The 57,671-nt window shown below is 49.4% G+C and carries 54 protein-coding genes and 1 tRNA gene (2 of these 55 cut by a window edge); 16 read left to right on the top strand and 39 right to left on the bottom strand.

Annotated features, from left to right (window positions below; all coding sequences use genetic code 11):
* Both P2H89_RS16955 and P2H89_RS16950 read right to left on the bottom strand, forming a co-directional pair.
* Window positions 1-3,186 carry the 5' portion of a TonB-dependent receptor gene (locus tag P2H89_RS16955; RefSeq protein WP_275828976.1) on the bottom strand. 135 nt of this gene lie to the left of the window's left edge, so only the first 3,186 of its 3,321 coding nucleotides appear in the window; the start codon lies at window positions 3,184-3,186; its stop codon lies off the left edge, out of view.
* Between the two features lie 888 nt (window positions 3,187-4,074).
* Window positions 4,075-4,149: transfer RNA gene (locus P2H89_RS16950), tRNA-Val, on the bottom strand.
* Window positions 4,150-4,284: 135 nt separating this feature from the next.
* On the opposite strand from P2H89_RS16950, the gene P2H89_RS16945 reads away from it, so the two are divergent.
* Both P2H89_RS16945 and P2H89_RS16940 read left to right on the top strand, forming a co-directional pair.
* Window positions 4,285-5,142, top strand: a complete 858-nt coding sequence (locus tag P2H89_RS16945) for a dienelactone hydrolase family protein (protein ID WP_275828974.1) — start codon at window positions 4,285-4,287, stop codon at window positions 5,140-5,142.
* A 268-nt stretch (window positions 5,143-5,410) separates the two neighbouring features.
* A complete protein-coding gene (locus tag P2H89_RS16940; RefSeq protein WP_275828972.1) occupies window positions 5,411-6,427 on the top strand; it encodes an N-acetylmuramoyl-L-alanine amidase in 1,017 nt (338 codons plus the stop codon).
* Window positions 6,428-6,497: 70 nt separating this feature from the next.
* Here P2H89_RS16940 and P2H89_RS16935 read toward each other — a convergent pair whose 3' ends face one another.
* Window positions 6,498-7,718, bottom strand: a complete 1,221-nt coding sequence (locus P2H89_RS16935; RefSeq protein WP_275828970.1) for a proline dehydrogenase family protein — start codon at window positions 7,716-7,718, stop codon at window positions 6,498-6,500.
* A 240-nt stretch (window positions 7,719-7,958) separates the two neighbouring features.
* Here P2H89_RS16935 and P2H89_RS16930 point away from each other — a divergent pair, with 240 nt between their 5' ends.
* Complete coding sequence (locus tag P2H89_RS16930) at window positions 7,959-9,059, top strand: dipeptide epimerase (RefSeq protein WP_275828968.1); 1,101 nt, start codon at window positions 7,959-7,961, stop codon at window positions 9,057-9,059.
* Between the two features lie 24 nt (window positions 9,060-9,083).
* Window positions 9,084-9,602 carry an acyl-CoA thioesterase gene (locus tag P2H89_RS16925; protein ID WP_275828966.1) on the top strand — a complete coding sequence of 173 codons (519 nt, stop codon included), beginning with the start codon at window positions 9,084-9,086 and terminating at the stop codon, window positions 9,600-9,602.
* Window positions 9,603-9,654: 52 nt separating this feature from the next.
* On the opposite strand, the gene P2H89_RS16920 is transcribed toward P2H89_RS16925, so the two are convergent.
* Window positions 9,655-10,422 (bottom strand): lysophospholipid acyltransferase family protein, encoded by a 768-nt coding sequence (locus P2H89_RS16920; protein ID WP_275828964.1) that lies wholly within the window; start codon window positions 10,420-10,422, stop codon window positions 9,655-9,657.
* Between the two features lie 125 nt (window positions 10,423-10,547).
* On the opposite strand from P2H89_RS16920, the gene P2H89_RS16915 reads away from it, so the two are divergent.
* The 3 genes from P2H89_RS16915 (at window position 10,548) to P2H89_RS16905 (ending at window position 14,641) form a co-directional block, all read left to right on the top strand.
* Window positions 10,548-11,267 carry an SIMPL domain-containing protein gene (locus P2H89_RS16915; protein ID WP_275828962.1) on the top strand — a complete coding sequence of 240 codons (720 nt, stop codon included), beginning with the start codon at window positions 10,548-10,550 and terminating at the stop codon, window positions 11,265-11,267.
* 152 nt (window positions 11,268-11,419) lie between these two features.
* Window positions 11,420-14,047, top strand: a complete 2,628-nt coding sequence (gene mutS, locus P2H89_RS16910) for a DNA mismatch repair protein MutS (protein WP_275828960.1) — start codon at window positions 11,420-11,422, stop codon at window positions 14,045-14,047.
* A 330-nt stretch (window positions 14,048-14,377) separates the two neighbouring features.
* Complete coding sequence (locus P2H89_RS16905; RefSeq protein WP_275828958.1) at window positions 14,378-14,641, top strand: T9SS type A sorting domain-containing protein; 264 nt, start codon at window positions 14,378-14,380, stop codon at window positions 14,639-14,641.
* A gap of 104 nt (window positions 14,642-14,745) precedes the next feature.
* Here P2H89_RS16905 and P2H89_RS16900 read toward each other — a convergent pair whose 3' ends face one another.
* The 4 genes from P2H89_RS16900 to P2H89_RS16885 all read right to left on the bottom strand — a co-directional run bounded on the left by P2H89_RS16900 (window position 14,746) and on the right by P2H89_RS16885 (window position 20,121).
* Window positions 14,746-15,945: a heparan-alpha-glucosaminide N-acetyltransferase domain-containing protein gene (locus P2H89_RS16900; protein WP_275828956.1), complete on the bottom strand. Its 1,200-nt coding sequence runs from the start codon at window positions 15,943-15,945 to the stop codon at window positions 14,746-14,748.
* Between the two features lie 98 nt (window positions 15,946-16,043).
* Window positions 16,044-17,558, bottom strand: a complete 1,515-nt coding sequence (locus P2H89_RS16895; protein WP_275828954.1) for a gluconokinase — start codon at window positions 17,556-17,558, stop codon at window positions 16,044-16,046.
* A complete protein-coding gene (locus P2H89_RS16890) occupies window positions 17,548-18,930 on the bottom strand; it encodes an alpha-amylase family glycosyl hydrolase (protein WP_275828952.1) in 1,383 nt (460 codons plus the stop codon). Before P2H89_RS16890 ends, P2H89_RS16895 begins: the two co-directional genes overlap by 11 nt.
* A gap of 54 nt (window positions 18,931-18,984) precedes the next feature.
* Window positions 18,985-20,121, bottom strand: a complete 1,137-nt coding sequence (locus tag P2H89_RS16885) for a cysteine desulfurase family protein (RefSeq protein ID WP_275828950.1) — start codon at window positions 20,119-20,121, stop codon at window positions 18,985-18,987.
* Between the two features lie 321 nt (window positions 20,122-20,442).
* On the opposite strand from P2H89_RS16885, the gene P2H89_RS16880 reads away from it, so the two are divergent.
* The 3 genes from P2H89_RS16880 (at window position 20,443) to P2H89_RS16870 (ending at window position 22,382) form a co-directional block, all read left to right on the top strand.
* A complete protein-coding gene (locus tag P2H89_RS16880; RefSeq protein WP_275828948.1) occupies window positions 20,443-21,093 on the top strand; it encodes a hypothetical protein in 651 nt (216 codons plus the stop codon).
* Between the two features lie 218 nt (window positions 21,094-21,311).
* Window positions 21,312-22,175: an SPFH domain-containing protein gene (locus P2H89_RS16875; RefSeq protein ID WP_275828946.1), complete on the top strand. Its 864-nt coding sequence runs from the start codon at window positions 21,312-21,314 to the stop codon at window positions 22,173-22,175.
* Between the two features lie 12 nt (window positions 22,176-22,187).
* Window positions 22,188-22,382: an Arc family DNA-binding protein gene (locus P2H89_RS16870; protein WP_275828944.1), complete on the top strand. Its 195-nt coding sequence runs from the start codon at window positions 22,188-22,190 to the stop codon at window positions 22,380-22,382.
* 326 nt (window positions 22,383-22,708) lie between these two features.
* Here the strand turns inward: P2H89_RS16870 and P2H89_RS16865 are convergent, their stop codons facing one another.
* On the bottom strand, window positions 22,709-25,096 hold the full coding sequence (locus P2H89_RS16865) for a M1 family metallopeptidase (RefSeq protein ID WP_275828942.1): 2,388 nt from the start codon (window positions 25,094-25,096) through the stop codon (window positions 22,709-22,711).
* Complete coding sequence (locus tag P2H89_RS16860; protein WP_275828940.1) at window positions 25,050-25,688, bottom strand: HupE/UreJ family protein; 639 nt, start codon at window positions 25,686-25,688, stop codon at window positions 25,050-25,052. Before P2H89_RS16860 ends, P2H89_RS16865 begins: the two co-directional genes overlap by 47 nt.
* A 50-nt stretch (window positions 25,689-25,738) precedes the next feature.
* Here P2H89_RS16860 and P2H89_RS16855 point away from each other — a divergent pair, with 50 nt between their 5' ends.
* The gene (locus P2H89_RS16855; RefSeq protein WP_275828938.1) at window positions 25,739-26,281 is read left to right on the top strand and encodes a DUF6702 family protein; all 543 of its coding nucleotides are present in this window, start codon (window positions 25,739-25,741) and stop codon (window positions 26,279-26,281) included.
* Window positions 26,282-26,470: 189 nt separating this feature from the next.
* On the opposite strand, the gene P2H89_RS16850 is transcribed toward P2H89_RS16855, so the two are convergent.
* The 3 genes from P2H89_RS16850 to P2H89_RS16840 all read right to left on the bottom strand — a co-directional run bounded on the left by P2H89_RS16850 (window position 26,471) and on the right by P2H89_RS16840 (window position 29,533).
* Window positions 26,471-27,373: a dienelactone hydrolase family protein gene (locus tag P2H89_RS16850; RefSeq protein ID WP_275828936.1), complete on the bottom strand. Its 903-nt coding sequence runs from the start codon at window positions 27,371-27,373 to the stop codon at window positions 26,471-26,473.
* A gap of 234 nt (window positions 27,374-27,607) precedes the next feature.
* The gene (locus P2H89_RS16845; RefSeq protein ID WP_275828934.1) at window positions 27,608-28,906 is read right to left on the bottom strand and encodes a hemolysin family protein; all 1,299 of its coding nucleotides are present in this window, start codon (window positions 28,904-28,906) and stop codon (window positions 27,608-27,610) included.
* 18 nt (window positions 28,907-28,924) lie between these two features.
* On the bottom strand, window positions 28,925-29,533 hold the full coding sequence (locus tag P2H89_RS16840) for a phosphatase PAP2 family protein (RefSeq protein ID WP_275828932.1): 609 nt from the start codon (window positions 29,531-29,533) through the stop codon (window positions 28,925-28,927).
* A gap of 59 nt (window positions 29,534-29,592) precedes the next feature.
* Here P2H89_RS16840 and P2H89_RS16835 point away from each other — a divergent pair, with 59 nt between their 5' ends.
* The 3 genes from P2H89_RS16835 to P2H89_RS16825 all read left to right on the top strand — a co-directional run bounded on the left by P2H89_RS16835 (window position 29,593) and on the right by P2H89_RS16825 (window position 34,062).
* Window positions 29,593-31,575 (top strand): alkaline phosphatase family protein, encoded by a 1,983-nt coding sequence (locus P2H89_RS16835; protein ID WP_275828930.1) that lies wholly within the window; start codon window positions 29,593-29,595, stop codon window positions 31,573-31,575.
* A gap of 382 nt (window positions 31,576-31,957) precedes the next feature.
* The gene (gene glmM, locus P2H89_RS16830) at window positions 31,958-33,337 is read left to right on the top strand and encodes a phosphoglucosamine mutase (protein ID WP_275828928.1); all 1,380 of its coding nucleotides are present in this window, start codon (window positions 31,958-31,960) and stop codon (window positions 33,335-33,337) included.
* A 92-nt stretch (window positions 33,338-33,429) separates the two neighbouring features.
* A complete protein-coding gene (locus P2H89_RS16825; RefSeq protein ID WP_275828926.1) occupies window positions 33,430-34,062 on the top strand; it encodes a peptidylprolyl isomerase in 633 nt (210 codons plus the stop codon).
* Window positions 34,063-34,107: 45 nt separating this feature from the next.
* On the opposite strand, the gene aroQ is transcribed toward P2H89_RS16825, so the two are convergent.
* The 17 genes from aroQ to P2H89_RS16740 form a co-directional block, all read right to left on the bottom strand.
* Window positions 34,108-34,533, bottom strand: coding sequence for a type II 3-dehydroquinate dehydratase (gene aroQ, locus P2H89_RS16820; RefSeq protein WP_275828924.1), 426 nt, complete (start codon window positions 34,531-34,533; stop codon window positions 34,108-34,110).
* A gap of 45 nt (window positions 34,534-34,578) precedes the next feature.
* Entirely contained in the window at window positions 34,579-35,367 is a 789-nt protein-coding gene (locus tag P2H89_RS16815) for a hypothetical protein (protein WP_275828922.1), read from the bottom strand.
* A 58-nt stretch (window positions 35,368-35,425) separates the two neighbouring features.
* Entirely contained in the window at window positions 35,426-36,532 is a 1,107-nt protein-coding gene (gene carA, locus P2H89_RS16810) for a glutamine-hydrolyzing carbamoyl-phosphate synthase small subunit (protein WP_275828920.1), read from the bottom strand.
* Window positions 36,533-36,717: 185 nt separating this feature from the next.
* Window positions 36,718-37,203: a 50S ribosomal protein L17 gene (gene rplQ, locus P2H89_RS16805; RefSeq protein WP_275828918.1), complete on the bottom strand. Its 486-nt coding sequence runs from the start codon at window positions 37,201-37,203 to the stop codon at window positions 36,718-36,720.
* Window positions 37,204-37,262: 59 nt separating this feature from the next.
* Window positions 37,263-38,264 carry a DNA-directed RNA polymerase subunit alpha gene (locus tag P2H89_RS16800; protein WP_275828915.1) on the bottom strand — a complete coding sequence of 334 codons (1,002 nt, stop codon included), beginning with the start codon at window positions 38,262-38,264 and terminating at the stop codon, window positions 37,263-37,265.
* Window positions 38,265-38,386: 122 nt separating this feature from the next.
* Window positions 38,387-38,992, bottom strand: a complete 606-nt coding sequence (rpsD, locus tag P2H89_RS16795; RefSeq protein ID WP_275828913.1) for a 30S ribosomal protein S4 — start codon at window positions 38,990-38,992, stop codon at window positions 38,387-38,389.
* A 150-nt stretch (window positions 38,993-39,142) separates the two neighbouring features.
* Window positions 39,143-39,547, bottom strand: coding sequence for a 30S ribosomal protein S11 (gene rpsK, locus P2H89_RS16790; protein ID WP_275828911.1), 405 nt, complete (start codon window positions 39,545-39,547; stop codon window positions 39,143-39,145).
* A 202-nt stretch (window positions 39,548-39,749) separates the two neighbouring features.
* Window positions 39,750-40,130: a 30S ribosomal protein S13 gene (rpsM, locus tag P2H89_RS16785; protein ID WP_275828909.1), complete on the bottom strand. Its 381-nt coding sequence runs from the start codon at window positions 40,128-40,130 to the stop codon at window positions 39,750-39,752.
* Between the two features lie 106 nt (window positions 40,131-40,236).
* Complete coding sequence (ykgO, locus tag P2H89_RS16780) at window positions 40,237-40,353, bottom strand: type B 50S ribosomal protein L36 (RefSeq protein WP_010519235.1); 117 nt, start codon at window positions 40,351-40,353, stop codon at window positions 40,237-40,239.
* A gap of 15 nt (window positions 40,354-40,368) precedes the next feature.
* Window positions 40,369-40,587 carry a translation initiation factor IF-1 gene (gene infA, locus P2H89_RS16775; RefSeq protein ID WP_119054088.1) on the bottom strand — a complete coding sequence of 73 codons (219 nt, stop codon included), beginning with the start codon at window positions 40,585-40,587 and terminating at the stop codon, window positions 40,369-40,371.
* A gap of 124 nt (window positions 40,588-40,711) precedes the next feature.
* Complete coding sequence (locus tag P2H89_RS16770) at window positions 40,712-41,110, bottom strand: hypothetical protein (RefSeq protein ID WP_275828863.1); 399 nt, start codon at window positions 41,108-41,110, stop codon at window positions 40,712-40,714.
* Between the two features lie 195 nt (window positions 41,111-41,305).
* Window positions 41,306-42,586, bottom strand: coding sequence for an MFS transporter (locus P2H89_RS16765; protein ID WP_275828861.1), 1,281 nt, complete (start codon window positions 42,584-42,586; stop codon window positions 41,306-41,308).
* 23 nt (window positions 42,587-42,609) lie between these two features.
* Window positions 42,610-42,855 carry a hypothetical protein gene (locus P2H89_RS16760; RefSeq protein ID WP_275828859.1) on the bottom strand — a complete coding sequence of 82 codons (246 nt, stop codon included), beginning with the start codon at window positions 42,853-42,855 and terminating at the stop codon, window positions 42,610-42,612.
* A gap of 222 nt (window positions 42,856-43,077) precedes the next feature.
* Window positions 43,078-43,668: a TetR/AcrR family transcriptional regulator gene (locus tag P2H89_RS16755; protein WP_275828857.1), complete on the bottom strand. Its 591-nt coding sequence runs from the start codon at window positions 43,666-43,668 to the stop codon at window positions 43,078-43,080.
* A gap of 379 nt (window positions 43,669-44,047) precedes the next feature.
* Window positions 44,048-44,956, bottom strand: coding sequence for a hypothetical protein (locus tag P2H89_RS16750; RefSeq protein ID WP_275828855.1), 909 nt, complete (start codon window positions 44,954-44,956; stop codon window positions 44,048-44,050).
* A gap of 293 nt (window positions 44,957-45,249) precedes the next feature.
* A complete protein-coding gene (locus tag P2H89_RS16745; RefSeq protein ID WP_275828853.1) occupies window positions 45,250-46,236 on the bottom strand; it encodes an aldo/keto reductase in 987 nt (328 codons plus the stop codon).
* Window positions 46,237-46,264: 28 nt separating this feature from the next.
* Window positions 46,265-47,125 carry a helix-turn-helix transcriptional regulator gene (locus P2H89_RS16740; RefSeq protein WP_275828851.1) on the bottom strand — a complete coding sequence of 287 codons (861 nt, stop codon included), beginning with the start codon at window positions 47,123-47,125 and terminating at the stop codon, window positions 46,265-46,267.
* A gap of 166 nt (window positions 47,126-47,291) precedes the next feature.
* Between P2H89_RS16740 and P2H89_RS16735 the strand changes: the two genes are divergently transcribed.
* Together P2H89_RS16735 and P2H89_RS16730 are read left to right on the top strand one after the other, a co-directional pair.
* Window positions 47,292-48,344 carry an SLAC1 anion channel family protein gene (locus P2H89_RS16735; protein WP_275828849.1) on the top strand — a complete coding sequence of 351 codons (1,053 nt, stop codon included), beginning with the start codon at window positions 47,292-47,294 and terminating at the stop codon, window positions 48,342-48,344.
* A 74-nt stretch (window positions 48,345-48,418) separates the two neighbouring features.
* Window positions 48,419-49,252 carry a hypothetical protein gene (locus tag P2H89_RS16730; protein WP_275828847.1) on the top strand — a complete coding sequence of 278 codons (834 nt, stop codon included), beginning with the start codon at window positions 48,419-48,421 and terminating at the stop codon, window positions 49,250-49,252.
* Between the two features lies 1 nt (window position 49,253).
* On the opposite strand, the gene P2H89_RS16725 is transcribed toward P2H89_RS16730, so the two are convergent.
* From P2H89_RS16725 to P2H89_RS16685, 9 genes are all read right to left on the bottom strand, one after another.
* Complete coding sequence (locus P2H89_RS16725) at window positions 49,254-50,372, bottom strand: ABC transporter permease (RefSeq protein WP_275828845.1); 1,119 nt, start codon at window positions 50,370-50,372, stop codon at window positions 49,254-49,256.
* A complete protein-coding gene (locus P2H89_RS16720) occupies window positions 50,369-51,475 on the bottom strand; it encodes an ABC transporter permease (protein WP_275828843.1) in 1,107 nt (368 codons plus the stop codon). Before P2H89_RS16720 ends, P2H89_RS16725 begins: the two co-directional genes overlap by 4 nt.
* Before the next feature lie 40 nt (window positions 51,476-51,515).
* The gene (locus P2H89_RS16715) at window positions 51,516-52,262 is read right to left on the bottom strand and encodes an ABC transporter ATP-binding protein (protein WP_275828841.1); all 747 of its coding nucleotides are present in this window, start codon (window positions 52,260-52,262) and stop codon (window positions 51,516-51,518) included.
* A gap of 5 nt (window positions 52,263-52,267) precedes the next feature.
* The gene (locus P2H89_RS16710) at window positions 52,268-53,185 is read right to left on the bottom strand and encodes an ABC transporter ATP-binding protein (RefSeq protein ID WP_275828839.1); all 918 of its coding nucleotides are present in this window, start codon (window positions 53,183-53,185) and stop codon (window positions 52,268-52,270) included.
* Window positions 53,186-53,205: 20 nt separating this feature from the next.
* Window positions 53,206-54,141, bottom strand: a complete 936-nt coding sequence (locus P2H89_RS16705) for an HlyD family efflux transporter periplasmic adaptor subunit (protein WP_275828837.1) — start codon at window positions 54,139-54,141, stop codon at window positions 53,206-53,208.
* An 82-nt stretch (window positions 54,142-54,223) separates the two neighbouring features.
* Window positions 54,224-55,495: a TolC family protein gene (locus P2H89_RS16700; RefSeq protein WP_275828835.1), complete on the bottom strand. Its 1,272-nt coding sequence runs from the start codon at window positions 55,493-55,495 to the stop codon at window positions 54,224-54,226.
* A 39-nt stretch (window positions 55,496-55,534) separates the two neighbouring features.
* Window positions 55,535-56,152, bottom strand: coding sequence for a TetR/AcrR family transcriptional regulator (locus tag P2H89_RS16695; protein ID WP_275828832.1), 618 nt, complete (start codon window positions 56,150-56,152; stop codon window positions 55,535-55,537).
* A 100-nt stretch (window positions 56,153-56,252) separates the two neighbouring features.
* The gene (locus tag P2H89_RS16690) at window positions 56,253-56,987 is read right to left on the bottom strand and encodes a GNAT family N-acetyltransferase (protein ID WP_275828830.1); all 735 of its coding nucleotides are present in this window, start codon (window positions 56,985-56,987) and stop codon (window positions 56,253-56,255) included.
* A 55-nt stretch (window positions 56,988-57,042) separates the two neighbouring features.
* Window positions 57,043-57,671, bottom strand: partial view of a hypothetical protein gene (locus P2H89_RS16685; protein WP_275828828.1) — the 3' portion only. The gene runs 250 nt beyond the window's last position; the window shows 629 of its 879 coding nt (coding positions 251-879); its start codon lies off the right edge, out of view; the stop codon is at window positions 57,043-57,045.

The raw sequence follows: 57,671 nt of genomic DNA, 5'->3' as shown, positions 1-57,671 counted from the left end.
AGCGCCAACACCCAGTTTACTCAGGAAACCACGTTGGAAAGTGTAACCCACCTCTACGTTCTTCAGGCGCACATAAGAGGTATTGAGATTGAAGTACGTATTGCGGTAAGCCTGGCGGTTATACGCAGCGATGGGGAAGTTGATGTCTTCGCCGGCTGCATAACGCTCCTGGGTGAAACGGGTCCAGTCTACTTCAAATAACGCTTCGGTAGTACCGTTGAAATGGAGATTGGTGGCAGGCATTGGGTTGGCTGCTACCCCGGTAGCACCCTGGAACAATACCGACATATCAAACCCTTTATAGTTGAAGCCGAAGGATATCCCCCAGGTAGCCCTTGGTATAGAGGTATAACCGGATCTCTTATAATCCCGGTTATCGATCACTCCATCGAAGTTGATGTCCTTGATCTTAACATCACCAGGCTGTAATGGAACATTGCTGAAAGTGAGGTCACGCTGATAAACATCCTGACCACCTGCATTTTTATAGGTTTTGCCATCGGGGCCTTTGGCAAGTACCGGTTTACTAAGGATAGGATTCTTATTGGCATCCACTTCATACAAGTCGGCCCAGGAAGTATACAAACCTTCGGCTTGTAAATAGGAACCCTGGCGGATGGGTTTGCCGGTTTCGGCCTGGTACTCCAATCCTGTAGGGATAGCCTCGTCCTTGAATACGATCTTGTTCTGGTTGGTACCGATATTTCCCTTTATCCAGAAGTTGAAGTTCTTGCCAATTTTATCGCGGTAACTAAGATCCAGTTCAGTACCCCAGTTCTTTACTCTGCCTAAGTTATAAAAAGGCAGATCGGCGGCTACAATGCCCGGCACCGTTCCTCTTTTGTCTAAGATGCCCGACCTGTCTTCATTCCAGATGTCAACTTCTGCAGTGATCTTATCTTTCCAAAAGTTTGCGATGAAACCAAGATTGGCTTTCTGAGCCGTTTCCCAGGTTACCAGGCTGTTACCCAACCTGCTTTCATAAGCTCCCTGTACATAAGTGCGGTTGGAGCCGTTCTGACCAAAATAATACCCCTGCATCGTGGAGCTGTTATAGGCCCACACATCGGGCAGGTAGAGGAAGCGCTGACTGCCTGTACCGCTGTTATTTACCCCGACGATGTCATTACCTACTTTACCTACAGACCCTCTTATTTTGAAGAAAGTAACAAAATCATTTGCCGGGAAGAAATCTTCTTTGCTGACGATCCAACCCAATGAATAAGCGGGGAAGAATGCAAAGCGACGTCCTTCGGGGAAGTTCTCAGAACCGTTGTAGCCTACGTTGAACTCTGCCAGGTATTTTCCTTTGTAAGCGTAGGTAGCACGGCCCACGAGACTCTGGTAGGCGTGCGGAAGGCTAAACTGATAGTTGGGGTCGAATCGCTTACTCAGGTTGCCCATGGCCAAACCGGTAATCGTATGATCGCCAAAAGTGCGGTTGTAGTTCAGCGCGGCCTCGGCATACCATGTACGCCATTTATAGTCGTACCAGTTTGCCCAGCGTTGAGAAGGCGCCTCATTGTTCAGCTGCACCCAGATCGGGTTCAGCTTATCGCCATTAGGATTTTCACGTACAGCCCACTTTACGGGGAACGACTGGCCACCAGACGCGCTGGCGAAATAGCTATCGTAAGAGCCCTTGACGTTTACAGTAAGTCCTTTCGTGATGAAATCCAGCTTATGCGTGATATTGAGCGCTGAATTCAGTAAGCTGCTGTTGTTGATATTATACGCGTTGCGCATAGCCAGGCTGTACAGCGGGTTAAACTGTTCAGCCTCCCTTTGCCAAATGAACGCAAACTTACCATCAATATAACCAGGCGAACCCATGGGGTTGGTCCACATCAGGTTCTTCTCATAGTTGTATCCGTCGTTGTTCATACCGGAAACCTGCACGAACTGGGTTCCGATATCCAGGGATACCTTGAGATTCTCCGTCACCGTGAAATCGAAATTACCTCTCAGGTTATACCGATCCTTTCTGTAGTCCAATTCTTTGGAGAAAGGCATATAATCCGTCTTGAACAAACCTCTTTGTGATAAATAACCGGCCGAGATGAAGTACTTCATCCCCTTGGTGCCACCGGTTACGTTTACGTTGGCCTGGGTTTGAGGGGCTACATCTTTATATATGTGGCTTTGCCAATCCTGGTCGGGGTGGAAATAAGGATCGTAATAAGGGTTCTTGGAACCATCGGCCAATGTAGGCGTATGGGCGTTTTGATAATACTTCAGGTCCTCGTCGGAATATTGAGGGGCATAGCCCGTCTTTCTCTTCTCTACGAACTTTGACCAGCCATCCGGTTGGTTGTAAACATCGTTGTCGTTGGCATGTTGTTGCCAATAGGTTTCGAAGATCTGCTCGTTGCGCAGGGTGGCGTACTGGTACGAGTTAACGTAGTTTGGCATCCTGGTAAACTGGTTGAAGGCGCTTTGAACAGTTGCACTGATCTTGGGCGTACCTTCTTTACCACGCTTGGTGGTGATCAGGATCACCCCGTTTGCACCACGCACACCAAACACGGCCGTGGCAGAGGCGTCTTTGAGGATACTGATACTTTCGATCTCGTTAGGGTCGATATCATTGTAAGTGTCCCGCACAATACCGTCGAGCATGATCAGGGGAGCGGTATTACCGGTGTAGGTACCAATACCCCGGATATAAATGGCAGAGGCATCGGCGCCTGGTTTACCGGTGCCTTGTACCGAAATCAAACCCGGTAAGCGGCCGGCCAATGAGTTACTGATATTGGCTACGGGCGACTGTACGATCTCCTTGGCGCTGATGGTACTGATGGCGGCCGTTACGGAAGCCTTTTTCTGCTTTCCATAAGCGACCACGACTACGTCGCTGAGGTCAACCGCCTCACTGCTTTGCAGTGCAACGGCGAAGACCGTTTTTCCGCCAATGGATACTTCCAGTGGTGCATAACCAACACCACTTATGGATAATGTTTTATAGGAAGCATCGATCGTAAAGGAGAAATTACCCTGTCCGTCGGTAGCAACGCCAATGGAAGGGCTGCCGGCTTTGATGGCCGACACAGAGGCTCCAACGATAGGAGCTCCTTTCTCGTCTTTAACGGTACCGCTGATCTTTTTTGTTTGTGCGATACCTTGTTGTTGAACGACAAGTGCCAGGAAGAATAGCAGCAGGCGGCACAAAAGTTGTCTTTTGTTCATAACTCTCATCGGTTGGTTTGGTGAAAAATGGAATTCGTTCTGTAAAGCTTGTTAGCTGAATTGTAAATCGGGAGTGGATGGAATGGTCCGGTGAATATGGACAGATTTACATCGGTAATAGACGTTGTAATACGCAAGCATGTCGTTTGGGGTTTATAATGTTAAACAGCATGCAATTTTGGATTACAACGACATATGTCCAAAATAAGCGCTACGTCAAAACCTCTACAGCACAAAAATGAGATAATGATAATCAAATACTTAGGTTACGTCACCACTACAAAGCACTACTTCTTGCATTAATTCTCCCCGAAAAAGAAGCAGAACATGCCGGCGAAATGATTTCAGCTTATCGTGAAGGCTGTGTTGTATTACATCATGGTGACCGGGAAGCGAAAACGTTTAAGAACCCCGGGGTCCGTTTCACAATTTTGGTAAGGAAGGCGTCCTGTCTATCGACAGTGGTGAAGCAAAACAGCAGTTATTCGAAAACTGTAAAGTGGGTCAGCAGTATGGTTCCGCAATGGAACCCCGATGGTACCTCAATGGGTCCTCAATGCGTCCTCATTGCCTCCCCGGAATCCGGGGTAGCATAGAGGTGAACAGGGGTACTATCGGGAAGGCAATGAGGAGAAAACGTAGAAACTGTGTTATCCGTCCCGGGGATAAGGTCGTTCGTACCTGGTATCACCTCGCGCCATCCCATTTTGCAAGTGTTTTCGGGGAGAAGTGGCTATTCGTCCCGGGTGATGCCGAAGCTCGTCCCAGGATTTGGAGGTGCCCGGCCCAAAACTGAAAGTTGAGATCGGCGGCGGTGTAGTTTTGTTTTATCGATGCTGGCAACCGTGAAAACAAAAACGGCATCCTTTCGAATGCCGTGCGGTGGAGTGGATCGTACTGGGCTCGAACCAGTGACCTCTGCTCTGTCAAAGCAGCGCTCTAAACCAACTGAGCTAACGATCCGGGGTGTGCAATTTACTGCAAGGTTTCCAATAAGATACAGTTGGGTCATAAAAAATTACGATCGCCATCATTCATCTACGAGTGGATTCGTTAACTTTAAAACTTATCCTTTTTTTCTCACGCAATTCAATCCATATGAACCAGCAGATCATCAATCTATTTGATGAATACACTCACAAACCCCTCAAACGGGAGGATTTTATCAAAAGGCTCGTGTTGCTTACCGGCAGCATGGGGGCCGCTACCGCTGCCCTGGCCCAGCTGGAAGTGAAATACGACAACGCGGTTACCGTGAATCCACAGGACGACCGCATCACCACCGAATACATTACCTACCCCGCCGATGACGTGACGATGAAAGGCTATTTTGCCAAACCTAAAAAGGAAGGTAAATATGGCGCTGTTGTCGTGATCCACGAGAACCGGGGACTTAACCCACACATCGAAGATGTGACAAGGCGCGTGGCGCTGGCCGGTTACCTGGCCCTGGGTGTAGATGCCTTATCCCCCCTGGGTGGTACGCCCAAGGATGAAGAGCAGGCGCGTGGATTGTTTGGCCAGCTCGATGCCAAAAAGAACCTCATCAACTTTATAAAGGCGTTCGATTATCTCAAAGCAAGGCCCGATTGCAATGGCAAAACCGGTTGTGTGGGCTTCTGCTGGGGCGGCGCCCTGGCCAACCAGCTGGCCGTGAACGTGCCCGATCTGAAGGCCGCCGTCGCTTTTTACGGCCGCCAGCCCGATGCCGCCGATGTACCGAAGATCAAGGCTGCGGTGCAACTGCATTACGGCGGGCTCGACGAACGCGTGAATGCCGGTATCCCCGCTTATGAAGAAGCGCTTAAAAAAGCCGGTGTAAAATATGAGCTCTATGTCTATGAAGGCGCCAATCACGCTTTCAACAATGATACGGCCCCTACCCGCTACAATGAAGCGGCGGCGAAACTGGCCTGGGAGCGCACCCTGAAGCTGTTTGCCGAAAAGCTGAAATAGAACAGCCTGCAATCAGCCAGCGATGCATGCTACCCCCGGCCATGATGCCGGTGAAACCTGCCTGAAACGGTTGCGACCTGTGGAATTACTGCTTCGAAATGCCTCTACGACAGCAAGATGCAGATGAAAGATTCCACTTAGGCAGGAAAAAAAGTGAAACATTACATATTCTAATTTGTTTTTTATCGTTAAACGAACAGCCTAAAGCTGCAGGAAGGCCTGTGGTGAGTGGTGTCAGGATTAGCAACTTTTTAAACTGATGCAGGTGATGATGCGAAAACCCGTAACTCTATTACTGTTTGTGGCCGTTTTGGCTGGCCTATTTGCGTTCTCTGGAAAGAAAGATCCCGGCGGTAAACGCGGGAAACAGAAATCTGTACTGGCCACCATCGTGGTGGATGCCGGTCATGGTGGCCCGGCCCGTGGCGCCAGGGGCCTTATTTCATATGAAGCAGATATTGCACTCGCTATATCTCTCAAACTGGGTCAGCGGATCCAGGAAGCATTTCCCGAAACCCGTGTCGTGTACACCCGTACCTCGGATACGGTTTTTGGTGTGAATGTGGACGCCCGTACCGCCAACAGGATGCGTGCCGAACTGGCGAATGAAGTAAAGGGCGACCTTTTCTTAAGTATCCACTGCAACGCTACCCCTCAAAAAGCCGGCGGCTGGTATGCCAAACGCGTAGTTGGCCATACCACCAAAACCATTACAGTCGGCAAGGGCTCCAAAAAACGGAAGAAAACGGTACGCGTGCCCATCTACGAGAACTACTGGGTGAAAAATGAACGCCATGGTACCGAAACCTATATCTGGGCGGCAGACCGCAGCGGTGTAAAAAGCACCTTCATCAACCCCGAAGAAAGTGCCGAGTTCACCCAGGATAGCGGCGCAGCCTATGCCCCACCCGATCTCAACTCGCCCGAAGCACGGATCAGGGCTCAGTTGTATGAGAAAAAATATTTCGGCAAAAGCCTTACGCTGGCCAATATGGTAGAGGAAGAATTTGCCAAAGGCGGTCGCCTGAGCGGTGGCGTTAAACAAAGGAACTGGGAACAGATCTGGGTGCTGCAGGCTACCGGTATGCCGAGTATCCTGGTGGAGACCGGCTTTATCACCAACGAAGAAGAAGAGAAATACCTCAACAGCGAGCAAGGGCAAAGTGAAGTAGTGGAGAGCATCATCACAGCGCTCAGACGCTACAAGGAAACGCTGGAAGGTGCTGTGGCTCCCCGCCCCGAGACTACCTCGGCCGCGGTGGTGGATTCTACTGCGAAGCCATAATCTTGCTTTCTATAAAGAAATTCAAAAGGGGCCCCGAAAGGCCCCTTTTCTATTGAAGTCAGTATGCTCTCTATAATTTTCTTCTCTTCATTTCTTTGCGGATCAATCCCAGTTCGCGGCCCGTTTGCCCCGATACCGATGAGTTTTCCTGTGCCCGCCGCATGAGGTAAGGCACTACATCATGGATAGGCCCAAAGGGCAGGTATTTGCTTACCGACAGGCCCGACTTGGCCAGGTTGAAAGTGATATTGTCACTCATCCCATACAACTGGGAAAAATGGATATGAGGATGATTGTGGGGCAATCCTTTTTTATCGAGCAATTCTACCGCGCGCAAGCTGCTATGTTCGTTGTGCGAGGCTACGATGAGGGAGATGCGGTCGAGGTGTTCGATGCAAAACTCTACACCCTTGTTGTAATCGGTATCGCTGGCTTCTTTGCTCGGCTGGATCGGAGAGGCATAGTTCAATTCTTCGGCCCTTCTTCTTTCCTTTTCCATATAAGCGCCCCGCACCAATTTGGCCCCCAGGATAAACCTTTTGGCTTCGGCCTGGCGGAAACTATCGTGCAGGAACGCGAGCCGGTCGTGCCGGTATAACTGAATGGTATTAAATACGACTGCGGTATCAATATTGTACAGCTCCATCATTTGCATGGTGAGTGCATCGACGGGATCCTGTATCCAGGTTTCCTCGGCATCTACGAGTACACCTACCTTGTTGGAGGAAGCAGCCTTGATGATGCGGTGCATGCGGCCCACCACACGCTGCCATTCGGCTTTTTCTTCTTCGGTAAGTACTTCGGTGTGTACACGACCTTCATAACCGCTTTTCCCGTTGGCGGCTGCATCGAGTTTTTCGAGCAGGGCAAAGCGGGCAAAGCCGGTTACCTTGATGCTCATGAAGGGTATATTCGGTTGGGTAGCGGCGAAGTTGATAACCCGGATGAACTCGTCGGTGGCGTGATCGAAATTCTCTTCTCCTTCCTTACCTTCTACTCCGTAATCGAGTATCACCTGCACCTTGAACTGCTCGAGTTTATTGGCTACACGGGCAGTTTCTTCGAGGGTCTCCCCTCCTACGAATTGTTTAAAAATGGTGTTGCGGATAAGTCCTTTGATGGGCAGGCCTGCTTTGATGGCCCAGGGGGTGAAACGAGTACCCAGTTTTACCAGCGACTCATACCCCATGCTGGAAAAAAGGAAATTGGCTTTCTTAAGCTCCTGGTCTGTTTTGTAAGCGAACGCGTATTCTGTATTATCAAATGAAATAACGGGGTGAGGATTATCCATATCTACTAACAAATGTTAGGCGCAAAAGTAAGGCAAGATTTTAAAATATGTAAATCAGAAATTGTCTGATCGTTAACAGCGGGTTCGAGGAATTCTGCGAGGGTGGGCGCCGTTAGGTGGCCGGTGTGCCGCCTTTGGCTGCAAATACCGGCAATGTCATTATAATTAATCAGTTATCAGGGCAACTAGAGCTGTTCTGGTGTGGGTAAATCCTGAATAGTTGCTACCTTCCGGCCCGTTATGAAGATCACACACACCGACATCTGGAAGTTCAGCATTCCCATGCATCCTTTTACTATTGCCACGGGCACCATGCATTTTGCACAGAACACTTTCATACGGGTACATACCGATACCGGCCTGTATGGCGTAGGAGAATGCTCGGCTTTCCCGATGATCGTGGGCGAAACGCAGGCCACCTGTTTTGAGATGGCTAAGGATTTTGCTGCTTTGTGGAAGGGAAAGGATGAGGAGGATATTTCGGCAAGACTGAAGGAATTACATGACTTTACCGCCTTCAACAGCACGATCAAAAGTGCCTTCGACATGGCTTTGTTCGACCTGGCCGCCAAACGAAAAGGCGTGCCTTTGTATAAATACCTGAACGGTGATCGCACCAAAGTGCTGGAAACCGACCTCACCATCGGCATCGATACACCGGAAAATATGGCGGCGGCAGCGATAGATTTTGTGCAGCGGGGTGTGCGCATCATTAAAGTGAAGCTGGGTAAAAACGCCGAAGAAGATGTGGTGCGCATACGGCAGATCAGGGAAGCTATTGGCTACGACACTAAAATACGCATAGACGCCAACCAGGGCTGGAGCTATCCCGATGCAGTGTATGCGCTGCAGAACCTGGGTGCGTTCGATATCCAGTTCTGTGAGCAACCCATGCGCACCTGGAACGATCATCACCTGCCTGACCTGAGAAAGCAATCGCCCATCAAAATAATGGCCGATGAAAGTGTGTACAACCACCACGATGCAAAGCGATTGATCGCGGCCGATGCCTGTGATTATGTCAATATCAAGTTTGCCAAATCGGGCGGCATTGCGGAAGCCATGCTCATCAATGCCCGCTGTGCGGAGAAAAACATTCCCTGCATGATGGGCGGTATGCTGGAAAGCCGGGTGGCGCTCACAGCCTTTGCCCATTTTGCGCTGGCCCATGACAATGTGCAGTTTTACGATATGGATACCTGTATGCTGGGCCACAAGGCCGACCCCGTGCAAGGGGGTGTGCGGTACAATGGTTTTATCGTGGAAGTGCCTGATACAGTGGGGATAGGGGCCGATGCGGACGAGCAATTCCTGACAGGTTGTGAAAAAGCGAGTGTGTAGACTATATTTGCGCAAATTTGCGCCATGAGTTCAAAAGCAAAGACAGCCAAAGAATCGTATGTAGTGATGACCGAACTGGTGTTACCCAACGACACCAATACCTTCGGTAACCTGATGGGTGGACGATTGATGTACTGGATGGATATTGCAGCCGCCCTGGCTGCCATGAAGCATTGCGCTGCTCCTGTGGTAACCGCTTCTGTCGACAATATTTCCTTCGAGAACCCGATCAAACTGGGTAATGTAGTTCATATCGAAGCCAAGGTTTCCCGGGCCTTCAACTCTTCTATGGAAGTGCACATGAAGGTGTGGGGAGAAGATGCCATTCAACAATACCGTTACAAGAGCAATGAGGCTTATTTCACCTTCGTGGCCCTCGACCCGAATGGCCGCTCGAGGATGGTTCCTCAACTGGTACCGGAAACAGAAGAAGAGAAAAACCTGTTCGACGGCGCGTTGCGCAGAAGACAGCTTCGCCTTATTCTGGGTGGTAAGATGAAACCCGCCGACGCTACGGAGCTGAAAGCCTTGTTTGAGCGATAATACTTCTATTTATTTTTTTGATAAGGGTATAGCCGCTTCGGCGGCTCCTTCCCTACCCTTGCAATTTGGCGCGGTGATGCGCTCCTTTCATCATCCAGGGTTTGCTTTGCTCGATGGCTTCCATCAGTTGATCGAGAATCTCTTCGGTAGGTGCTTCGTAATCTATTTCCAATGGTGGTTTGAAACGCACGGTGAGCAGCGTGCCTCTCTTTTTGAAACGCAATCCTTTTTTATCGAAAGCCCTCCAGAAGCCGTTGATGACAACCGGAATCACGACCGGCTTCGCCATCTTGATGATCAGCGCGGTTCCTTTGCGACCGGGCGCAAAAGGTTTGGTGGTGCCTTGCGGAAAGGTGATGATCCAGTTATTTTCGAGGGCACGGGAGATCTTGCGGGTATCAGAGGGATCCAGGCCCTTGCGTTTCTCTGTACCACCGGGGTTCCAGGTTCTCTTTACCGTGATGGCGCCTGCCATGGTGAAGAGGCGGCTGATCCAGGTAGCACGCATGGTCTCTTCGGCAGCAACATAATATACGTTGGTAAATGGATTGAGCAGGTAATAAGGAACTCCGAGCTTGTTTTGTTTTCTCCACTTCACAGCACAGAAGATGTGCAGAAAGGTGATCACATCGGCAAAGTAAGTTTGGTGATTGCTCACGAACATCACATTCCTTCGCGGAAGGTCTTTGATATGTTCTGTACCCGAGATCTTCAGTTTGTTCATCCACACCAGTCCGGGATAAGAAACAACACCCACCAGTGCGTAAATGAACTTACGCACGATCTGTACATGTTTTAATCTTTCGCTGAAGGAACTCATGGACCTCAATAGTTTATCTATGCGCCGAAATTAAGGAAATGTTAATAAAAACGAATGTTTATTGAAAACGCCTGCAACGTTGTGTAATTGTTTTGAATCCTACATCTATCTAAAAATTGAATGTTATGAATAAGTTTATCGCAGTATGTATGATCGCTTTAGTGAGCATGAAAGGATTTGCGCAATCGACTGTTGTTAATCCCTACCCGAAGACGATCACGGTGAGCGGCAGTGCCGAACTGGAAGTAGTACCTGATGAGATCTATGTACTGGTAGACCTGAAGGAGTATGAAAAGAAAGGCAGTGGAAAGATCAGCCTCGACAAGATCAAGAGTGATTTCCTGGCGAACTGCCGCAGTATCGGTCTGGCCGATTCGCTGGTCACCATCGCAGCATACGATGGTTTCAATGGCAATCCCTGGATCAAGAAAAAAAGCAAAAAGCAGGATCTGCTGGCCTCTATCACCTACCAGATCAAATTCACCAATAGTAAGAAGATGGATGAGTTGGTAGAGAAGTTGGATGACGAGGCTACACAGAATTTCCGCATAGAGAGAACTTCGCACAGCAAGATCCTCGAATACCGCAAGCAATTGAAGATACAAGCGATCAAGGCTGCCAAGGAAAAGGCAGGCTACCTGGCTGCTGCCATCGATGAGCAGGTAGGTGCAGCTGTGACCATTACGGAGCCGAATGATGTGGAAGTACAGCCTTACCGGTTCTCTCAGGTGTCGAATGTTGGGTACGGTTACAAAGCAGGAGAAGGTCTTGTGAGCGATCAGGGCGTTGACTTTAAGAAAATGAAGCTCCGTTTTGAAGTAAGTGTGGTATTTGCGCTGAAATAAGTAATTGCCGGCAGGTTTGGGCTGCCAGCCTTGTAAGAAAATGGGTGCTGGGTGCGAACCTTGCCCTGCTAACTACCAAATAATTAACGACTTCTCCACATTGGAGGGGTCGTTTTTCATTAAGGGGATCAAAGCAATTATATTTGCCCCCCATGGCAAAAGCAGGCGAAGATACTCCCTTAATGCAGCAGCATAAGGCCATCAAACAACGATATCCTGATGCTGTATTGTTATTCCGCGTTGGCGACTTTTATGAAACCTTCGGCGGCGATGCGATCATCGCTGCACAAGTGTTGGGCATTACCCTAACCAAACGAAATAACGGCGCCGCTTCCGGCGCTTCCGAACTGGCAGGTTTTCCGCACCATGCCATGGATACCTACCTGCACAAGCTGGTAAAAGCCGGCTACCGGGTAGCCATCTGCGACCAGCTCGAAGATCCCAAGCAGGCTAAGGGCATCGTAAAACGCGGGGTAACCGAACTGGTAACACCTGGTGTTGCCACGAATGACAAGTTGCTGGAGCATAACAGCAACAACTTCCTCGCTGGTGTACATTTCACCGACGACAGCGCAGGCATTGCCTTTCTCGATATCTCTACCGGTGAATTCTTTGTAGCCGAAGGCAACCAGGAATACATCGATAAGCTGCTGCAAACTTTAAAGCCTGCAGAAGTCATTTTCCAGCGTGCCTACCAAAAGCACTTTAAGGAAAACTTCGGCAATAAGTTCTATACCTATACCATGGAGAGCTGGATCTTCGATCTGGCCTACACCACCGAAAGCTTATTGAAGCACTTCAACACCCATTCACTGAAAGGATATGGTGTAGAAGATATGCCGTTGGCTATAGTAGCGGCAGGTGCAGTTCTCCATTACCTGAAAGATACCGAGCATCCCAACCTGCAGCATATCACTTCCATTCAGCGGATAGACCGGGAGGATTACCTGTGGATGGACCGGTTCACCATCCGCAACCTGGAGCTTACGGCTACCGGTAGCGGCGAAGCGGGTAATACCCTGCACAAAGTGCTGGATAATACGGTATCGCCCATGGGCGCCCGCTTGCTGAAGCGCTGGATACTGTTGCCGCTAAAAGATGCCACCCGGATCAACGAACGCCTCGATCTCGTTGAATTCTTTATTGTCGAGGTGGATCTGCGCAACAAACTCAGTCACCACATCAAGCAATGCGGCGATATAGAACGCCTGGTGAGCAAGATCCCCATCAAGAAGATCAACCCGCGGGAAGTATTACAGATCGCGCGCGGCTTGCAGGAGGTACGCGCGGTGAAACAGCTTTGCACCGGCGTGGCCGATCCGTACCTGGCGAAACTGACCGGCACGCTCGATCCCTGTGCCACCATTATGGAAACCATTCAGCACACGATCATGGACAACCCTCCGGCCGTAGCGGCCAAGGGTGGCGTTATTGCTGATGGTATACATGCCGAGCTTGACCAGCTGCGCAAGATCGCCAGCGGTGGTAAAGAGTACCTGGTAGAGCTGCAACAAAAAGAAGCAGAAGCAACAGGCATTCCTTCTTTGAAGATCGGTTTCAACAACGTGTTTGGTTATTTCCTCGAAGTAACCAACTCACATAAGAATAAAGTGCCGGCCACATGGATCAGGAAACAAACCCTGGCCAATGCCGAGCGGTATATAACACCCGAACTAAAGGAATACGAAGAGCAGATCACCGGCGCCGAAGATAAGATCATGGCCATCGAAATGGATCTGTACGACAAATTGTTGATGCAGCTCCAGGAATACATTGCACCGATGCAGTCCAACGGACATATCCTGGCCGTGCTGGATTGCCTGGTTTGTTTTGCCGACAATGCGCTTCGGTACAATTACAAGAAGCCTGCTTTGCACGAAGGGCATGAGCTGGAGTTCAAGGAAAGCCGTCACCCGGTGATCGAACGCAACCTGCCTCCCGGTGAGGCTTATATTGCCAACGATATTTTCCTCGACCAATCGGCCCAACAGATCATTATTCTTACCGGACCGAACATGAGTGGTAAGAGCGCCATCTTACGACAAACGGCGCTGATCACCCTGATGGCCCATATGGGCAGCTTTGTACCGGCGGATGCTGCCAAAGTACCCTTAACCGATAAGATATTCACCCGTGTGGGTGCATCGGACAATCTCAGCGGCGGCGAATCGACCTTTATGGTGGAGATGAATGAAACAGCGAGCATCATCAACAACTTCACGGCACGCAGTCTGATCCTGCTGGATGAAATTGGCCGCGGTACTTCTACGTATGATGGTATTTCTATTGCGTGGAGCATTGCCGAATATTTGCACAATGCCAGTCATGCACCGAAGACCTTGTTCGCCACGCACTATCATGAGCTCAACGAACTCGAAAATAAATTACCACGCACCCGCAACTTCCATGTTACGAACAAGGAAGTAAACAACAAGATCATCTTCCTGCGCAAGCTGGCGCCAGGCGGCAGTACGCATAGCTTCGGTATTCATGTGGCCAAGATGGCCGGCATGCCCCCTGCCCTCATTCAGCGTGCCAATGAAATACTTCACCAACTGGAAGAAAAACACGTTGATGAAAATGGCGGCGCACACCAAAGTTCTAATGTGGGTGAAGCAGTGAAGAACATCTCTTCCAAAAAGTTTCAGCTGTCCATCTTCGATGCACACAGTGAAACATTTGATGATATACGGAAACTACTGGAAGGTATCGACATCAATCGCCTTACTCCTGTTGAAGCTTTGTTGAAACTGCAGGAAATCAAGGGCAAGCTCCGGTAATACCAGCGCTTTCTTTATGGAGTGAGGTCTCCTGGTGTCATTGCTATCGCGGTATAGCACAATTGTATCCAGGTGTAATGAAGCATCGGCCTCTGTATTAACAATTATCAATAAATAAGGCAAACGATTGCATGAAGCAATAAAGCTTCTGACGTGGCCGTTTTTATGATCCTATAACATACCGTATAATAACCTTGTCTTAGTCTTTTCTTTCGTACCCCATGTTTTTTTAAAACCCAATCCATTTATGAAAGGCAGTCCAGTCGATCTTTATCGGCTAACCAATGGCCACTGGCCCCTGTTTTTTGTAAATGCTAAAAACATGCGTCTGTGTCTATCAGGATCTATCCAACCATTATCGACAAAATCAATTGGCTTTTTGTGCATACCGGCAGCAAACAGCTCGACAACACCAGCATTACACTACTCAATCTCAGGGGCCGTAAACTCTACGAACAGAAGATGGGCCTGCTGCAACCAGGGCAAATGGTGAGTTTTCCACTGGATGCGGACAACGTACGTCCCGGCACTTATCTCCTCCAACTTTTATCGGGCAATGATGTAGTATTTAAGAAAAAGATCAGCGTGCAGTGATGCTCATAGGAGATCAACGCTGTTGAAATATCTCTACACAAATGATAGATTGTTTGAGCGTGACCACGCTTCCCTGGCGATGATGTAAAATTGAACCCCGGGGTCTATATGTAGCTGAGCCACCATTTCTGGTGCGTGCTTTTGTAGTTATTGTATTTTCTGCATAAGGGATACAGAAAGGCGATGATGGCTGCCCAGATCAAATATACTCCCCACAACGAATAGCCAAACTCAACGGGCCTGAACAGGAAAGGTACCTGGTTGGACACGATATCGCCCGATTTATAGCCCGACATATAAAAGGCAATGACCGTGAGTGTATGAATAAGGAAGAAGTGCACTACATAATAGAAGAACGGAACGCGTCCGAATACCTTTGAAAATTCTGTGATGGGATTTCTAACCCCCTCCAGTAATCTCAATATCAGCAGCGACACCCCAATTGTTATACTCATATACATCAGGGAAGGCGGATACTTGTTGACATTAAAAAATGCAAACAGGTTCTTCAGGAGTGTATCCTGCTTTACCCAGCGAACGGGATCTCCATACAGGTTGATACCACGCAACAGAAAGAACAACGCGATGGCTCCAAACCCGAGATACACCAGTATCTTTTTACGCCTTGCTGCGGGAAATTCCGCCGTAAACAATTTGCCGGCACTATAACCCAGCAACATCAACCCCGTCCAGGGCAGAAAAGGATATATGATGGCCAGCACACGATTGGGGGCATATGAATAGATAGCGAAGCGAGCTCCATGTACGAGGTCCCACAAAAAACCTAAAGGTTGTTTGTGGGCAGCATGGGCTGCTTCCGGATAGTCGAGCAGATTATGTCCAAATACAATGACCAATCCGATCGTAAAGATCGCTGCGTAGGGCAGCCTTACCAGCAAGCCCAGCATTACCATGCTGATGCCAATTGCCCAGATCACCTGCAGGAACAGAAAGTTATAGAGCGGGTTGAAGCTGAGCGCCAGCGTTACCACCAACACTTCTACCAGGATGAGCCATACCCCGCGTTTTATAAGAAAACTGCTTAGTTCGGCTTTTGATTTTCGCAAACCTACCAGGTAGGAGGAGGTGCCTGCCAGGAATACAAAGGTGGGCGCACAGAGATGGGTGATCCACCGGGTAAAATACAACATGGGGCTGGTAGTGGCGGGATCGAGCGGATCGGCCTGAAAGGCGCCTACGTGAAAGAAATCGCGCACATGGTCAAGCGCCATGATGATCATGACGATACCCCGGAGAACATCAATAGATTCAACGCGATTCTTCGCAAATACGTTTTGGTTCATGGCTATGCGGTTAAAGGTGTTGATTCAAATTACGAATACTACCTGCAATTTCAGGCAATTTATGCCAGGTGGAAGCTACCAAATGTGGTGAAGGGCGATTACTGGTTGTTGGGACGGTGAAACAGGTCCTTCAGCCGTTGATACAGGCTGCTGTAAATCTCATAGTTATACAAGTACGCCGGGCGATGTGATTCATTGGGCAGGAAGGTTGTCGCCTCTGAAACGTGGTTACCGGCAAATTGCAGTTGGCCAATAAGGCCCAGGGCTTTAAAGCCCACGATCGCAGCGCCGGTTGCCGAAGCATCGCCTGTTGTAGGCACGGTAACAGGCCTGCCGAAGAGGTCGGTAAGCCATTGAAGCCATTGGTTGCTTTTGGTGAAGCCTCCACTGGCATAGACATGCTGCATGGGCGCGATGGTTTCTTCGAGCGACTGCGCTACCTGGTACAAGGCAAAGTTAACCCCTTCAACAATAGCGCGCATGAAATGGGCCTGCGTGTGCCGCGCCTGTATTCCAAAGAACATGCCTTTAGCGGCGGCATCCCAAACTGGCGCACGCTCGCCCTGTACATAAGGCAGAAAAATCAGTCCATCGGCCCCTGCCGGAGCTTGTGCCGCCTGTTGTACAAACCAATCGAAATCTTCCGTATCCTGGAAGGTACGACCCAGGAAATGCTCCGCATACCACTTGAGCAATACGCCGCCATTGTTGATGGGCCCGCCGGATACATAATAGTTTTCTGCAAGGATATAGTTGAAGATGCGTGCCTGCGGATCGTGTTGTGGCCGGTTGCCCATCATACGAACAGCGCCACTGGTACCAATGGTAAGCGATACATCGCCAGGCTGCAAGGCACCGCTGCCCAATTGGGCAAGGCAGCCGTCACTGCCGCCCGGTATTACCGGTGTTGCAGGATCGATACCCAACTGTGTTGCATACGAAAGGTCAATGCCTTTGAGAACTGAAAGGGGACTAACTGGTCGCGACAACCGATCGGGGCCAACGCCCGCCACCGCGAGCGCTTCTGCATTCCAATCCAGCTCATAGATATCAAACAAGCCAGTGGCCGATGCTATGGAATGATCGATATAATATTTGCCAAGAAGCTTATGGAAAATGTATTCTTTTATACCAATGAATTTATGGGCCGACCCGAAGAGCTCAGGTTGGGTTTCCCGCAACCAGATCAGTTTGCAGAGTGGCGACATAGGATGGATGGGCGTGCCGGTGCGCTGGTAAATACGTTTGCCGGCTTCCGTTGCTTTTAGGGCGTCGGCCTGGCGGTTGCTACGCAGATCGGCCCAGGTGATCACGTTGGTGAGTGGCAGGCCGGCTTTGTCTACCGCAATAAGGCTGTGCATGGCGCTGCTGAAAGCAATGCCGGTAAGCGTAGCTGCTTGGGTTTGTGCTACTACCTGGCGAACGGTTTCGATCACTGCATTGAACAGGGTGTGTGGATCGAGTTCGTGAGCGCCTGCTTCAGCGGCTGGCAATGGCATATAGGTGATATTGCTGGCAGCCAGTATCGCCCCATCCAACCCAAAAGCGATAGCCTTGGTGTTGGTAGTGCCGATATCGACCCCGATCAAATATTGACTGTGTTTAGTACTCACAAACGATGTATCCCCAAGGTTCTATGTTGAAGGAATGGTTGAGCGTAAACGGTTCTTTCGAACCAAGAAAGAGGTTCGTGGGTTGGCCTACCAGCGATTGATCTTTAATCGTTACGACCTGTTCCTTATTGCTGAGGTTAAGGATCACCAGCACTTTGCCCGCTCCCTTTTCCCGCACGTAAGCATACAATGCTTTGTCATCGCCCACCGACACTCTTTTGAAGGCGGCATCGGTAGCCAGCGCCGGGTTGCGCTTACGCAGGTCGAGTAATGTTTTGTAAAAAGAGGCGCGGCCATATTGCTTAAAGCCCATGTTGTCTTTCTCGAAAAATGAAATGGCACGCAGCACAGGCTCTTCCTGTCCGCTATAAATAAGGGGCAGTGAGGCCTGCATGGTTTGCGTAAGTACCGCAAAGGGTGCATGCTTCAACCCGGGGAAGGTGCCGAAATCACTTTTGTTCCAGCTGTTCTCATCATGGTTACTGGTAAAATAAAGGCGTACAGCTCCTTTGGGAAATGCACTATCCTGGCGCCTCAGCACGGTATCAAATGAAAGGGCAGTACGTTCGCCGGCAGCCACTTTTTTCATGGTGTGGAACATATCCCAAAGATAGCTCGCATCGAAACCGGCGGCATGCAATGCTGCCTTTTCGCCTTCGGCCAGCATGAACAATCTCTTATCCTGGCGAAGCTGGCGGATACACTCTTTCCAGAAATCGGTGGGCACTTCACCAGCTATATCGCACCGATAGCCGTCGATATCGGCTTCCCGCACCCAGTATTTCATCGCGGCGATCATGCTGTCGCGCATTTCCTGGTTGTTGTAGTTGAGCACCCGCGTATCGCTCCAGTCGAAGGCGAACAGGGCCTTGCCTGTACTGTCGCGATTGTAGAAATCGGGATGCCGGATAAGCCAGGGATGATCGGCCCCGGTATGGTTGGCTACCCAGTCTATGATGACCTTGAAACCACTGTTGTGTGCTTCCTGTACCAGCGCTTTGAAATCGGCCATCGTACCAAATTCGGGATTCACGGCCTGGTAATCTGCTACAGCATAGTAACTGCCCAGTGTTCCTTTGCGGTCGGTTTTACTGATGGGCGTTACGGGCATGAACCAGAGGATGTCTACGCCCATTTGCTTCAGGCGTGGCAGGGAGGCCGCAAAGGCTTTGAAAGTCCCTTCGGGCGTGTATTGCCGAACGTTTACCTCATAAATGTTAGATTGATAGAACCAGTCGGGGCCAGCCATAAATACGGTATCCTTGCGGACTGCTTCTTTTTTGGGTTCTTCCTTTGGCATGAGTTTACAGGAAGGCAAAATAGCAGCGACAAGACAAACGAAAGCAATGCATCCGAGGGACACCTGTTTCATGCAACACGATTTAGGCAGGAAGTTAAGTGATTTTAGCCGATCACTTTATGCTGCCTAAATAATCTCTTTCAACTTAGCGATCACCTGGTCGATCTCTTCTTTGGTGTTGTGCTTGCTGAAAGAGAAGCGTACCGTGATCTGGTTGGGGTTGTTGTTGATGGCGCGGATCACGTGCGATCCCTGATCGGCCCCCGACGTACAGGCACTGCCGCCACTGGCGCAGATATTGTTGATGTCGAGGTTGAAGAGGATCATTTCCGATTTCTCTGTTTTGGGGAAGGATACGCTGAGCACGGTGTAAAGACTTTTGCCCAGGATATCACCGTTGAAGGCGGCGCCTTTGATGGTCTTTTGCAGTTGCTCCATCATATAGAGCTTAAGCCCTTTGATGTAAGCGCTATCGTGCTCATAGTTCGTAGTGGCCAGTTCCAGTGCTTTGGCAAAACCAACTATACCATAGAGGTTTTCGGTACCCGCACGCATGTTGCGTTCCTGTGAGCCACCATGGATGTGCGGCTTGATCTTTACATTCTCATTGATGTACATGATGCCTACTCCTTTGGGACCATGGAATTTATGCCCGGCTCCGGTGATGAAGTGTACGGGTGTATTGCGGAGGTCGAATGGAAAGTGACCTACTGTTTGTACGGTATCGGAATGGAAGATGGCGCCATACTTTTTGCAGATATTACCTACTGCGTGAATGTCGAGGATATTGCCGATCTCGTTATTCGCATGCATCAGGGTTACCAGTGTTTTCTCTTCGTGCGCCGCCAGTAACTGCTCGAGGTCTTCGAGGTCCACATGGCCGTTGGGCAGCAACTTCACATAACTCAGGGCCGCTTCGCCACGGTGATAGAGGTTTTCTACCGTATGCAGGGTGGCGTGGTGTTCGATGGGTGAGGTGATGATATGACGGCAGCCGAGATCATGCACGGCGGCATTAATGGCGGTGTTGGAGCTTTCAGTACCCCCGGACGTGAAGAAGATCTCGGCCGGGTGGGCATTCAGGATCTTAGCCACAGACTTACGGGCTGTTTCGATGGCCAGCCTCGTTTCCCGGCCATAGGAATAGATGGAAGAAGGGTTTCCAAACTTTTCCGTTAGGTAAGGCATCATAGCTTCGAGAACGATCGGGTCGAGGGCGGTGGTGGCCGCATTGTCGAAATAGATACGTGTGTTGTGGCTCATGGGGCGCAAATTTCCGAAATATTTAGATCGAAAAACCCAGCCATTGTGGTTTGCAAATTCGTCATAGAAATAGCGGGTTTCCTGATCATCGTTCAAAATGGATAATAATTTCATAGATAACATTCAACGAAACAATCAGTTCAATGGATAATGAAAATTGCACCATTGTCCAGTGATCCAATGGATTATAGCCGTTGCAGGGGCTGGAAACCAGAGAATTGCCGCAGCTGAGCTTTAAGGTTCTGTTTACAATGAATTGCGGAACTTTGGCGTTATTATTGTCGGTCTTGCCGTGCTCTTAATCAGTTAAAAATGCCTGTCATGCGCTGGATGTTTCTTATACTGTTGTTGTTTTCTGTGAATGCCTTTTCGCAATGGAAGGACTATAAGCTCAATCCACAGGGCGATACGCTGAACCGCATTGATGTGATCAACAGGAAACAGGGGCCCTGGGTAAATCGCTACGAAACCGTTCGGGGCGAACCCGGCTATGAAGAGGAAGGCTGGTATGTGCACAACCGCAAGGATGGAGAATGGCGCCTGTTCAGCCTCCAGGGCGATCTGGTGGGCGTTGAATTTTACAAATGGGGCTTAAAGGACAGTGTGTGCCGATATTATAATAAGCACGGTGAATTACGCCTGGAACAGCGCTGGAAGGCCATCAATCCAGACAAACTGTATGATACCCTCATGATCGAGGACCCCGATAAATTTGATACCTACCGGGCCGTGATCATCAAGAACGAAGGAGCTTCCTTGCGGCATGGCTTGTGGAAATACTTCGATTCGGAGACCGGTATGGTCAGCAAAACAGAGAGTTACGTGCTCGGCGAGCTGGAAAAAGCCAAATCCCAGTCTACGGCCCCCACAGCCAAAAAGGAAATAGCCAAACCCAAGGAGGTCCTGGATTTTGAAAAGAAGAATGCCGGCAAAAAGAAGGTCCGGGTTCGCGATGGGAGTACCGGCAATTAAGCAATCTACTCACAAACTACTTATTACTAATCACTTATACAGCGGCCAGCATCGATGAGATGCTGGCCGCGGCTTTGTTACGCGCCGGCATCCCCACTCCTACCGGCTTTTATAATTGCCAGGCGGGCTCCTTTGCTGCTCATAACGAACGCTTGGACGATTCAGGATCATGATGTAGATTTGATATCATATTGATATCATACCTAAATTCCTTCGTTATGCAAAAGATCATGAAACCCATGTCGGGCTACCTGGCCCTTCTCCTCGCGGTTATTTTATTCATAGCTTCCATTTACTTTTTTGCGGGGAGCCGTGACAACGGCACTTTCGTGCTGCTGGGGGTATTTTCCTTTATCGCCAGCGTCTTTTTATCCCTTGGTATCATCGTGATAAGTCCCAATCACTCGCGGGTGATGACCTTCTTTGGCAAGTATGTCGGTACGGTAAAAGAGAATGGGCTGCAGTTTGTAAACCCGCTGTACAAAAAACAAATGATCTCCCTCCGGGCCGAGAATCTCGAGAGCAGTAAACTGAAAGTAAACGACAAAATGGGTAACCCCATCGAGATTGCTGCAGTGATCGTGTGGCAGGTTGATGATACTTATAAAGCGGCTTTTGAAGTGGCCGACTATGTCCATTATGTAAAGATCCAGAGCGAAGCCGCCATCCGGCACCTCGCCACTACCTACGCCTATGATCATATGGAAGATGAACATGCCGCTATTACTTTGCGTGATGGAGGTAATAAGGTCAACGAAATGCTGGAACAGGAACTGAATGAAAGGCTCGCTGCCGCCGGCATTTTAGTGCGGGAAGCCAGGATCAGTCACCTGGCCTATGCAGCAGAAATTGCAGGAGCGATGCTGCAACGCCAACAGGCTACAGCCATTGTTGCTGCCCGTACCAAGATCGTGGAAGGCGCTGTGGGTATGGTAGAAATGGCGTTGGAACAATTATCCCGCAAAAAGATCGTAACCCTCGATGAAGAAAAGAAGGCTGCGATGGTGAGCAACCTGATGGTGGTATTGTGCGGCGAGCGTGGCGCGCAGCCGATCCTGAATACCGGAACACTTTATCAATAAAATCCTTCTGTAGTGGGCAGCAAGAAAAACTTTGTACTGCGGATCGACGAAGAGACCTTCAAATCGCTTGAGAAATGGGCCGCGGATGAGTTTAGAAGTGTGAATGGTCAGTTGGAATGGATCATCGATCAGGCATTGAAGGCCAACGGGCGAAAGAAGAATCCTGATAACCAGCCTCCAGCAGACGAACCTACCGAAACTGGGTAATTTTGGAAATCCCGGATCAGTGGTTAGGGTTCGGGGTACTGTTGTCGTATCTTTACATTAACACGAATCATTATAAAACCCACGCCATGAGTAAATCTTTTCTCTTCTTTTGGATTCCTGTAGTTGTAGCTTTGGTCGGCTTGTTCGCCAAAGCCTGCAACTAACCATCAACATATTTATTGACAGCCGGTACTGCGTAAGCGTACCGGCTTTTTTATGTTCAACAATTAAAGACCTGGTGCGCACTCAGATTGCGCCCCATAAATAAAGCGCCCCGCAGTGGAATTACCACTGCGGGGCGCTTACAAGTTTATACTATCCGGAGATTAGAATGCTTTCTTCTTCTCTTCGGCCTTCTGCATCGGGTTGATGCCGGAAGACTGTCCACGGGTTTGTTGCTTTTGCTTGAACACGGTGAACTTGGAAGGCGCAGCAATGGTACCCCAGGTATTGTTGCTTTCGTTGATATCGGCTGTTTCGCGCATCGGATCGAGTTTCACAGACTCCACTTCTTTGTCTTTCATGAAGGTCTTAACTACCTTCTGCTCGTTGAGGCGCCATACCTGTGCAGGGATGCGATCCACTTCTTTGGTGCCGTCTTTATAGGTCCACTCAACGATGATCGGCATCACCAGGCCACCCTTGTTGCTGAAGGTAAGCTCATAGAAATGCTTGCCGGCTGCTTTCTGCTTGGCCGCTTCATCCGCTGCTTCGATACCACCGCCAACAGGTACCTGGTAAGTGGTTGTATCCACTGGCTCCAGGCCACGTGCATACTTCCAATAGAAATCACGCAGGGTGGTATCCTGATCGGTCAGGAATTGAATGCTCTTATCGGCTGCATTGCGGTCTTTCGAAACGTCGGTAGGAAATGCAGAGCCCATCGGTTTTTCCAGCTTGCGGCTGGAGGTAGCTCCTTCTTTGGGTGCAGGAGGATTGTAAGATACGTCTGCCTTGAAATACTTTACAGTATCCAATGCGATGTCGCAGGCATCGGTACCAAAGAACCAACCCCTCCAGAACCAATCGAGGTCTTCACCAGATGCATCTTCCAACGTGCGGAAGAGATCGGCAGGTTCGGGATGTTTGAAGGCCCAACGGCGTGCATATTCTTTAAATGCATAATCGAACAGGTCGCGGCCCATGATGGTTTCGCGCAGCATGTTCAAACCGGTAGCCGGTTTGGTATAGGCATTCGGACCAAATCCGATGATGTTCTCAGAATTCGACATGATGGGCTCCAGCTGATTCTTGGGCAGGCGCATATAATCTACGATGGCCCAGGCTGGTCCTTTTCCACGAACGGGGAATTTATTGTCGTACAGTTCTTCGGTGAGGTATTCCACGAATGAGTTCAAGCCTTCATCCATCCAGCTCCATTGACGTTCGTCGCTGTTGATGATCATGGGGAAGAAGTTGTGACCTACTTCATGGATGATCACACCCAGCATGCCGTACTTGGTAGCTTCCGTATAAGATCCGTCCTTTTCAGTACGGCCATAGTTGAAGCAGATCATCGGATATTCCATACCATTAGCCGCTTCTATACTCTGCGCAACGGGGTATGGATAGGGAATGGTGAATTTAGAGTAGCTGCGAATGGTGTGTGCCACGGCTTTAGTAGAGAACTTGCGGTATAAACCGTAGGCCTCTTTGCCATAAAAGCTCATACACATTACTTTCTTGCCTTCCACATAGGTTGGCATGGCATCCCAAACGAACTTACGGGAAGCTGTCCAGGCAAAGTCACGTACGTTATCGGCTTTGAAGATCCAGGTCTTCTTTGCGGTACTCTTTTGTCCTTCTGCTTTTTTCGCTTCGTCGAGGGTAACCACTTCTACCGGCTCTTTGGAAGCCTGTGCTTTTGTCCAGCGGCCCAACTGAGCCGGTGTAAGCACTTGTGCATAGTTGGTGCACTCGCCGGTGCCGCCTACTACGTGGTCGGCAGGTACGGTCATGGCCACTTTGAAGTTACCGAAGGTGAGGGCGAACTCTCCCCTGCCGGTAAACTGGTGGTTTTGCCAGCCTACTGCATCGCTGTATACGCAAAGGCGGGGATACCATTGTGCCATGGTGAAGAGGTGGTTGCCATCTTCGGCAAAGTATTCGTAACCTCCGCGACCGCCGAATTTCATGCGGTCGGAAACCTTATAATTCCAATTGATGTTAAGCACGAAAGTTTGTCCGGCTTTGAGCGGAGCGGGCAGCTCAACACGCATCATGGTCTTGTTGACGGTGTATTTGAGCGGCTTGGCCAGGGCGTCGGTTATCTTAACGATGTTGATGCCATAACCGTTGTCGGTTCTGTCGGCCTCCAGCTGGTCGATGCTCGCTACGTTGAGCTGCGACGACATGGTGCGGCTGTTCTGGTAATTGGCATTGTTGACCGAACTGTGCTCGTTCTCATCCAATTGCAGCCACAGGTAAGTGAGCGTATTGGGAGAATTGTTGAAATACGTGATCTTCTCGCTACCGGTGAGCTTGAGGTTCACCTCATCCAGTTCGCATTTGATGTCATAATCAGCCCGTTGCTGCCAGTACTTGGGGCCGGGGGCGCCGCTGGCGGTGCGGTATTCATTGGGCGTGGGTAGCATAATGCCCAATTGTTCAAATTTATTACCGTGGTTGGAGCCGGGGTTGTTTTGTATGTTTTGGCCATTGGCTACACTAAACAAACCTGCGACTGCCGTTGCCACGAACAGTGACTTTCTCATCATGTGTGTTTTTAGTATGTGGAAAACGTTGATATGCCCAAATGAGTGAAAAGACGAGGATGACGCCCGAGGCAATCCTCAACCAAGCTATCCTCGACAACTTCAGTAATTGCACCACCACAAACGACAGGAACAGGATCACTACTACTACCAACAGCTGCGCTACCTCGATACCGAGGTTGAATGCCAGCAGGTGCGATACCAGGCTCTCTTTTCCTTCGAGACTGAGGAACTGCCCCGCAAAAGCCAATCCATGTATCAAGCCAAAGAACAAGGCAAAGAAATAGATCAGCGGTAGTTTCTTTTGAGTCGTCGTGGCAGGCTGCGTAATATTATTTATACAGGTTGCCGCTATGGTAAGCGGTATCAGGAACTCGATCCAATCGGTTGAAAAATTTACATACCCCAGTGCACTCAGGGCCAGGGTGATCGAGTGGCCAATGGTAAAGGCCGTCACCAGGATCACCACTTTCTTCCAGTCCTGCCACAGATACCGCAGACAGAGTGCAGTAACGAACAGGATATGATCCATTGCATCCAGGGTAAGGATGTGTTCTATGCCGAGTTGAAAATAAAATGTAAAATCTTGCATATTACCAAGCGGGTACCAAAATAATTAAGAGATTTGTAACAGAAAAATTTATGATGTTAATGGTGCTTCCTCTCTATAAGTGGTTACTGGTGGCGATCAACCTTTTTGGTGGCCCTGTAAACCCGAACCAGCTCCCCTCCTCTCCGGCGGTCGTACATCCGCTGTATGTGAGTGTTACGGAGATCAACCACAATGCGACCGATAAGAACCTCGAGATCAGCTGCAAGATCTTCACCGATGATTTTGAAAAGGCGCTTGCCGGTCAATATAATAAAAAAATCGATCTGTTCAACCCTAAAGACAAGGCAGAAGCCGATAAACTCGTGTCGGATTATGTACGCAAGCGGTTACTGATCAAGCTGGATGGCAAGGATATAGCCCTGGAATTTGTAGGCTTCGAGCGGGAGAATGATGCGGTTTGGAGCTATTTTCAAACACCGGCAGCCACCGCCCCCAAAAAGGTGGAGATCAGCAACAGCATTTTATATGAGACGTATGAAAAGCAATTGAACCTGATGCACGTGTCTGTCGGAGGCAACAGGAAAAGTACACGCTTAAACAATCCTGATAAAGAAGCTAAGTTCGAGTTCTGATAATTTTACAGAGAGCGTCTTGCGCTGCCCTCGTGTGCTGTAGGCGTTTTTGACCACGGCTGGCGCCCTGCAAAAAATAAGGCGCAGCGCTTGAATACATAATCAGAGCCTTAACAATATATCTTCGCGCTGCGCCATTGCGTTTTTCCCGGGTGAATCGATTAATGCGTATTGATTAAATGGTCAGGGTTACTTCTTCGTTCTGCTGTATTGCAGCATCCACTCATAAACACTCAGGTTATTCTCTTTGTACTTAGGATTTAGTGCCTTGGTCCAGGCATCGTGCCCGCCGGTAGGCCACAGGGTGAGTTTAGCCTTGATGGCCGGATTATAGGAATTGATCTTGTTCACATAGCCGGTTGAATTGGCGGGCGTAACGGTTCCATCGTCATTATTGTGGAAAGCCCATACTGGCAGGTTGGCCGTTGCCATCACTTTTGCCTTGGCATCGTTGGGACCCGAGGCGCCGCAAATAGGTGCTATGGCGGCAAGCCGGCTGGCATACACACCTGCATAATCCCAGGTATAACCACCACCCATACTAAGTCCGCTCACATACATTTTGGTGGTATCGATGCGGTATTTCGAGATGGCATAGTTGATCATATCATTGATGTCCTTTGCAACTGTCTTATAATCCCATTTCTTTATTTGCGGCGATATTACAATGAACGAATAGTTCTTGCTGTTCACTACGAAATTGGCAGGGAACAGTTTGTTCCTGATCAGGCTGGCTACACCCACGTTGGCTGCGTTGTACAGCTGTGTGGATCCATCGCCCAGTTCGCCGATCCCATGGATGAAGACGAGCAGGGGATAACGTTTTGTGGTACTATCGTAGAGATAAGGCAGGGCTTGCTGAAATCCTCCGATATTGGTATTTACATTATAGGTGATGGCCTTTTGAACGGGCGCCTTCGTTTCTACTATATTGTTATATGGATTGGTAGCAGGCGGCGGCGTTGTGGGAGGTGGTTTTGTTCCAGGCTTTTCCGTTCCCTCCGTGGGCTTTTCCTCCGTATCCTTTTTACAGGCGGTGACCGTTACTACAGGCACCAGGAAGATCAGCAGGTATTTGATCGCGTTTTTCATAAGTTTCAGACTTTAGTTTGTGTAACGGATCGTGATGAGTCAAAGATGGTGCCATTTTGGCTGCCCGTCAAGCGTAGAACTGATCGAAATGTTAAAACCGTATTTTTACTGGCACACACAGCAATCTTCCCCTGCCGTTATCAACAGGCCTACCGGCAAAGCGGCCACCTGCCTGAGTTTCAGGCAGGTACTCATTTGACATTCATCAATACCCGGTGAGAATTACAAACGCAGTTATTCCTCCTCCATTTCTTCCTTGATGGCATCGGATATGTTCACCAGCACTTTATCGATGCGCTGGGCGTCCATGTCGACGATCTCGAACTTGAAGCCTTCCCAGGCGAGGGTATCGCCAGTGTGGGGTATGCGTTCCAGTTTGTGCAGTATGAAACCAGCGAGGGTATCGAACTCCTGTTCGCCCTCGTGCATGTATTCGGTTTTGGCAAAGCGGTCCAGAAAGTCGTAAAAAGGTATTTGCCCGTCCACGAGGTAAGAACCATCCTGTCGTTCCACGATCTCGTAATCCACCTCATTGATCTCGGGCATGCCTCCCACGATAGCTTCCAGGATGTCGTTAAGCGTGATCATTCCCTGCACACTTCCATATTCATCAACAATGAAGCAGGCATGGTTCCTGGTGGCCTTGAACTTTTCCAATACGTTGTAGGCAGTCACGTTTTCCGGTACGAATAGCGCCGGCTTCATGATCTGTTTAAAATGAGTAAGGTCATTGGTGACATACATGTCCTTGAGCGACACCATGCCTTTGATATTGTCGAGATCGTCTTCGCAGATGGGGTACACAGAGTGTGGCTCTGTTACGATCTTGTCTTTGATCGACGTTTCGTTATCGGTAACATCGAACCAGATGATATCACTGCGGTGCGTCATCAGGGAAGTGATGTTGCGGTCGCCGAGGTGAAAGATCCGCTCGATGATCTCCTGTTCTGCCTCTTCGATGGTGCCCTGCTCGGTTCCTTCACTGATGATGGCCTTGATCTCTTCTTCCGTTACCTGGTTGTCTTTTGCCTTGATGCGCAGCAGGCTTACGATCAACTGTGTCGACTTGGTCAGCAACCAGATGAAAGGATAGGTGATGAAACTTACTACGCGCATAGGGCCAGCTACCAGTTTGGCGATCACTTCGGGTCTGGATAAACCTATGCGTTTGGGCACCAGTTCTCCCAAAACCAATGAAAAATAGGTGATCAGGATGACCAATACAGTAGTAGCGACACCGTTGCTGTAAGGCCGCAATGATTCGAAACGGTTAATATATTCAACCAGATCGGTCTTGAGCTGCTCACCCGAGTACACACCGGTCAAAATGCCGATGAGGGTGATTCCGATCTGTACGGTAGACAGGAAGTGATCGGGATGATTGGCCAGTTTCAGGGCCTCTTCCGCCCTTTTGTCGCCCTTATTGGCCTGCGCCTCCAACCTGGCTTTACGGGAGGAGACCAGTGCAATTTCAGCCATTGAAAACAATCCATTCAGTAGTATTAATCCAAGTATTATAAAAATCTCCGACATGAGGGCTGTATAATTTGACTAAGCTAAACTAAGTAATCCGATCTTGTTATTAAATAATTTACCGGTAGCAAAACCGATACCGCAGCCGAGAATGGCGCCACAAAAGACATCGAAGGGGTAATGCACTCCTACATATACCTGTGTGTAGGCGATCACGAATGCCCAGGCAAAGAAGAGACCGGCCCACTTTCCCCAAACACTACGCAGGGTGAGGAAAAAGTACATGGCCTGTGCAAAATGGCTGCAGGAATGGGAAGAAGTAAAACTGGAGCTGCGTGGACAATAATTAATAAAGAAGCGGATATGCGATGCCACCTCCGGATCCTGGCAGGGTCGTACGCGCATGACGGTTTGTTTGATAAGCTGGCTGCTGATGAGGTCCGCGATGATGGCCGTGAGCGCGATCCCCAATACCCACCATAATCCCTTGATCTTAAAGTTGATGGTGGTGAAAAGGATCAGGAATAGATAAAGCGGGATCCAGAACATGGTTTCCCGCATAAAAGGCAGCACAGTATCCAGCGTGGTGCTGCCCCAATCCTGATTGATGTGGGTGAGAAGCCAGGTATCAAAGGGTTGTATCCGTTGCCAGAATGTTAAGAGGCCCGATCCGGGATCAAATATCATAGTAACAAAAATAAAGAAAAGCGAGGATTCCCTTAATTTTAGCGCTTTATTTCATTGTAATGAAACGAATTATAAAGCTCCCCGCATTGATCCGGTGGATCCTGTGGACAGGTTTCATCTTCCTGATCCTGTTTACCCTGATGCGTTTGGGCCTCTTCCTGTTCTTCAGCAAACAAGGGAATACCTTTGGTAACCTGACCAATGCTTTTTTCCTGGGGCTGCGCTTTGACCTGCGTACCATCTCCATAATATTACTTGTCATGCTGCTCCTGGGCAGCCTGCCCTGGATACACCCGTTCAAAAGCAAGGGAGGCAAAAGATTCTGGACCATCCTGCTGTCGGTGATCGTTTTCCTGCTGTTGTTCCTGTTTGTAGTCGACTTTGCGCATTATGCCTACCTGGTGCAGCGCCTTAACGCCAGCGTCTTGAACTACCTGGAAGATGCTGGTATTTCACTGAACATGGTGTGGCAGTCGTACCCGGTCATCAGGCTTGTGCTGGGGTTGCTCTTAGCCACCTGGATGATCATGTGGCTCATCAGACTCGCTTACCGGCGCGTACGCAACAAGCCTTCGGCTGCCGACAAAAAGACCAGGATCATCAGTTCCGTAGTCACCTTTCTCGTGCTGGGCTTTTTTGTGTTTGGCCGCTTCAACCAATACCCGCTTCGATGGAGCGACGCTTTTGCGCTTGGCAACGATTACAAGGCCAACCTGGCCCTGAACCCTTTTGAATCTTTTTTCAATACGCTGAAGTTCCGCAACAAATACGACGAGAAGAAAGTCAAATCGCTCTACCCGGTCATTGCGCAATATTATCAGTTACCCGTTTCAGACTCTGTGTTGAACTATACTAGGCTGGTTTCGCCAAGGCCCGGTTCCCTGACCAGCAAACCCAATATCGTGCTGGTGATCTGTGAATCGTTCAGCGGATACAAAAGTTCTATGTGGGGCAATCCGCTCAACACCACTCCTTTCTTCGACAGCATGAGCCGCCAGGGCCTGTTCTTCGATCATTGCTTTACTCCTACCTACGGTACGGCGCGGGGCATCTGGGCTACTATTACCGGCACACCCGATGTGGAGATGCCGAAGACAGCCAGCCGCAATCCGGGCGCCGTTGATCAGCATAGCATCATCAATGATTTCAGCGGCTATGAAAAGCTTTACTTTCTGGGAGGCAGCGCCAGTTGGGCCAATGTACGCGGACTACTGACAAACAATATCACTGGTTTGAAATTGTATGAAGGTGAAGATTTCAAATCGCCCACCATCGATGTATGGGGTATCAGCGACAAGAACCTTTTCCTTGAATCGAACAAGATACTGGGCCAGCAGGAAAAGCCTTTTTTCGCGGTGATCCAAACGGCCGACAATCACCGGCCTTATACCATTCCGAAAGAAGACCAGGAAGAGTTTAAGAAGGTGGACTTCCCGCTAGATTCTCTGCGTAAGTATGGTTTTGAATCGATAGACGAATTAAATGCCTTCCGCTATACGGATTTCTGTTATCGCAAATTCATCGAAGCTGCACGCCAGGAGAAATACTTTAACAATACGGTGTTTGTATTTATTGGGGACCATGGTATTCCCGGCAATGCAGGCAAGATGTTTCCACAATCGTGGACCGAACAGCGCCTTACTGCAATGCATGTTCCCCTCTTGTTCTACAACCCTTCGCTGATTGCACCACGTCGCAGCAATATGATCTGTTCGCAGCTTGATGTGTTGCCCACTATTGCCGGACTGTCCAATATATCATACAATAATACCACCCTTGGCAAAGACCTGTTGGATTCTACTTCACGTGCGTTCGCATTCATTTTTGATCCGGACCTCAACATGTCGGGCGTGGTGAAGGGTGACTATTTTTACCGTCGGCAGATCAAAACCGGCAAGGAAGAATTATTCTCTGTGGTCAATAACAATAAGCCTGCAAAGGATGCTGCCACCGATTCTTCGATGCATGAAATGCGCAACCTGACGGAAGCCCTGCATGAAACGGCCAAGTACCTCTTGCTCAACAATAAGAAAAATCATTGACGGGAATCAACATTGTTTGGGATATGGAAACTGTTTGGCGTTCTGATCACCAGCTATATTGATGTACGGGGTTGGCCCACGACGCAGCCGGGCCGAAAGTTTAACCGGATCGATGAGTAGTTTATTGCAGCATGGCAGCTGCCGGCTCGCCGGAAATGGCTGACAGGCAGTTAAAAAGCAATTAAGTGGAGGGGTGTGCAGGCGCCCCTATGAACAACCGTTTGCCCAGAATTCCTTTTCCACAAATCGTTCTATGTCTTATTATTTCCCTAATTTCCCGGCTCGATGCTTGTCAGTCTCATCCTATAAAATACCCACAAGTGGTAATTTCTGCGTAGTAGCAAACACCTTATTTTTGTAACTTGATAAAACCCATGGCACTGTGGCATTGATAAAAAGCATATCAGGTATTCGCGGAACTATTGGCGGTAAGACCGGTGACAATTTAACCCCTCTCGACGTAGTAAAGTTTGCAGCAGCTTATGGCAGCTGGCTGCTTGAAAAAGGAACGGGTAAAACGGTCGTGATCGGCCGCGACGGACGTATCAGCGGATCGATGGTTCAACAACTTGTAGTTAATACCCTTATCGGATTGGGCATCGATGTGGTAGACATTGGTCTTTCCACTACTCCTACGGTGGAGATGGCCGTTGTTTGGGAAAAGGCGGCAGGCGGTATTATTATTACAGCCAGTCACAACCCCAAAGAATGGAATGCCCTCAAGTTGCTGAATGAAAAAGGCGAGTTCATCAATGCAGCCGATGGCGCTATTGTACTGGACAAAGCCAGCAAAGACAACTTCTCCTTTGCCCAGGTTGATAAACTGGGTACCTATACAGTGAAGGACGACACTTTACAACAACATATCGATGCGATCATCAATTATCCATTGGTGAACGTTGAGGACATTCGCAAGAAGAACTTCAAGGTAGTGGTGGATGTGATCAACTCAACCGGCGCCCTTTTTGTTCCTCCTGTGCTGAAGGCATTGGGTGTTGCGGAAGTGATCGTATTGAACGGTGAACTGAACGGTAAGTTTGCCCACAATCCCGAGCCATTGCCCGAGAACCTGACGGAACTCAGCAATGCAGTGCGCAAGCACAAGGCTGATTTTGGCATTGCCGTGGACCCCGATGTTGACCGCCTTTGCTTTGTTTGTGAAGATGGCAGCATGTTTGGTGAAGAGTACACACTCGTGGCTGTTGCCGATTTCGTATTGAGCAAGAAGGTAGGGAATACCGTGAGCAATATGAGCAGCACCAAGGCACTGAAAGAGGTAACCATCAAACACGGCGGCGAATACTTCCCGTCTGCGGTGGGTGAAGTGAATGTGGTGAACAAGATGAAGGATGTGAAGGCGGTGATCGGTGGTGAAGGCAACGGTGGTATCATCGTTCCTGATTTCCATTATGGCCGTGATGCGTTGATCGGTATCGGCTTGTTCCTGAGCTCGCTGGCTACGCACAAGAATGGCATGAAATCGTTCCGCAACCGCTATCCCGATTATTTCATTTCGAAGAATAAGATCGAGCTGGAGAACGGCATCGATGTGAAGGGTATATTCGAACGCATTCAAAAGAAATACAAGAACCAGCCGGTAAATACCGAAGACGGATTGAAGATCGAATTCGACAGTGACTGGGTACACCTGCGTACCTCCAATACGGAGCCGATCATTCGTATCTACGCTGAAAGTAACTTTGAAACGACCGCCAACAATATCGCGCTGCGTTTGATGCAGGATATCAAGGAATCGTTATAAGCCCCGATCGAAATTATTAAAGACCCGCCAGGATGTATTCCAATAATTGGAAGAAGCCTGGCGGGTCTTTCTCTTTTATTACCTTTAGGCGAATGAAAGTACCGGTACTGATACTTCTTTTAATGATGATGGCGCCACCACTGTGGGCGCAGCTGAAGTCCGTTGCACAGATCAAGGCCGACATTGAACGATCCGGCAACGGACCGCTCTACGTAAAAGATATTCTGAAGAAGAAGTTTGTGATCGATACCATCGTGATCCGCAGTACGCAGCAATTCTATGGGCTGCCCGATAGCCTGGCTTACCATGGTAAAGTGGGTAAAGTGTATGGGCCCTACCAGGGCGGCAAAACGCTGGTACAGATACTGGCCAAGTCTCCAACCACGTTCAACCATCCCGGGCAGATATTCATCGATACCTCGGTATTCTCCAAGCGATTTGCAGACTCTCTTTCTGATGATATTATTAAACGTATAAGAGCTGGGGCGGCCTCCTTTGAAGATATGGCCCGGACCTATTCTATGGGCGGTGAAGCCAAAACCAATGGCGACCTCGGCTGGGTAGCTACCGGCTATATGATGCCGCAAATAGAAAAGGCGCTCGCCCGCTGTAAGAAGGGAGATATGTTCAAGATATGGACTGCTAATGGCGTGCACATCATCCGTAAGCTGGATGAATCAAAGCAGGATCATGGCTATGTGTTGTTGCTGCGGATATTTCTATGAGCTGGTAATCCCCCTGCCCCACTTTTCTTCCTTGTGCAAACTTCACTATGCTTTGCGGCTCAGCAGGTATTGCAGGGCGAGCTCGTAGCCTTTAAGTCCCAGGCCAATGATGCTACCGGCTGCCTTGGCAGATACATGAGATAGTTTGCGGAATTCCTCCCGTGCGTGTACATTGGAGATATGTACTTCTACGACTGGGGTCTTGATCGCTGCAATGGCATCGCCGATCGCTACTGAAGTATGGGTATAAGCTGCGGGATTCATGATAATGCCATCATACTCGAAACCCACGCGCTGTAGTTCGGTCACCAACTCCCCTTCTATATTGCTTTGGAAATAATGCAGGTCAACCTGAGGATACAGTTTCTTAAGTTCTGCAAAGAACTCTTCGAATGACTGACTGCCATAGATGCCTGGTTCCCGTTTACCGAGCAGGTTAAGATTGGGCCCGTTGATGATCGCGATCTTCATACAATATACCGTTGCTCTAATGTAATGTAATTTCGGAATCCTGGCCTATTTGCACTGATAAAAATAATAGCGCGTTGCAATATATTCTATATCGCCGGTGCTTGGATTCTTTACGGTGGCTACCGAGCTTGTAACCTGACCTGCGCTGTTTTGCTTGTAACTAAGTTCGTAAATCAGCCTAGCGGTGATTGTTTTAGGTAGGTATTGGGATTTGTACAGGAACATGAAAGCAGGCAATACATCATCCATACCGAGCATATTGGCAAAATTATATGGACTCAGATCTTTGAACGGATTTTGTATCTCCGTATAGGTGATCTGTGTCTGCCCACGCAGTACCTGGCTGGAGTTGAATTCATCAAAACCGACCAGATTCGACTTACTATCGTAACGGAATTTATAATTCAGGGACGGTTTCCAGGTCGAATTCTCCCGGTAGAATAAAGCGGCAGTTGATAGCTGGCTGCCGGAAGCGTATTGCATTTCCACTTTATTTCCAATCCCTCCTGCCACCATCGTCGGATTACCTGTGGCGTCATAAGTGTAACTCACACTACCCGCGAATACTGCATCAACCCGATCTGGGTATTTATTGTTGCCAGTGTAAGACGCTGTCATAGTGTCCTCATAAGCACTGTCGATGATTGTCTGTACCCTCTTTTGCGCATCGTATTTGATGATGTAGACCGTATCATCGATCCCAGTACCCTGTACAATGCGAGTAAGCATGCAGTCGCTATTCACGGGAGGTTGCGTATTTGGATCTTTTACATCCTTCTGACAAGCGACAATTAACAAGGCTAAGGATAGCAGGGCCAGACAAAAATATCTCACGGTATTGGGGTTTATTGTACAAACGTTAACGCACAACGTTCTATTGCCCCAACACTAGTTACTTTTTCTCTTTAACAAGATTGATGAAATCATCGAACAGGTAGCGGCTATCGTGCGGGCCCGGTGTAGACTCGGGGTGGTATTGCACGGAGAAAGCCGGCTTGTCTTTCAGGCGAATGCCTTCGATCGAATCATCGTTGAGGTTAACGTGTGTGATCTCCACATTCGTTGCCTTCTTCACCGATTCGGGGTCCACACCAAAACCATGGTTTTGGGTGGTCACTTCACACTTGCCGGTCAGGAGGTTCTTAACGGGGTGGTTAAGTCCGCGGTGACCGTGGTGCAGTTTGAAGGTATCGATACCATTGGCGAGTGCAATCAGTTGGTGGCCGAGGCAGATGCCGAAGGTGGGTTTCTTCTCATTCAGGATCTCTTTCACGGTGGCTACTGCATAATCCATGGCAGCGGGGTCGCCGGGGCCGTTGGAGATGAAATAACCATCGGGATTGAATTGTTTCAGTTCCTGCAGGGTAGTTTTAGCGGGGAATACTTTTACGAATGCTCCGCGGTCAACCATGCACTGGAGGATATTCTTTTTCGTGCCATAGTCCATCACAGCCACCTTAACAGCAGCAGTAGCTTCATCACCCATGGTATAGGGCTGTTGGGTAGATACTTCGCTGGCCAGTTCAAGGCCGTCCATGCTGGGCACTTTGGCGAGTTGTTTCTTCAGTTCTTCCACGTCGAGGATCTCGGACGAGATGATGCAGTTCATGGCACCTTTCTCGCGTACGTGTGTAACGAGCGCGCGTGTATCGACACTTTCAATACAAACGATGTTGTTATCGATCAGGTACTTCTCGAGCGAAGCGTTGGCTTGCTTGCGGGAGTACTGTTCTTCGAGGTTACGGCCGATGAGACCGCGGATCTTCACGCTGTTCGATTCTACATCTGTGTCTTTGGTACCATAGTTACCAACATGCACATTGTTCATGATAATGATCTGGCCGAAGTAGCTTGGATCAGTGAACACTTCCTGGTATCCGGTCATCCCGGTATTGAAACAAATTTCCCCGGCAGTTGTACCGATCTTACCGAAAGCTTTCCCAAAGTGTACGGTACCATCCGCCAATAACAGAACAGCAGGTTTTTGTGATGTGGACATGTGTAGTGAAAAATTTTGCAAAGAAAACGATTATTGTATTTATTTGAAGTTAAAATTGTTCACAGTTTGTCCCGGTATTCCCGGTAACTGATTGGGTGCCAGCTTGCTGAGCCTCCCCTGATGGCCTAAAAAAAGCCCCGCAATTAAAATGCGGGGCTTTTATATCAAAAGAAATCAAATCATGCTTATTCGGCAGCTTTGTCTTCAGATTGCGCTTCTTCACCCTTCGCTTCACCAGCTTTCTTAGCGGTTCTGCTACGGCGTGTTTTCTTAGCGGGTTCTTTAGCTTCAGCTTTGCCTTTACCGTAGATCTCGTTGAAATCTACCAGTTCGATCAGCCCCATTTCGGCGTTGTCACCCTGGCGGATGCCGAGCTTAATGATGCGGGTATAACCACCGGGACGGCCGCCGATCTTTTCAGCGATGGTGCTGAACAGTTCGGTAACAGCTTCTTTGTCCTGCAGGTAGCTGAACACTACACGACGTTGGTGAGTGGTGTTCTCTTTACCTTTAGTGATCAGTGGCTCGATGTACTTACGCAACGCTTTGGCCTTGGCGAGGGTAGTTACGATTCTCTTGTGGGCGATGAGCTCGCAGGTCAGGTTGCTCAGCAACGCTTTCCTGTGGGAGGCTGTTCTGCCCAGGTTGTTGTTCTTGTCTCCGTGACGCATGACGTTTAAATTTTACCGACTGTACCGTGTCAGGAATTACAGTCTACTGTTATCAAAAATTAGAGTTCTTCTTTATCCAATCCCAGTTTGCTCAGGTCCATACCGAAGTGCAAACCTCTTTCAGCCAGTACCTGCTCAATTTCTGCAAGTGACTTCTGACCGAAGTTGCGGAACTTCATCAGGTCTTCCTGCTCGTATTGAACCAGTTCGCTGAGGGAGTTGATCTTGGCTGCTTTCAGACAGTTGAACGCACGTACGGAGAGATCGAGATCTTCCAACGGTGTTTTCAGGATCTTGCGCAGTTGCAGCATTTGCTCATCCACCACATCTTCTTTCTTGTCTTCCTTATTATCGAAAGTGATGTTTTCGTCGGTGATGATCATGAGGTGCTGGATCAGGATGCGGCTGGCTTGTTTAACAGCCTCTTCCGGATGGATGGTTCCATCGGTAGTTACGTCCATGATCAGCTTCTCGTAGTCGGTGCGTTGCTCCACACGCGTATTCTCAATCGCGTATTTCACGTTCTTGATGGGTGTGAAGATCGCATCGGTGGGGATATAACCAAATGGAGCATCTTTTACCTTGTTGTCTTCAGCAGGCACGTAACCGCGACCTTTTGAAACAGACAGTTCGATGTCCAGCTTGGCCGATGTATCCAAAGTACAGATCAGCAGATCGGGGTTCATGATGTCGAAGCTTTGTGTGGCTTCGCCGATCATGCCGGCAGTGAATTCGGCTTTGTTCTTGATGCTCAGGGTGATCTTTTCCTGACCGATCTCATGGTCCACCTTCTTTTTGAAGCGAACCTGTTTGAGGTTAAGGATGATCTCGAGTACGTCTTCGGTGATACCCTTGATGGTAGCAAACTCGTGGTCTACACCTTCAATACGGATACCTACGATCGCGTAACCTTCCAGTGAGCTCAGCAACACCCTGCGTAAGGCGTTACCAATAGTTACACCGAAACCGGGTTCCAACGGGCGAAACTCAAATTGAGCTTCGAATTCCGTTGCTTTCTGTAAAACGATCTTGTCTGGCTTTTGGAAATTTAAAATGGCCATATTTTAAAATTTCTGTTTTTTACTTGTTTGAAGGCCGGCAATGCCGCCTTAAACGATGAACATTTGGAATTGCTGTGATCAGAGTACCGGATTAAGCAGCTATTGCAAGCCACTCTTCACGATTACTTAGAATACAATTCAACAATCAACTGCTCCTTAATGTTCTCAGGCACACTTTCACGCTCAGGATAAGCTACGAAAGTACCTTGCATTTCAGTCTCGTTCCAGTCGAGCCAGGAGAACTTTTGGTTCTTGCCACGGAACTGGCTGGTAATAGAAGTGTTTGCTTTATCCTTTTCCTTGATGCTGATGATATCACCGGGCTTCAGTTGGAAAGAAGGGATATTCACTACTTCACCATTTACGGTTACGTGCTTGTGAGATACGAGCTGACGTGCACCTGGGCGGGAAGCAGCGAGACCGAGGCGGTAAACGGCGTTGTCCAGACGAGCTTCGAGGAGCTTGATCAGGTTTTCACCGGTAACACCCTTGATACGGTTGGCTTCTTCGAATGTCTTACGGAATTGTTTTTCCAGAACGCCGTAAGTGTATTTGGCCTTTTGCTTTTCTTTCAACTGGAGAGCGTACTCACCGGGTGCCTTACGTTTCTTGGTAGGACCGTGTTGACCCGGAGGATTGCTGTTCTTGCTGAGGTATTTACCATTGCCTAAGATAGGCTCGCCGAAAATGCGGCAGATTCTTGTTTTTGGACCAGTATAACGTGCCATAATTGTTTAAGTGATTTTTTGGTGTCGGTGCCTGATCAATAAAAATCTTAAAAATAAATCGGGCACCCTGTTTATAAATCGATTTGAATGCATTGTTCCGAAGCGGGGATAACCAACGCTGTGGTTCCCTGGATCGCTTCGATCAACACACTATACTCTTCTCTTCTTGGGGGGACGGCAACCATTGTGGGGCAGCGGAGTTACGTCCTTGATCTGCACTACTTCGATACCGTTTTGAGCGAGACCACGGATGGAGCTTTCGCGACCGGCACCGGGACCTTTTACGTAAACGTCTACTTTCTTAACGCCAGCGTCGAAAGCAGTTTTAGCGGCGTCGGCAGATGCCATCTGAGCGGCATAAGGAGTGTTCTTCTTAGAACCCTTGAAGCCCATTTTACCGGCGCTGCTCCAGGAGATAACCTGGCCGTTCTTGTTGGTAATGCTGATGATGAGGTTGTTGAAGCTGGCCACGATGTGGGCGTCGCCATAAGAGTCAACCTTCACAACTCTTTTCTTCGCAGCGGCTTTTGCGCTGTTTTGTTGTGCTTTTGCCATGATTTGTTAACAGGTAATCTTTACGTTTAAAAATGATCCCGGAGATTTCCGGGACTGGATCAATCCTCCTGCGGTTGCGCTATCCGGTATTGACCCAAATTCGTAGAGACGCAACAAGTTGCGCCTCCTTCTGCCCGCTACAAGTAACTGTAACAGGCAAAATATGAAAACAGAGACACCGTACAACAGTGTCTCTGTAGCATTATTTCTTAGCTGCCTTCTTCTTACCAGCAACTGTCTTACGTTTTCCTTTCCGTGTACGGCTGTTGGTACGGGTACGTTGACCACGAACCGGCAGGCCTTTACGGTGACGCAAGCCACGGTAGCAGGCGATATCAAGCAAACGCTTGATGCTCATCTGAACTTCAGAACGCAACTGACCTTCTACCTTGAACTCATTGGTGATGATGTTACGGATAGCGTTCAGTTCATCGTCATTCCAGGCATGCACCTTCTTATTGAAGTCAATACCTGCTTTACCCAGAATATACTGAGCAGTAGAACGACCAATACCAAAAATGTAGGTAAGACCAATCTCACCCCTTTTATTCTTTGGTAAGTCTACACCGGCAATACGAGCCATTTACTTATTAGTTTATTGTTTTTAGTTTGTTGTAGCGCTCAGCTTTCACTTACATGACCACAGGTGAAGCGATGGATACTACCCGGGGCTTGTAAGCGATTCGCTTTTACCCTTGTCTTTGCTTGAAGCGGGGATTCTTTTTGTTGATCACATACAGCCTGCCCTTCCTCCTCACGATCTTGCAATCGGCGCTGCGCTTCTTAATGGATGCACGAACTTTCATGATATTACTTTTTACTTATTTGTACCTGAAAATTATCCTTCCCCTTGACAAATCGTAGGGACTCATTTCCACTCCCACTTTATCGCCTGGCAAAATCCGGATGTAATTCATCCGCATTTTCCCTGAGATGGTGGCCAATATTTCGTGACCGTTTTCCAATTTCACTCTGAACATAGCATTTGACAAGGCTTCCAGAATTACTCCATCTTGTTTAATCAGCGGTTGTTTTCCCATATTCGTTTAAGGAGGCGCAAAGATAGGATTATCACACGGAAATATGAAATAATAGCTTAAAATTTTCCGTTCTTCCGTGATTTGGCCTACAAGCGGGCAAATATACGTGTAAAATAATTGAAAATCAGGCTGGATTGAGCTCTACTTTGGTCATTTGGTAATAATGGTTCTGTAGTTCATGCACGGCGATGGGTGCCCGCAGGTGCCGGCGATCCTCACGCCACCAGATCTCCATTTCGTTGAAGTTGCCTTTTACGGGGAGTTGTACGCGGAAAGAGTCTTTCTTATACTTCACCGTGCCGTCACCATTCTCAGATCGTTCAAAACCAAGCTTTAAGAGCTGTTCTTCGGTAAGGGGAATGGGGTAAAGATCTTCGGGTTTGAACCAGAATTCCTGCACAGCCGTTTCCACGCAAACTTCCTTGTCTTCCCTGTTCAAGTCAGTAACTGTTCCTTCTTCGAGCTGGCCTTCGTTGTTGGCCATAACGATGTCTCCGGGCTTCAGATCTGAAAATTTAAGCATACGACAGCAATTTTAGGTGAATAAAAAAGACCGCGGACCACAGCAAAGTCACATTGAGAAGGGTTTACAACCTGTCAACAGCGTCTTTGCGTGCTCCGCGGTTTAATCATTTTCTAATTTAACGAAACCCGGGATACCAAAAAAAATTATTGCCGTTAACCCGCGGTTAAGTTGCCCGGAATTGCGCGGGGGCGGTTAGGTAGCCATCGCCTCTCCTGCCGGTTTGGCGCTCAGCGGACGGCCCATTTTATGTTGTACCTGCCTGGCTACGAAGTACATGATCACAGCGGCCACCACCATGGCGATCATGGTTACATAACCCACCGTATCGAAATGACGAAGGCTTTTATCGGGATTCTCCACGATGATCATACCCGAAATAGCAGCGGCTATACCGCCCGATACCTGCTGTACAGAGGAGTTGATGCTCATGAAGGCGCCCCTGTCCTGCGGCTGCGGAATGGCGCTGGTGATAGCGCCCGCCGGGATCATGCGCGACATGATGCCGGTGAACATGATGATATTGACAACCAACAGCATAGCGAAGGTAGTATGCCCCATATTGGTGTAAATGCCGATCATCAGCATACTGAGGGCAGTTCCTACGCAGAAGATCAGGTATTTATCGATCTTGTCGCTGGCGCGGCCGATCAGCGGCATCAGCACCAGCGAGGAGATACCGGTGATGAGATAAAGTTGCGGTAACTGATCCTGGTGAATACCTAAGTTATTGGTAGTGAAAGTACTGGCAAATGGCATGATCATAAAGCCGCCAGTCGCCAGCAGCATGGTGCCCAGGAAGCCAAGCAGGTATGGACGCATGGTGATCGTGTGCACCAAGTGTTCCAGCGGGTTCTTTTCCGATCTGAGCTTAAGGTGTTCCGTAACCGGCTTCATGTAATACAGGATCACAAAGCCGAGTAATAGCCCAAACACCACGATCATCCAGAAGGTAGAGTGCCAGCCCCAGCGGGTGGCCAGGAGCAGTCCGATCGGGATACCCAATACCTGGCTGCCGCCGAAGGCCATCTGGATATACCCCATTACACGTCCGCGCATCTGGATCGGGAACAGGTCGGTTACAATGGCCATGCTGGCCGAGCCTACCACACCGGCGAAGAGGCCGGTGACGATGCGGGCGATCAGCAGCGAATGGAAATCAGTTGCCATGGCACAGAGGGCCGTTCCGATCAGGAAACCGGTGTAGAAGATCAGCAGCAACTTCTTACGATCGTATTTGTCGGCGAAGCCGGCTGCCAGTACGCCCGATATACCGGCGCTGAAGGCATAAGCAGAAACCACCCACCCAAAACGGGCCGGTGTGATGCTCAATTCTTTGATGAGGATGGTGCCGAGCGGTGACAGCACCATAAAATCAAGGATAATGGTAAACTGAAGCAGGGCAAGGATGGCCACTACCAGTTTCTGGTAGGGCGTAAAGCTGAGTTTTTCAGCAATTGGCTGGGTTTGATTCATGGCTATAACGTATCAATTAATAATTAATCGGGCAAAGCTGTACAGTGATAACCCGCGCCCGTTACGAGGTCTATCACCTGCTGCATCGACAACCGGGTGGTCTCGATGCGCAATACATTGTCTGCGTCCCAGTGGTCTACATTCCACCGGAGGATGCCGGATTCCTGGTCGAGGTGCAGCGCCAGCTGGCGTACTTTCTTCCTGGTACTTAGGTCGGTTTTGAATACCAGCACCTGTACGTTTGACCCGGTAGACGTTTGAGTTAGCATGATATTGTTTAAATGAACATTCATTTACTAAATAGGCGGCCCTTTCCATTTTATGGTTGAAGGGGGTGACTTTTATGCAGACTGGCCTTGCGCTGCACACCTAAGTTTCGCGCTTCGGGGTTTCGCCTTCGATTTCGGCTTTCTACTTCGGTTTCGGCATTCGGTTTCAGCTTCGGCTTCGGTTTCAGCTCAGGGTCAGCTTCGGGGTCGAGACCTAAAGCCTTAAGGCTTCAATGCCTTTAATACCAGGCCCAGGGCTTGCTTCATGACCGGCTCTGTAAGCTGGAATTTCACGCCGCTGGGGCCAAGGCCCTGGTTGTGAAACTTCATGAGCTGGTATAGAGGAGCAAAAGCGACAGACCAGTATACCTCGAACGAAAGACGCTGTAATTCGCCATTCTCGATAGCCCGGTGCACGAATGGTCCCAACACACTGCCAAACTTACTCGCTATTCCTACCTGCACTTTGGCGTAAAGGGGCGAATACCGTGCCTGCTCGAGGAACTCGGTTTCGAGCGGGTATTTCATGAAAAACTCCAACCGGTTGCGCCACTGCAGGGCCATCCCTTCGGCAAAGGGCAATTCGGGGTGGAAATCCTTCAGGCTGATGGCCAGCATGTCGTCGACCACGCTGAGACACAACTTCACCAACAGATCGTCCCGGTCCTTATAGTATATGTATAAGGTGGCAGGGGATATCTGGGCGGCCTTGGCCAGCTTCTGCATACTGAACCCGTCAAAACCTTCATTTACAATCAGTTCAATAGCCTTCTGCCTTACCAGGTCTTCTTTTTCAGTGTCACGTGTTCTCATTGGTGGCACAAATATAAGTGAATGTTCATTTACTTATATAGGCCCAAGGAGACTTTTTTGTTGGAGGACCGGACAGCGGAAGTTCCAAAGTGAACATGCCGGGCTTTTTAGAGGCCTGGGTACGCGGGCAGGCAGGGCCCCATAACCGCGGCCGGTTTTGCCAGACCCGGGGGAATTGCTGATCGCCAGCAGGAAGGAGCGGGAGTGGACAAGGTCGATGTCGCCGCATTTGCTACAACAGCTGATCGTACACGCGAAGACACAGTAGCAGACGCGGCCGATGCTGACCCATTACCAGCAACAGCTGATCGCACACATGAAGCAGCCTGCGCTGCCGTAGTCGCCTGGAGCAGGCGACTACGGCAGCGCCCCTACCCTTCTACTTTACGCCGTTCTCGGCGGGGCTTACGAGATCATCAAGCATATCGGAGATCACGGATTTATAGTTATTGATAAAGCGGGTGCGGAAAGCCGTTTGGCTACCCTGCCTGGCGGAGCTGAGGAGATCCTTCAGTTTATCGAAATCCATATAAGGGGCATATGCCTTGTCGTTGAACTTGAGCCGGGAGGTTTCGTATTCACTGATCACTTCGCCGAGATAGTGCTCCATTTCCTTCATACACGCCTGAATGTTTTCATCATTGGCATAATAGGACACATGGGCTTTGTTGGAATTTATTTCCTCGCGTATCCCTTCAAGTTCGAGCTGCAGGTCGTTGATCACTTCCATATACTGCGCATAAGGCTTGATGTAAAGATTGGCATTCACTACATTCTTATCATTGTAGGCAGTAGACAATGCCTTTGCGCGCAGCATACGCCTGGCTCCCTTCGTTTCATTGTAGATATGGCTGATTCGCCGGATGATGTCTTTCTTCAACTCGTTCTTGTTGCGGATCACTACCCGTTCCGCATCGCGCTGCTTCTCCATGCGTACACGCTCTTCCTGTTCGGCGCGCAGTTGTTCATTCCGTGCGCGCTCCAGTTCAAGCTGCAATTGTTCGTGGTACCGTTGACGCTCAGCCTGCAGACTGGCCTGACTTGCGGTGTACTGCGTCAGCACCAGTGAAAAGATAGAACCGATCACCCCCACAGCTATCACCTGCAACAGTACGACGCCTATTTCCCGGCCGAACGAGTCCTTTTGAAGGTCGAAGCAACATTGGAGCAATACAAGGCCTGCCACGGCTGCGAGCACCAGCAACAAGAGGAATACAACGATCTTTTTGAGTGGCGATTGTTTTACTTCCGTCAAGGCTGCAACGGTAGTAGTGTTCGAAGAGCGCATAAGATAAGTATTTAGAGTTTAGTTTAACGGTGTATAGGTACGGGCAGGTAACTGCCTTGCCGTAAGGCGGAAGGAATACTAAAAGGGGGGGGGGAAGCAAATTCAGGAAAGAAAAGATAGTAAATATACCGGTAACCACAAACGAAGCAGCAATAACTTTTACCAGGAACCGAACACATTACAGGAAACCGCCAACCGTACCTGTTTGGAGACCTGAGCGCGGGGACTTTACTTATGCAAACGGGTCGGGGCAACTGATTGCATCAGTTGCCCCGACCCGTTGATGAACTCCACTATAACAAGGTGGCGATCTGCTTATTAATAAAGCCGATCTCTTCTTTTGATAACTTAACCTCTATCGCCCTGGCGTTCTGCACAGCCTGCTCCGCGTTGCGGGCACCTGCCAATGCCACGGTAATGGCTGGTTGTTCGATCGTCCAGCGAAGTACCAGCTGTGCGAGCGATGCCTGTTTTGTTTCGGCCAGTGGCTTCAGCGTATCGAGGAACGCATTTACTTTGATGATGTTCTCTTCGGTGTAAAAGCGGTTGCCCTCCCGGGTATCACCTTCGTTGAACTGGTGGCCCGGCTTTATCTTTCCGGTGAGCAGGCCGCGCTGCAGCGGGCTATAGGCAATAATGGACTTCTTATGCTCCAGTATATAGGGCACCAACTCCTTTTCAATATCCCGGAACACCATGCTGTAAGGCACCTGGTCTGATGCCAGGCTGAAGGTTTTAGCTGCTTCCTTCATTTGCTCAACCGAATAGTTACACACGCCCGCTTCCCGGATCTTTCCCTGTTGCTTTAGCAAAGCCAGGGCTTCCATGGTCTCCGCGATCGGGGTAGTAGCATCGGCCCAGTGTATCTGGAACAGATCGATGTAATCGGTTTTCAAGCGGCGCAGGCAGTCTTCGCATTCCTTGATCACACTGGCTTTGGATGCCAGCTTGTACATATCGATCTCATTGCCGGCGTTGTCTTTGCTCTTGAAGAAGAACTCCCCTTCCTTCACATCCCACCGCAGGCCAAACTTCGTGAGCAGCTGCACCTTATCGCGCGGTATCGATTGAGTGGCTTCGGCCACGATCTCTTCGCTGAGGCCCTGGCCATAAGCGGGCGCCGTATCGATTGACGTTACGCCTGCTTCATAAGAAGCCTGGATCGCTTTCAATGCATCCTTTCTATCGGCTCCGCCCCACATCCATCCACCAATGGCCCAGGCGCCAAAAGTGATGGCTGATAATTGCAGGTTTGTTTCTCCTAATTGTCTGTATTCCATGGTATCCGTTTGGCAGCAAAAGTAGCCATTAATTAGTATGGGCGAACGACTGCCTGAAGTCGAGCGGAGAGGTGCCGGTATGTTTCTTGAAGTATTTACTGAACTGGTATTGATCGGCGAAGTTCAGTTCATTGCTGATCTCCTTGACTGAAAGATCAGAGAACTGCAGGTATCGTTTAGCTTCAGACACAATGCGGCTGTCGATGATCTCTTTCGCCGTCTTTCCGGTAAACTGCTTTGTGATCGCTGTTAATTTCCGGGGCGCAACGCCCAGGCCGGCGGCATACTGCGCCACCTCGTGAAGGGCGGCAAACCGTTGCTCTACCATTTCAACCAGGCGTTCGAAAAGATGATAAGCGCCCAACTCAGCCCTGTCGGGCTTCAGTGCAGCAGCCTTCATTTGATCGATCTTGATGAGCAGCACCTTTGTGTAGGCCGCCAGCAATTCGGTTTTAGCGGAATAGTCCGCTTTCTGAAACTCTTCAACCATATTTCTCATCAGCCGGGTAATTTCCATGGCTTCCTCGCCCGTAGGACAGAAACGTGCATTGATGAGCAGGTTATTGAAAAGGGAGTTCCTTAAATTCCTGATCCCTGAAGGAGCATAATGCCAGAAATTGTCATTGAAGCAAAGCATGTATCCGCTTACAGCAGTACTATTTACAATACTATGTACCTGCCCCTGCGAAATAAGGAAAAGATCATTTTCGGTAAGCGGATATTTTACGCCATCGATATCGTGTACTCCATCTGCTTTGGTAAACCAGAGTATCTCGAAGTACTTATGCCGGTGCGGGATCTGAGACACCGGAAAACTATTCTCAAAGTAACCGAGGTAGAACATCCCCTTGTGAACTTGCTCTTCAATAATATGACTAATCCTTTGCATCCTGCCTGACTTTAAACTTCGATTAAAGGTACACTAATTCCCAAATGCCTTTTTTGACATCCCTTTTGCTGGTTTGCCCATTTTATAAGTACAGGCGTTTTGCCAACTTTAGCGCGAAAAAAAAAAATACAATAACACCGGTCAACACCGGATAGAATAATTCTCTATGAATAAGATCAGTGAACCGCGGTCCTCTCAACTGGATAGATTCCTTGAAACGGGCCTTACAGCCTTCAACAAAAGCATTTCTAAAAGATCGGCGCATGTTCGTTCGCTTCGCTATCTGCCAGTTAATTTGTTTGGCGCCGTAATGGGTATAGCCGGTCTCTCCCTTGCCTTGCGGCAGGCAAGTGCGATCTATGGGTTTAGCAGCAGCTGGGCTCAATACACGAGCCTGCTGGCACTCCTGGTATTTATCACGCTGGCGATTGCTTATATAACCAAGGTAATTTTCTTTGCGGGCACAGTAAGAGAAGAATTCCACCATGCGATCGTCGGCAATTTCTTCGGCACCATACCCGTTTCGATACTGCTGTTATCAGCTGTGATACGACCCGATCATCCACAGGCAGGTCAATATCTTTGGATCAGCGGCGTGTTCATGACGCTCGCCCTCAGTTACATTATGGTAAAAAGGCTCATCAACAACCGGCAAGACCTGCTCCATGCTACCCCTGCCTGGCTTATCCCCGGTGTAGGTACGCTGGATGTGGTGGTAACCGGCAAAAGTCTGCCCTATAGCTGGAGTACAGAAGTGAACCTGCTGGCCTTTGCCATTGGTTCGATGCTGGCTCTCGTGTTCTTCACGTTGATCTTTTCAAGGTTGATGCACCACGATCCCATGCCGCAACGCCTTACCCCCTCATTGATCATTCTGATCGCCCCCTTTGAGGTAGGGTTTCTTGCCTACATCAACGTAACGGGGCGGATTGACCTGTTTGCTTCTACCCTATTTTATTTCGGTCTTTTCCTGTTTACCATCCTTTTCTTCAAGGTCTTTACCCGTAAGCTACCCTTCATGATCACGTGGTGGGCTGTAGGGTTTCCGCTGGCAGCACTCAGCAATGCCGCTTTGAAGTATGCAACCTATGTAAACTCCCGGCCACTATACCTATTAGCAGGATTGATCCTGTTTATCCTGATCGTTACCATCCTGCTCATACTGGCGCGTACCCTTGTTTTGCTGGCACGCGGCCAACTTTTACAGGAAAATAAATAGATACATACAGGGCTGTCGGTTTTGTTCTATTTCCGGAAAGGAGGGGCTGGTAGTTTTGGTAAAAATTAGCAGTCATGAAAACAATCAATGCAGCCAACAGGATCCTCGTATTGGGCAGCACCGGTAAAACCGGCAGCCGTGTGTATCAAAAGCTTCAACAGCAGGGTGTAACGGTGCGACCGGGTTCGCGCAATGCACCCTTGCCTTTCGATTGGGACAATGCCCAAACCTGGGCGCCGGTGCTCGAACATATCGATGCCGTGTACATTTCTTATCAGCCCGACCTTGCCGTGCCTTCCTCTATTCACTCTATTACGGAGTTTACACAATTGGCCGTAAAGCACGGTGTGCGAAATTTGGTATTGTTATCGGGACGTGGTGAACCGGAAGCGCAAGCCTGCGAAGAAGTGATCATCCATTCGGGGGTAGACTGGACAATCATCCGGGCCAGCTGGTTTTGCCAGAACTTCAGCGAAGGTTACCTGATCGATCCTATCCGGCAGGGCCATGTGGCGTTGCCGGTGCCAACCGTTGGTGAACCCTTTGTCGATGTGGATGATATTGCAGAAATAGCTGTTGCCGCTTTTACACAGGATGGTCACCACCAACAGATCTATGAGGTAACCGGCCCCCGCCTGCTTACCTTTCAGCAGGCCATTACTGAGATATCCATCGCTACCGGGAAGCGCATCGTATACGAAGGCGTCACGATGGATGATTATGCGGGCATGCTGACGGAATATGGCGTACCGGGCGAGTACATCTCCCTATTGTCTTACCTTTTTACGGAGGTGCTAGACGGAAGGAACGCGCATATAACCGATGGTGTAGAGCGTGCACTCGGTCGAAAAGCCACCGACTTCTCTACGTACGTAGAAAAAGCGGTAGCTGCCGGTGTATGGAATTAGGTTAAGCGCGTTTCTTATAACTGAGGATCGCCCATCCGTTAAGGAATACGGCAAAGGCTCCCACGACCAGCAATTGCCGGCTGATATCGGCCAGGCTGCTTCCCTTGAGGATCACCATACGCATGACTTCAACAAAGTAAGCGACGGGATTGAACCTGGTGACCACCTGTGCCCATTCCGGCATACTGTCGATGGACGTATACAAACCACCCAACAGGATAAACACCATCATCATAAAGAAAGACAATAACATACCCTGTTGCTGATTGGCGGTATAGGTAGAAAGCAGCAAGCCAAGCCCCAGTACTGCCAACAGGTAAACAGCGGCAAATACATAGATCGTTAAAAGATTGCCCACTGGTATTACATCGTACGCAAACCTTGCCAACAGCATCCCGAGGCTCAAGACGATGATACCGAGTACCCAAAAAGGGATGAGTTTGCCAAGTATGAAATGATAGTTCCGGATAGGCGTTACGTTGATCTGTTCAATGGTGCCGATCTCCTTCTCCTTTACAATGTTGAGCGAAGCGAGGAATGCGCCTACCATCGTTACCAATACCACCAGGATGCCTGGCACCATGAACAGGCGGTAGTTCATGGATGGGTTGAACCAGTTGGAGGAGGTGACGGCTATGTTGAGCTCCGGACTGAAGCGGGGAAACTGAATCCATTCCGTTCGCACCTGGCTGTTGAAGTCCTGTATGATGGTGCGCAGGTAAGCTGCGCCCAGGTTGGCCTTTACACCATTGATCGCATTGACCGCCATAAAGAGGGTTGCTTCATCTTCCTTCACCAGGTTCTTTTCGAAAGCCGCCGGTATCTCCAGTACGAGATCGGCCTTATCTTTCTCCACTTCCGCTATCGCCTCATTGTAGGAGGCAGTATAGTGGTCGAGCTGGAAGTATCCGGAGGCGGTGATCTTCGAAACCAGTTTACGGGCATAGTCGGAATGATCACGATCCACCACGCTTAGCTTGATGTTCTTCACCTCGTAATCGGCCGCACGTGGCAGGATCATCAACTGTATCAGCGGCATAATGAACAGCACGCGAAGGATAGCCGGGTCGCGAAAGATCTGCCGGAACTCTTTTTCCAGGATAAATTTCAAGGTTCTCATGCCAATCTGATTTTGAATTTCTTAATGGCCAGGGTGAGCAGGAAGAGGGTCATACCAGTTAGAACGAGCGTCTCTTTCCAGATTGCCGAAAAGCCCAGGCCTTTGATCATTACCGAACGCACTATATCATAATACCATTTGGAAGGCACGGCATGTGCTATAACCCGTAACGGCAACGGCATGTTCTCGATAGGAAACATAAAGCCGCTCAACATCACCGTAGGCAGGAACAAGCCCACCATCGAAATGAACATAGCGGTTTGTTGCGAAGCGGTGGAAGATGATATCAGCAATCCCAGCGTGAGCGAGGTAATGATGAAGAGTATGCTCTCTCCGATCAGCAGCAAGAGGCTTCCATTGATCGGCACATCGAGCACAAATACACTCAGCAACAGGATGCTGGCGATATTGATCATCGACAGCAACAAGTAGGGAACTGCCTTGGCGGTTACGATCTTCATGGGCCTTATTGGTGATACCAGCATGATCTCCATGGTGCCCGTTTCTTTTTCCTTCACAATTGTGATAGCTGTCATCATGGTACAAACCAACATCAATACCATGGCCATCACGCCCGGCACATAACTGTAGGCCCCTTTCAGCTGGGGGTTGTACAACATTTGCAGTTCGGTCTTGATGGTATAGGGCAGTTTGCGGCCATGGGTTACCCGGTCCTGGTAATCCATGATCACTGCGGTGGCGTAGTTGGTGAGTGTGGTGGCCACGTTAGGATCGGAGGCATCGGCGATCAGCTGTATCTGGGCGGTATTAAAATGTTGCAGATCGGTATTGAACTGCTGGGGTATTACCACCGCCAGTTTGATATCTCCTTTCTTAAAGGCAGCTTCTATTTCTTTATAGGAGTGCAGGTCTCTCACTACATCGAAATAGCGGCTCGCGTCCAGTTGAGTACGGATGGCTGCGGAGGCTACATCGTGTGCATTGTCGAGCAGGCCAATCTTCGAGTTCTTGACCTCATTGGTGAGGGCAAACCCGAATATGATGATCTGCATGATGGGCATACCCAGCAATATGAAAAGGGTACGCCTGTCGCGCGCGATGTGGTGAAATTCCTTTTTAACAAACGATAGAAACTGTTTCATGTCTGTTGATCTCTTTAATGATGGGCCACTGCTGGCCTGATTAATCAGCGTTCCTGGTGGCCTTTCTGGCCAGTTTCAGGAATACTTCATCCATCGAAGCTGCCTGTAAGGAGCGTTTCAGTTCGCGGGGCGTATCGAGGGCATCGATACGTCCGTCGACCATGATGGATACCCGGTTGCAGTACTCTGCTTCATCCATATAATGCGTGGTCACAAATACGGTAATTCCATTGGCGGCAGCCTGATAGATCATATTCCAGAACTCGCGCCTGGTTACCGGATCTACGCCACCAGTGGGTTCATCAAGGAACACGATGCCGGGTTCGTGGAAGATTGCCACGGAAAAGGCCAACTTCTGTTTCCACCCCAGTGGCAGGGATTTCACCAGCTTGCTGCCTTCGCTCTCCATGTGCAGCTCTTTGAGCAGGAAGGCTGTTTTCTCTTTGATGAAGGCATCGCTTTTGCCGTAAATGCCGGCATAAAAGCGGATGTTCTCTTTTACCGTGAGGTCTTCGTAGAGCGAGAACTTCTGGCTCATGTAGCCGATATTCCTTTTGATCTGTTCCGTTTGCCGGTATACATCGAAGCCTGCCACGGTGGCTTTGCCACCGGTGGGGATCGACAATCCGCACAGCATACGCATGGCGGTCGTTTTACCGGCGCCGTTGGCCCCGAGGAATCCGAAGATCTCGCCTTTCTGCACCTCGAAGGAGATGCCGTCTACGGCGGTAAAATCGCCGAAACGTTTGGTGAGTCCTTCTGCTTGGATAGCTATGTTTTGAGACATCTTATTTAGTTTTTCATCAGGTCCATGAAACAATCTTCAATATCGGGCTCTACGGCTTTGATCTCTACCTGTTGATGACCTTTCTGTTCGAGGTATTGACGAAGCTCCGTTATGTCGTGGTTGCCACGCATCACCGCATGATGATATTCGCCAAAGGGATAGGCATCGGCTACGGCGCCGGACCCTTTAAGATCATTGAGCAACGGGAGCATCTTCTCTGCCCGCACCGCCAGCAGCGGTTTGCCAAAGGCAGCGCGCACGCCGGCGGGCGTATCTACCGAAAGCAGTTTTCCGCTTTGCACCAGGGCTACCCGGTCGCAGAGACTGGCTTCATCCATATAGGGTGTGGACACAAGGATGGTGATTCCCTGTTGCTTCAGCTTGCGCAGCATTTCCCAGAACTCTTTGCGCGATACAGAATCGACACCGGTGGTGGGCTCGTCGAGAAAGAGGATGGATGGGCGATGGATGAGGGCGCAACTAAGTGCCAGCTTCTGCTTCATACCTCCCGACAGTTTTCCTGCACGGCGGTCTTTAAAGGGCTCTATCTGCGAATAGATATCCTTCACCAGGTCGTAGTTCTCATCGATGGAGGTATTGAAGATCGTGGCAAAGAACTCCATGTTCTCGGCAACGGTGAGGTCCTGGTACAGGGAGAACTTACCCGGCATGTATCCTACCCGGTTGCGGATCTGCTTAAAATCCTTCACCACATCGAGCCCGTCGACGGTGGCATGGCCCCCATCGGGCAACAGCAAGGTGGTGAGGATGCGAAAGAGGGATGTTTTGCCGGCACCATCGGGACCAATGATCCCGAACAGCTCGCCTTGTTCTGCCTGGAAGGATATTCCATGCAGGGCTTCCACGATGTCCTTTTTCTTGCCGTAACGTTTTACAATATTTTCAGCGACTACTGCTGGCATAATTCATAGTTGTAGCGTAATCAAAACTTTACTTCTCCGTACATGCCGATCTTGATAAAGCCGTCGTTCTTTACTTTGACCTTGATGGCGTACACCAGGTTGGCCCGTTCTTCTTTCGTTTGGATGGTTTTGGGCGTAAACTCGGCCTTATCGGATATCCAGGTGATCGTTCCGGAATATTCCCGGTAAGCTTCGGCCCCGTTATCGATCAACACCTTTACCGGCTGATTCAGTTTCACCTGCGATAATTGCGTACCGGTGATATAAGCGCGCAGCGTCATGGTCGACAGGTCGGCGATCTTGTACAGGGCTTTACCGGTGGAGGTCATCTCCCCTGCTTCTGCGTATTTGGTGATCACGGTTCCGTTGACAGGATTCGTGATGCCTGCGCGTTTCAACTGATCGTCGAGCTGGGCCACTCTTTTCTCCATGGGCTTTCCTTCGCTGAGGATGCTGCGGTTCTGCGTACCGATATTACTGCGTTGTACATTGATCTGCTGGCGCGTTACATCCATTTGCTTTTTCACTACATCGATCTCGGCATTGAGGTCGTCGAGCTGTTTGCCGGTGGCGGCATCCTGCTTCAACAGGTTTTCGGTACGTTGCTTTTCGCGCTGCAGGCGGTCGAGCTGCGATTGCTGTACGATGAGCTGATCCTGGAGCAACTTTATCTGCGGTGTGAGGTCGGCCGTTTTTTCGCGGAGCGCCTCGATGCTGGCTTGCACCTGGTCTTTCTGGAGGGAGAGGTTTTCCGCATCGATGGTGCCGATCACCTTCCCCTTACTAATGGAATCGCCTTCCATAACGTCGAAGCTGAGCAGCTTGCCGGTGAGCTCTGCCGATACGATCACTTCATCGACCTCGAAGGAACCGGAAGCATCGTACGTGACTTTGTTGCGGTTGCAGGCCAAGAGCGCAATAGCCGCTACAAGCATACCTGTCATCAATTTTTTCATACTTATATATTTTACCTGTTGCTATTATTTGATTGTGGGAGACCGGGCGCTGGTGTTGATCAAGCGGCCCGGCGTTCGTTCATTATTGGTTACCTGATATGGTTTCGTAATTGATCTTTGCCTGCAGCCATTGCAGCCGGTGTGCGATGAGGGACAGCCTGGACTGGTCTTCGGCATTTACTTCGCGCAGGTAATCGTTGGCCGTGATGACACCATTTTCCAGCTGCGCATTGGCGGCCTCTTTTACTTTTGAGCGGATATCGATGATCTGCTCATCGGACTCCATGAGCTGCTGCAGTTTGTTCAACTCCGATTGCTGCTGCTTCAACTGCGTATTCGTGTTGAGCAGGAACAGGTCTTTCTGCACATCCACCATACGTTGATTGACGTTGAGCAATTGCCGTTCTTTTTTGGTGGTATAGAGATTACCCAGCGACCAGTTCAGTCTTAGCCCTGCGATATAATACCAGCTGAAATCGTTCTTCAGCATATCGAGTGCCGGCCGGGCGTAACCGCCCTGTACAAAGAGGCTGGTCTTGGGCCTGTTTCTCGCAGTGATCACCTGGTTCTGCGTTTTGAAGAGGCTGTCCTGGTAGGTGAATAGTTTCAACTCCGGCCGATTGATACCGGGCGCCATGATATAGGTGCGGGTAACGGGCATCTGCAAGGCGGTTGTTTCCGGCAAGGGTTTGTTGAGGAAGAGCGAGAGTACTTCGAGCCAGCCTTTGCGGGTGGCGCGGAGCTCGATGGTACGTTGTTCGGCCTTGAGCAATTCGGCTTCGAGTACCAGTTGATTGGACCGGAATGCTGTTCCGTTGTTGACCTGTGCGGTAACGCGTTTAATGCCGAGCTGTATATCTTTCTTCACGAGCTCGGTTTGTTTCAATTGTTCATCGAGCAGGAGAATGCCGAGGTAAAACTGGTTGATGCGTTCCTTCACTTTGTACAGATCGACTTCTGCCCGCTGGTCTTCTACCAGGGCATTTACCTGTTGCAGGTTCTTTTGAGCGCCCACTGTGCCTCCATCATACAGCAACTGCGTAGCTTCTGCCTGTACGCGGTATTGATCTTTCGACATGGTGGGAATCTCAAATCCCGGCACCCGTAAGGGAATGCTCGTAACCTGCGACTGGTAAGAAGCCTGCCCTGAAACGGTTACCTGTGGCAGGTAGTTCTTGTTGAGGTTGTCGATGGTAAGGTCGGCTGTTTGCTTTACCAGGTTCTTTTGTTTGATGAGCGGATAGTTCTCTCTGGAGAGATCGTATGCCTGCTCAAGCGTGAGAAGGGTACTATCCTGCGCCCATACCGGCGCTGACACGAACAGCGCAAGGGCAGTAATCCAATGTTTAACCATAATATTTAACCATTTGGTCAGTGTACATAAAAAAAATAGCTATGCTTTGATTGCGTCAATGACAAACTCTGCCACCAGTTTTTTACGCTGTTCCATTAATACCATGAATTGTTCATTACTCAGCTCGAATACGCTGGTGGCGATGGGCCTGCCCACGAAAGGGAATATGCACATCGAGATCATGTTGATCATGAGGTGAAAGGGATGTATCGGTTTGATGTTCCCCGCCTCGATTTCGCGCTGTATCTGTGCGGCAAATTCCCGCACAGGGGGCATACGCCCGCCCCAGATCCTGGTGATGAATTCGGCAGGGTTCTTATGCACTTCATTCAACACGAATATGGGAATGAAGGGATTTTCCATCATGAGGTTGATGTAATGCTCTACGAAGGTTCTGATCTTATCGAAGATGGGTATATCGGCTTCGAAGAGGATGCTGATGCGGGGCAAGAATTTCATGGCAGCCTCTTCAAATACCATGTCGAACAGCTTTTCCTTGCTGCGGAAATAATAATGCAGGAGTGCTTTGTTAATACCGGCCCGGTCGGCTATGTCTTGCATGCGGGCGCCGGCAAGCCCCTGCTCAATAAATACGGCCCTGGCTGCCGCCAGTATCTTCTGTTCCGTCGTTTGATCCTTATTCAACTCTTCAACCATACAGTTTAACCAAATAGTTAAACCAAAGGTAAATACAGGATCGCTACACTGCCAAGCAATTCGGCAGGAAAATTTTGGCGGACAGCTATGTCTTTAGAAATCAATGCAGTTCACCCTGCAGGATGTGTCCGCAAACGCGGAAGCCACCTTTGAGCAGGGTGGCTTTGGAGATCATGTTTTTGATATTGCAGCGGGCGGAAGGTATCCGGTTCATGGAATAGGCGGCTTTTTTGAGCTCCTGAACCATGAGCGTACCCAACCCAATGCGCCGATAGGCTTCGTGCACATCGTAATAAATATCGGCATAGGGCATATTGTAATTGAGGAACATGCCGCCGGTAGCCACCACTACCCCCTCTTCCATCATGACAAAGGGCCGGTCGTCGGGGTGGCCGCTTTCGACGGTTTCGCCCTGCTGGAATATCCGGTTGCCCATGGGGAAGTTGGTGGGGAAGTCGTCTTCAAACAGGATGGCTTCGGCATAAATATGGGTGGCCTGTTCGAACAACATCGAAGTGATGAGTGCATCATTCGACTGGCACTCGATAAAAGGTGTTTTGGCTGCGTTGCGCAGGGCGGTAAAACATTCGCGGGCCCAGCGGCGAAAGCCCGGCAGTACGTAAAACTCGAAGATAGAGTCCCTGTCGGCCCGGTTCTCTTTACCCCATACGGAACCATAACCGATGGTCTGCCCATCGAGGGTAAAGACATAGGCGTCGGCCCAACCATAGAGGTGGCATTTGTTGTGGACATACTGGAAACTGGCTTCGTGCAGAAACAGTACGCGCAAGGGTTCTATTTCGTGCAGGGAGGATTGGGTGGCGAGGATCTCCATTGTCGTCAAGTTTAAGATGTTCGACTCATTTTGTAACACCAGGACTCGCTGCAGCCTACTGTTCCTGGTATAAAATAAAATATTCGTACAACCCCAATCTTTTGTACTCTTCGGGTACAGCCTTAATAATTGAAGTTCTTTCTCCCGGATAGCGGAACAACATAAAGGTATATGGAAAAGCCGGTTCAATGGGTGTTTTTCCCGGTGTAGGATGAATCGATTCCACTAACACTTTTTCCAGTCCCACCCACTTAGACTTATAAAAAGCGAACAGGCCGGTTTGCCCATAGTTCGATTCATATACAAGACGCTGGCTGGGAATGTATGTTGGATTAAAGAAGGACTCCACTTTAAAATCACCGGTTGCGTTGTCATACAAATACCCAACCTGTGCGTCACGTGGACAGCATCCCACTCCACTGTAAGAACTGACAACATAGTCCTTGTATCCATCGCCGTTAACGTCCTGCAGGGTATCTCCGGTTGTTTCCAGAAAGGCGGTATCCATCACCAATTTACTCAGGCGATCGTTCTTTGAAAGATAAATATCTGAATAGACAAGATAACCCTCCGGGTAGTCGCCGCGGCGCCATCTTACGAGCAGGTGTTTTTTGTCTGCCGAAAACAGAGTTCCATAGTCCCAGGTGGCATAGATACCCTGACCTGATTTGTCGGGCGATCCCT

This window comes from Paraflavitalea sp. CAU 1676 (assembly GCF_029223285.1).
Lineage (GTDB): Bacteria > Bacteroidota > Bacteroidia > Chitinophagales > Chitinophagaceae > Paraflavitalea.
Note: the sequence above shows the minus strand (reverse complement) of the source record. Positions and strands in the feature narration are given on the sequence as shown.

Coding starts and splice junctions, on each gene's coding strand:
- rpsM (WP_275828909.1), bottom strand. CDS start 40,130: ATGGCTCGTATTGCCGGTGTAGACTTACCAAAGAATAAAAGGGGTGAG.
- P2H89_RS16745 (WP_275828853.1), bottom strand. CDS start 46,236: ATGGAATACAGACAATTAGGAGAAACAAACCTGCAATTATCAGCCATC.
- P2H89_RS16930 (WP_275828968.1), top strand. CDS start 7,959: ATGAAGATCACACACACCGACATCTGGAAGTTCAGCATTCCCATGCAT.
- P2H89_RS16760 (WP_275828859.1), bottom strand. CDS start 42,855: ATGCTAACTCAAACGTCTACCGGGTCAAACGTACAGGTGCTGGTATTC.
- P2H89_RS16725 (WP_275828845.1), bottom strand. CDS start 50,372: ATGAGAACCTTGAAATTTATCCTGGAAAAAGAGTTCCGGCAGATCTTT.
- P2H89_RS16920 (WP_275828964.1), bottom strand. CDS start 10,422: ATGAGTTCCTTCAGCGAAAGATTAAAACATGTACAGATCGTGCGTAAG.
- P2H89_RS16825 (WP_275828926.1), top strand. CDS start 33,430: ATGAAAGTACCGGTACTGATACTTCTTTTAATGATGATGGCGCCACCA.
- P2H89_RS16885 (WP_275828950.1), bottom strand. CDS start 20,121: ATGAGCCACAACACACGTATCTATTTCGACAATGCGGCCACCACCGCC.
- P2H89_RS16850 (WP_275828936.1), bottom strand. CDS start 27,373: ATGAAAAACGCGATCAAATACCTGCTGATCTTCCTGGTGCCTGTAGTA.
- P2H89_RS16840 (WP_275828932.1), bottom strand. CDS start 29,533: ATGATATTTGATCCCGGATCGGGCCTCTTAACATTCTGGCAACGGATA.
- ykgO (WP_010519235.1), bottom strand. CDS start 40,353: ATGAAAGTTCGTGCATCCATTAAGAAGCGCAGCGCCGATTGCAAGATC.
- P2H89_RS16700 (WP_275828835.1), bottom strand. CDS start 55,495: ATGGTTAAACATTGGATTACTGCCCTTGCGCTGTTCGTGTCAGCGCCG.
- carA (WP_275828920.1), bottom strand. CDS start 36,532: ATGTCCACATCACAAAAACCTGCTGTTCTGTTATTGGCGGATGGTACC.
- P2H89_RS16750 (WP_275828855.1), bottom strand. CDS start 44,956: ATGCGCTCTTCGAACACTACTACCGTTGCAGCCTTGACGGAAGTAAAA.
- P2H89_RS16845 (WP_275828934.1), bottom strand. CDS start 28,906: ATGTCGGAGATTTTTATAATACTTGGATTAATACTACTGAATGGATTG.
- P2H89_RS16800 (WP_275828915.1), bottom strand. CDS start 38,264: ATGGCCATTTTAAATTTCCAAAAGCCAGACAAGATCGTTTTACAGAAA.
- rpsK (WP_275828911.1), bottom strand. CDS start 39,547: ATGGCAAAAGCACAACAAAACAGCGCAAAAGCCGCTGCGAAGAAAAGA.
- P2H89_RS16690 (WP_275828830.1), bottom strand. CDS start 56,987: ATGGAGATCCTCGCCACCCAATCCTCCCTGCACGAAATAGAACCCTTG.
- aroQ (WP_275828924.1), bottom strand. CDS start 34,533: ATGAAGATCGCGATCATCAACGGGCCCAATCTTAACCTGCTCGGTAAA.
- P2H89_RS16735 (WP_275828849.1), top strand. CDS start 47,292: ATGAATAAGATCAGTGAACCGCGGTCCTCTCAACTGGATAGATTCCTT.
- mutS (WP_275828960.1), top strand. CDS start 11,420: ATGGCAAAAGCAGGCGAAGATACTCCCTTAATGCAGCAGCATAAGGCC.
- P2H89_RS16740 (WP_275828851.1), bottom strand. CDS start 47,125: ATGCAAAGGATTAGTCATATTATTGAAGAGCAAGTTCACAAGGGGATG.
- P2H89_RS16705 (WP_275828837.1), bottom strand. CDS start 54,141: ATGAAAAAATTGATGACAGGTATGCTTGTAGCGGCTATTGCGCTCTTG.
- P2H89_RS16915 (WP_275828962.1), top strand. CDS start 10,548: ATGAATAAGTTTATCGCAGTATGTATGATCGCTTTAGTGAGCATGAAA.
- P2H89_RS16900 (WP_275828956.1), bottom strand. CDS start 15,945: ATGAACCAAAACGTATTTGCGAAGAATCGCGTTGAATCTATTGATGTT.
- P2H89_RS16720 (WP_275828843.1), bottom strand. CDS start 51,475: ATGAAACAGTTTCTATCGTTTGTTAAAAAGGAATTTCACCACATCGCG.
- P2H89_RS16695 (WP_275828832.1), bottom strand. CDS start 56,152: ATGGTTGAAGAGTTGAATAAGGATCAAACGACGGAACAGAAGATACTG.
- P2H89_RS16925 (WP_275828966.1), top strand. CDS start 9,084: ATGAGTTCAAAAGCAAAGACAGCCAAAGAATCGTATGTAGTGATGACC.
- P2H89_RS16890 (WP_275828952.1), bottom strand. CDS start 18,930: ATGAAACAGGTGTCCCTCGGATGCATTGCTTTCGTTTGTCTTGTCGCT.
- infA (WP_119054088.1), bottom strand. CDS start 40,587: ATGGGAAAACAACCGCTGATTAAACAAGATGGAGTAATTCTGGAAGCC.
- P2H89_RS16940 (WP_275828972.1), top strand. CDS start 5,411: ATGATGCGAAAACCCGTAACTCTATTACTGTTTGTGGCCGTTTTGGCT.
- P2H89_RS16765 (WP_275828861.1), bottom strand. CDS start 42,586: ATGAATCAAACCCAGCCAATTGCTGAAAAACTCAGCTTTACGCCCTAC.
- rpsD (WP_275828913.1), bottom strand. CDS start 38,992: ATGGCACGTTATACTGGTCCAAAAACAAGAATCTGCCGCATTTTCGGC.
- P2H89_RS16730 (WP_275828847.1), top strand. CDS start 48,419: ATGAAAACAATCAATGCAGCCAACAGGATCCTCGTATTGGGCAGCACC.
- P2H89_RS16860 (WP_275828940.1), bottom strand. CDS start 25,688: ATGCAAGATTTTACATTTTATTTTCAACTCGGCATAGAACACATCCTT.
- P2H89_RS16755 (WP_275828857.1), bottom strand. CDS start 43,668: ATGAGAACACGTGACACTGAAAAAGAAGACCTGGTAAGGCAGAAGGCT.
- P2H89_RS16875 (WP_275828946.1), top strand. CDS start 21,312: ATGCAAAAGATCATGAAACCCATGTCGGGCTACCTGGCCCTTCTCCTC.
- P2H89_RS16880 (WP_275828948.1), top strand. CDS start 20,443: ATGCGCTGGATGTTTCTTATACTGTTGTTGTTTTCTGTGAATGCCTTT.
- P2H89_RS16935 (WP_275828970.1), bottom strand. CDS start 7,718: ATGGATAATCCTCACCCCGTTATTTCATTTGATAATACAGAATACGCG.
- P2H89_RS16715 (WP_275828841.1), bottom strand. CDS start 52,262: ATGTCTCAAAACATAGCTATCCAAGCAGAAGGACTCACCAAACGTTTC.
- P2H89_RS16770 (WP_275828863.1), bottom strand. CDS start 41,110: ATGCTTAAATTTTCAGATCTGAAGCCCGGAGACATCGTTATGGCCAAC.
- P2H89_RS16945 (WP_275828974.1), top strand. CDS start 4,285: ATGAACCAGCAGATCATCAATCTATTTGATGAATACACTCACAAACCC.
- P2H89_RS16855 (WP_275828938.1), top strand. CDS start 25,739: ATGATGTTAATGGTGCTTCCTCTCTATAAGTGGTTACTGGTGGCGATC.
- P2H89_RS16835 (WP_275828930.1), top strand. CDS start 29,593: ATGAAACGAATTATAAAGCTCCCCGCATTGATCCGGTGGATCCTGTGG.
- P2H89_RS16865 (WP_275828942.1), bottom strand. CDS start 25,096: ATGAGAAAGTCACTGTTCGTGGCAACGGCAGTCGCAGGTTTGTTTAGT.
- P2H89_RS16710 (WP_275828839.1), bottom strand. CDS start 53,185: ATGCCAGCAGTAGTCGCTGAAAATATTGTAAAACGTTACGGCAAGAAA.
- rplQ (WP_275828918.1), bottom strand. CDS start 37,203: ATGCGTCACGGAGACAAGAACAACAACCTGGGCAGAACAGCCTCCCAC.